Here is a 56,107-nt window from a genome sequence, read left to right on the forward strand (position 1 = left end):
TATCTGGGCCTGGCGTTGGACTTCTTCCTGCGCTTCCTTCCCGCAATCGACGGCCTGGGCTGGCAGGTGCTGGCGGTTGCCGCCGCGATCCTGGTCAACGGGCTGGGCGGCGCACTGTACATCGGCAGCCACCTCGGGCCCGGGCCACGCGACGGGCTGATGACCGGACTGCACCTGCGCACCGGGCAGTCTATCCGGCTGATCCGCACCGTGCTTGAACTGTCGGTGCTGGGACTGGGCTGGGTTCTGGGCGGCCCGGTGGGAGTGGGAACCGTGGCCTATGCGCTGCTCATCGGCCCGGCCACCCAGCTGTTCTTCCGCTTCACCATCGTGCGGCTGCCGCAGCGGGCCTGACCTCCGCCATATATCTCGGATACGCGACAAACCCGGCCTCACAAGCAATACTTAAGCCATGTTTGTCGTTGCGCTCAGCCCCCGGCCCCGCTCGGTCACCGATGTCGCCGCCGCCAGCGAGGCGCTCTGGCACCAACTGGCCCAGGTATCCACGCACGCCGCGTTCACGGCCGTCAGCGGCCAACTGCTGCTGGGGGTGCCCGCGGATGCCGATGCCGCCGTCGACGCAGTCCTGCGCGCGGCCCGGCTGAACTTCTGCCATATCGGGCTGGGCGTCGGCGCGCTGTACGAACCGGTGCCCGCCGAAGCGGACCAGGTCGACGGAAGGGCCCTACGCCGGGCCCAGGGCGCTCTCGATGCGGCAGAACACCGCGGGGAACGCGTGCCGATCTGCGTCTCCACAGGCAACGCCGAGCTGGACGCCGAGCTCGAAGGGCTACTGCGCCTGCTCGGGCAGTCGATTCGCACCCGCAGCGAGTCTGAATGGGCTGTGGTCGACCTGCTGACCCCCGGGGTGCGCGGTCAACAGAAGGCGGTGGCCCAGACGCTGGGCATCACCCCGCAGGCGGTGTCCGCGGCAATTCTCCGCTCTGGCTACAACGACGAGCTCGGAGCCCGCTCCGGCATTGCCCGCCTTCTGGAATTAGCGGACAACCTTTAGCTTTTCCTGAGGAAAAGCCTGACCTATATTCGAATACAAGTTCGATTAAACGCCGTACAATTAACACATGTACGAAGCAATGCAGCAACGCCACCGCCCGCCCGTACCACCGGTCCACACCGAATGCACCGCGGTGCTCACCGCCCTGGCCACCCAGCTCGCCCGCACCCTCGAATGCGGCAGCACCGCCGACTGCGCCGCCGCCATCGAAGAACTCACCGCCCTGACCGCCGGCTACGACTACCTCAAAGCGATGCTCGCCCACCAGCTGGAAAAAGAAGTCTTCCGCACCAACGAGAACAACGGCACCCACGCCAACGACCTCACCCGCGGAGCAGCCAGCACCGTCGCCCTGGCCCGCAAACGCGACCCCCGCGGCCACCGCTCCTACCTGGCCAACGCCCGCATCCTCGCCGAAGACACCCCCTTCCTCGCCCAACGCTTCGCCCTCGGGGAACTCACCGAACCCCAGGCCATGGCCATCCTCACCCCCTTGCAGGACGTCAACGCCGCCCGCCGCACCGCCTTCGACACCCACTTCCGCGCCACCCCGGACCTGTTCGACGGCATGGGACCCAAGCAGATCAGCGAAACCGTCACCCAATACACCCTGCAGTTCGAAAGCCACACCAAGTCCTACCGCATCAAGGAAGCGGGCACCGACCGCTACCTGCGCTTCACCAAGGACCGCGACTGCATCCGCGTCAACGGCAAACTCCCCCTCGCCGCCGGCGCCGCCCTGCAACAGCACCTGCGCCAAGAATCCCGCCGGCTGCGCCAGCACGGCGACCCGCGCACCCGCACCCAACTGCAGGCGGACCTGTTCACCGCCTACCCCCTCGCCGGGCACCCCGACAAACTCCCCCTGGCCCTCAACATCAAACTGGTCATGACCGACAAGACCCTGTTCCTCGGCGACCGCACCCCCGCCTACCTCGAAGGCTACGGCTACATCCCCGCCCAGCACGCCCGAGAACTCATCGCCGGCGCGGAAATCCGCAACGAGGACTACTTCCACCACTACCCCGACGCGCACGACGACCTGGCCCTGCGCATCGAGTCCTTCCCCGACATCCAGCGGCTCTACACCGCCCCTGGCGACAGCGAGCTGATCGCCATGGACTCCACCGCCCGCGCCTTCCCGCCCGGACTCAAGGAATTCATCAAGATCCGCGACAAGCACTGCCGCACCCCCTACTGCGACGGACTGGTCGAAGAAGTCGACCACGTCATCCAGCACCACCTCGGCGGCCCGACCAACGTGCTGAACGCCGACGGACGCTGCGCGTTATGCAACAAGGCCAAGGAATCGCCGAACTGGGTCGAAGTGCCCGTCGGGGAGTTCTCCCACTCGATCCGGATCAACCCCGGCACCGGGGCGTACTACCGGTCGGTCGCCCCGCCGGTGACCGGGTACCGGCACCGGCAGTTCCCGGACCTGCTCACCCAGTCCAAATGGGTACGCGGGAAACCCTGGACCCGGGAGGAACTCGAAGACCCCCTCGAAGACCCCGACCCGTAGGCTATCGCTGCAGAAGCTCTTCGAGGACCACTGCCAAACCGTCGTCATCTACGCCGTCGGTAATCGCGTCCGCGACATCCTTGACCTCGTCCGGGGCCTGGCCCATGGCAACGCCGAGCCCTGCCCACTGGAGCATCTCGATGTCGTTGCGCCCGTCGCCCACGGCCAGAGTGTCGGCCGTGTCGAATTTCAGGATCGCGCGCAGGCGTTCCAGGCCGCTGGCCTTGGTGGTTCCCTCGGCGGCGATATCCAGCCAAGCGGTCCAGCCCACCGAGTAGGTGACGCCGGAGAGGCCAAGCCCCTGCACCGCCTGGCCGAAGTCCTCGGCGGTGGCGTCCGTGGAAAACACCACCACGCGCACTGCCTTGCTGTTGACCAGCTCCTCGAAGTCCACGACCTGGGATTCGGCGCCGAAGCTTGCGTCCGTGAAAACATCGCTGGACAGGAATTCTCCGCGTTCGTTCTCCAGCGCGTATTTGGCGTTGGGCAGCGAACGCCATAAGGCGGCCAACGCCAGCGACGGATCAAAAATTTCTCGATGGAAGACGTCGACGTCCTCGCCGGTGATTTTCGCCAGGACGCCGCCGTTGCTGGCGACGACATATCCGTGGTCGATGCCCAGTTCGCGGACGATCGGAAGGGCCGCGCCCAGCGAGCGTCCGGTGGAAATGACGACCTCGTGGCCGCGCCCGACGACGTCGCGGGCGGAACGGCGTACCCGCTCACTCATCTGTCCCCGGTGGTTGACGATGGTTCCGTCCACATCGAGGCAAATCATCAATTTTCGTGTATTCAACCGGTCATCGTTGCCGGTTCTAGTTAAAACTGTCATGTCCCCAGTGAACCATCACCTGCGAAATATTGCGATGATCCGTGGCACAGGCACAGGTGAACTTCGGGTGAAGCGCAGTGTTCCTTAAACAAGTAAACCGGCCCGAAGGCCGGTTTGCTTGTGGTTTTACTTGAGGACTTCGAGTCCGCCGAGGTACGGCTGCAACGCCTTGGGCACATTCACGGTGCCGTCCTCGTTCTGGTGGGTTTCCAGGATGGCGACGATCCAGCGGGTGGTGGCCAGCGTGCCGTTCAAGGTGGCGACCGCACGGGTCTTGCCCGGCTTGCCGTCGACGATCTCGCGTTCGCGGATGTTCAGGCGGCGCGCCTGGAAGGTGGTGCAGTTGGAGGTCGAGGTCAGCTCGCGGAAGGTCTCCTGCGTCGGCACCCAGGCCTCGCAGTCGAACTTGCGGGCCGCGCTCATGCCCAGGTCGCCGGCGGCGGTGTCGATCACGCGGTAGGCCAGCTCCATGCGGCCGAGCATGTCCTCCTCCATGGCCAGCAGCTTCTCGTGCTCAGCCTCGGCGTTCTCCACGCTGGTGTAGATGAACATCTCCAGCTTGTTGAACTGGTGCACGCGGATGATGCCGCGGGTGTCCTTGCCAGCCGAACCTGCCTCGCGACGGTAGCAGGAGGACCAGCCGGCGTATCGCAGCGGGCCCTCGGACAGGTCCATGATCTCGTTCGCGTGGTACCCCGCCAGAGCCACTTCGGAGGTGCCGACCAGGTACAGGTCGTCGCGCTCGAGCTTGTAGATCTCGTCGTCGTGCTCGACGTCGAAGCCGGTGCCCTGCATGGTTTCCGGGCGGACCAGGGTCGGTGTGATCATCGGAGTAAAGCCGTGGTCCATGGCCACGTCAAGGGCCATGTTCATCATGGCGATTTCAAGGCGTGCGCCGATGCCCTTGAGGAAGTAGAAGCGGGAGCCGGAGACTTTGGCGCCGCGCTCCATGTCGATGGCGTCGAGCTTCTCGGCGATCTGCAAGTGGTCCAGCGGCTCGAAGCCCTCTGCCTTGAAATCGCGCGGGGTGCCCACGTGCTTGATGACGGTGAAGTCGTCCTCGCCGCCGGCGGGGATGCCGTCGATGATCAGGTTCGGGATGGAACGCTGCAGCGCCACGGAAGCGGCCGCCGCGGCGTCGGCCTCGGCCTGCGCTGACTTCACGGAGGCGGCCAGTTCCTTGACCTCGGCCAGCAGCGCGGCGCGCTCCTCGCCCTTGGCTTGGCCGACCTTCTTGGAGAACGCATTCTGCTCTGAGCGCAGGCGTTCGAAGGTGGCGATGGTCTCGCGACGGGCTGCATCAGCTTCAATGAGCTGATCGATCAGCGACTCGTCGGCACCGCGGGCACGTTGCGAAGCGCGGTACAAATCCGGATTTTCGGTGAGCATTTTCAGGTCGATCACACATTAAGCGTAGCAACCATGAGTACGATGAGAGCACTATGCAGACAAATAGGGCGATCATTCTCTCTGCCGCGGCCGCGGCAGCTGCCGCCGCGGCAACCAGCTGGTACTCGGTGCGCAAACTTTCGCAGTCAAGCAAGCCGCTGAGCAGGCCTGCCGAGGAGGTGGCCCAGACAGAGCCGTCCAAGGTTGCGTTGATCGTCAATCCCTCCAAGTCAGGAGGGGATGACGCGGAAGAGGCGGTGGCCCGGGTCTGTGCTGAAGCGGGCATGGAGGCGCCGCTGGTTTTCCATACGACCCCGGAGAACGCCGGGCAGGATGCGGCCCGCAAGGCGCTGGACGCCGGATGCGACACGATTGTCGCCGCGGGCGGCGACGGCACCATCCGCGCCGCGGCCGAGGTGCTCGAAGGCACCGAATCGACGCTGGGCATCATCCCGCTGGGCACCGGAAACCTGCTGGCGCGCAACGTGGAGGTCCCGCTGGAGGACCTGCACACCGCCGCGCTGGTGGCAGTGCGCGGCACGGTGCGGCGCATCGACGTGGGGCACATGAAGCTGAACCTGCTGGACGGCACCACCGCGGACCATGCGTTCCTCGTGATCGCCGGCGTGGGCACCGACGCCGACCTGTTCGACGACACCGACGAGGAGATGAAGTCCAAGGTCGGCTGGCTGGCCTACTCGCAGGCTGGCCTGCGCCAGCTGCCGGGCCGCCGCAAGCGCGTGCACTTCAAGCTCTCGGGCGATTCCAACTGGCAGACCCGCAAGGTCCGCTCGGTGCTGTTCGCCAACGTGGGCAAGCTGCAGGGGCTGGACTTCGTGCCTGACGCGAAGCTGGATGACGGCGTGCTGGATGCCGTGGTGCTCTCCCCGCGCTCGGCCGCGGGCTGGACCTGGATCCTGCTGAAGACCGCGTTCCGCGCGAAAAACAAGATCCCGGTGATGAGCTTCTACCAGACCAGCGGGATCTCCCTGCGCTGCGCCGAACCCATGAACACGCAGATCGACGGGGATCCCACCGGCCAGGTCAACGAACTCGAAGTCTCGGTGAACGCCGGTTCGCTGCGCCTGCGCACCCCCTAGAGGCGTGCGCGCACGGCGTCGACCCACGCGCGCGCTTCGATGAACGCGTCGTCGGAGTTGTGGGTGTCGACGAACGGGGCGGCGCCCTGGGCGGCCGGGTAGGACCCCAGGAAGCTCAGCTCCGGGCACAGCCGGTGCAGGCCCGACAGCGCCGCGGCGACCCGCTCCTGCGCCACGTGGCCTTCCACGTCGACCGAGAAGAAGTACTTGCCCAGGCCCTCGCCGGTGGGGCGCGACTCGATGCGCGAGAGGTTGACCCCGCGCGCGGTGAACTGCTCCAGGATGCCCATCAGCGCGCCCGGGCGGTCCTCCGCCAGCGGCAGGATTAGCGTGGACTTGTCCACGCCGGTGGGCTGCGGGATGCGTCCCGGGCGGGTGACCACGATGAACCGGGTGACCGCGCCGAGGTTGTCCTCCACGCCGCGCACCAGCACCTGGAGGCCGCGCTCCTCGGCGACCAGCGGGCTGCAGATGGCGGCGTCGTGGTGCTGCTCGGGATCCTGCAGGCCCAGCGCGCCGGCCGCTGTGGAGGACGCCGGGGCAAAGACCGCCGCCGGGATGTTCGCCTCGGCCCACAGCCGGCACTGCGCCCAGGCGTGCCCGTGCGTCGATACCTGCCTGATCTGGCCCAGCTCGGTGATGCCCTCGCGCACCGCGAGCACGAACGTGATCGGCACCAGGATTTCGGCCACGATCTGCAGCGAGTCGCCGGTGGCGATGGAATCCAGCGTGGCCGACACCCCGCCTTCCACCGAATTCTCGATGGGCACGACGGCGGCGTCGACGTCGCCCTCGCGCACCATGGACAGGGCGGCGTTCACGTTGGCTGCGGGGATGCGTTCCGAGTCGCGCGCGCCGTCAAGCTGCAGCAGCGCGGATTCGGTGAAAGTTCCTGAGGGGCCCAGATAGGCGTATTTCATCGAACGGTCGGCTCCTGACCGTTTTCGGATTCCATTGGCAGCTTGGCCTCGATCCAGGCGTCGGATCCGCCGGCGATGTTGAAGGCGGTGTAGCCCATGCCGGTCAGCCAGGCGGCGGCCTGCGCCGAGCGCCCGCCGGTGCGGCAGATGACGTAGGTGTCCACGTCCGGGTCCAGCTCGGAAACGCGCTCCGGCAGGGTGCCCAGCGCGACGTGGGTGGCGCCCGCGGCGTGGCCGGCTTCCCACTCGAAGTCCTCGCGCACGTCCAGGATGAAGGCGTCCTTGGGTACGTTGGTGACCGTGACGGTCTCGAAGTCGCTCATGGCTGGAATTCCTCTCAGATTGGGTGTTTGCTTAAAAGACTAGTCATTCCTCCGTCGAAAGCCGACATGTTGCCCCTTAGCGCCGTGAAATTGCGCGACCAGCTGGCCGCCGGAGAAATCTCCAGCCGCGAGGCCACCGCCCACCACCTGCAGCGGATCGACGAGCAGCGCTCCTTGGGCGCTTTCGTCCACGTTTCCGAGGCCGCGCTGGATGCCGCGGCCCGGGCCGACGAGGCCTTCGTGAAAAACCGCGGGCAGCTGGGCCGGATGCACGGGATGCCCACCGCGTTCAAGGACCTGGGGGACGTAGCGGGCATGCCGACCACGCATGGCTCGGCCGCCGTGGAACACCCGGTCGCGACCCGGGATTCGGCGCTGGCCGCCCGGCTGCGCGCCGAGGGCGTCATCGTGCTGGGCAAGACCCAGGTGCCCGAGTTCGGATTGAGCAGCTATTCGGAGAACCTGATCGCCGCGCCCTCGCGCAACCCCCTCGCCCCGCAGCGCTCCTCCGGCGGTTCCTCCGGGGGGCAGGCCGCCGCGGTGGCCGCCGGGATGATTCCGGTGGGCCCGGGCTCGGACGGCGGCGGCTCGGTGCGCATCCCGGCGGCCGCCTGCGGCCTGGTGGGCCTCAAGCCCTCGCTGGGTCGGATCCCCAGCGACGTGCTGGAAGGCTACAGCGACGGCTTCGGCGCCCCCAAGCTCACGGTTTCCGGGCCGCTGGCCCACGACGCGCTGGATGCGGCCCTGCTGATAGATGCGATGCGCGGAACCGACCACTACCTGCCGCTGCTGCGCGGGCGCTACCCGGAAGAGCTGGCGAACCTGCGCATCGGCTACAGCACCCACTCGCCGTTCCAGAGCGTCTACGAGATCACCGTCTCCCCCGACGCCCAGCAGGCGTTCAGCGCCGGGCTGAAGCTGCTGGCGCAGCGCCACCAGGTCGAGCTGGCCAAACTGGCCTATGCGGAGGACTACCCCGAGGCCTTCGGCGCGGTGTGGACCAACGGGCTGAAGGACATCCCGCTGCAGGACGAATCGAGGCTTGGGGCCCTCGCGCGGGAATTCCGGCGCCGTTCGCAGCAGCGCAGCCTGCAGGCCGCAACCCAGGCGGCCACCCGGATCCGGCAGATCGCGGCGGACTTCATCCGGCAGTGGTCGGCCTACGACGTGATCGCCACCCCGGCGCTGTCAGGCGTCCCGCCGATGGTGGGGCACTATACCCAAGGATCGGCGGAGCGCGATTATATGTTGCAGTGCCAGTACTCCCCGTACAGCTCCATGGTCAACGTCTCTTCCGCGGCCGCGATCACCGTACCTACGGGTAACAGCAAAGAAGGCCTCCCACTGGGAATCCAGCTGATTTCACCGCGTTCGGACGAGGGGATGCTCCTGGCTTTAGCGTTGCAGATCTCAGTGTGAGCTTTCCGACAGAAGTAGGTACTCGCCTCCGGAAAAGCGAAAAATATTACGTATGTCTACTGCAACACCGAGCACTCAACGCCCGGCCAAGAGCTTCTTTGGCCACCCGGGCGCGCTCGCAAACCTGTTCAGCGTCGAGATGTGGGAGCGATTCTCCTTCTACGGCATGCAGGCTTTGCTGGCCTACTACATGTACTTCACGGTCGCCGACGGCGGCCTGGGACTGGACCAGGGACTGGCGCTGTCGCTGGTCGGCGCCTACGGCGGCGCAGTCTACCTGAGCACCATCCTCGGCGCCTGGATCGCCGATCGACTGTGGGGCTCGGAACGCGTGCTGTTCGTCTCCGCCCTGATGATTATGGCAGGCCACCTTGCCCTGGCATTCCTGCCGGGCGTCACCGGTCTGGCCATCGGCCTGGTGCTGGTGGCCATCGGCTCCGGCGGCCTGAAGGCGAACGCCACCGCGCTGGTCGGCTCGCTCTACGCCAAGGACGACCCGAAGTCCGACGCCGGCTTCTCCATCTTCTACATGGGCGTGAACATCGGCGGCCTGGTCGGCCCGCTGCTGACCGGCCTGCTGCACCAGAACTTCGGCTTCCACGTGGGCTTCGGCGCCGCGGCCGTGGGCATGGGCGTCGGCCTGCTGATCTACACGTTCGGCCGCAAGAACCTGCCGGACTCGGTGCGCGAGGTCCCGAACCCGCTGCCGAAGAACGAGCGCACCCGCTACGTGGTCATCTTCCTGGCAGTCATCGTGGCGATCATCGCCGCCTTCGCGACCAAGATCGTCACCCCTGACAACCTGGCCTCGACCATCGCCTACGTGGTGATCGCCGCCAGCATCGTGTACTTCGTGCTGATCCTGCGCAGCCCGCGCGTCACCGACCGCGAGCGCAAGAACGTGTACGCGTTCATTCCGTTCTACATCGCTTCGGCGGCCTTCTGGGCGCTGTTCCAGCAGCAGTTCACCTTCGTCGCCGCCTACTCGGCCGAGCGCCTTGACCGCCACCTGTTCGGCTGGGAGATGCCAGCCAGCTGGGTCCAGTCGATCAACCCGGTCTTCATCGTGCTGCTGGCCGGCGTCTTCGCCGCCATGTGGACCAAGCTGGGCACGCGCCAGCCGCGCACCGGCACCAAGTTCGGCCTGTCGCTAGTGGTGGTGGGCGCAGCCTTCCTGTGCTTCATCCCGCTGAACTCGTTGGAAATGACCCCGCTGCCGGCCATGATCGGCATCCTGCTGCTGTGCACCATCGCCGAGCTGCTGCTCTCCCCGACCGGACAGGCAGTGACCACCAAGCTGGCTCCCGCCGCCTTCGGCACCCAGATGATTGCGCTGTTCTTCCTGTCGATCTCGCTGGGCACCACCCTGTCGGGCGTGCTGGCAGGCTTCTACACCCCGGGCAACGAGGTTGCCTACTTCATCGCCATGGGCGGCACCGCCGTCGTGCTGGGCATCGCCATGCTGGCGGCCACCCCGGCCCTGAAGAAGCTCATGGGTTCGGTGCACTAAAGCTCGGACACCCAAGCGGCGCGGATTCCTCCGGGATCCGCGCCGCAGCCGTTTAACGAAGGACCAGCAGCTCGCCGATCTCGCAGTCCAAGGCCTGGCAGATGGCCACCAGGGTGCTGAAGCGGATGGCCTTGGCCCGGTCGTTCTTCAGCACAGACAGGTTCACCACCGAGACGTCGACCAGCTCGCTGAGCTGGACCAGGGTCATAGCGCGCTCGGCCAGCAATTCGGTTAGCCTGCAGTGCACCGTGCGCAGCTCCACGGATCAGACCAGCCCATCGGTCTCGGCCCGCAGCCGCTCGTTCTGCCGCGCCATCGCCATGCCGGCATTAACCAGCTCAACCACCACCAGGATGGCCAAGGCCATGAGGAACGGCGCGAAGTCGTAGTCGATGGAGAAGGCCGGGACCGGCCACGGGGAGAAACCCGGAAATTCCTGGTCTCCCGTGCTGGTGTAGCCGTCCACCCGCAGCGTTTCCTCGCCCGCCCGGTAGGCGCCGATGCCGGTGAGCGTCTGGCCGACCAGCGTCCCCAGGGCCAGCGCCGAGGCGGCGATCCGTCCGGCGCGGCGCAGCGAATCGCTGAACGGCTTGCCGGCCAGCAGCTTGCCGCACAGGGCGATGAGGGCCGCCAGCACCGCGATAACGGCCAGACCGGAAACCAGGGAGCCCGCGGCGAGCAAGCCGCGGGTTGCGGCGCCAAGGTTCGTGGCGGTCACCGTCACCGTGGTGATTTCGCTGCGCACGGCGTCGCCGTGGTCCGGGGTCACGTCGCTGACCGCGGGAAATTCAGGCCAGTACGGTTCGACCGGCACCTGGAGCGTCGATTCGCCATTCGCGATCGCCGCCACAGCGCCGACAAGCAGGGAGCCGCCGATCAGCACCACGCCAATCCAGGCGACGATCCGGGTGAAGGCGACGACTGCGCTGCTATCGGACGATTTGCGGCGCAGCACGTAGACAATCCCGAGGACTGTCACGGGCAGGACCAAGACCAGCAGCAGTGGCAATATCGCGAGCATGGCGATCCTATCGATAGTCGTTAATAACGATTATCGTTAAGTTAGCATCGCTCCGACTGCGGGTCTAGGTGTAATTCAGGTCGTTGTAGGCGTAGTCGGTGTATTCGTAGATCGCCCCGGGCATCCAGAAGACCAGCCAGATCACGAACGCGTAGAACAGGGCCGCCAGGACCAGGCCGATCCAGGAGGTGATCAGCCCGGCCAGCGACAACGCCCGTGAGTTCGGTTCGCGCCGATAGCCGAGGTGCCCGGTGATGACTCCGGCCAGCGGAACTAGAATGATTATGGCGAAGCCCAGCATCGAGAGGATGCCGAGCACCAGCGAGGCCACCGACAGCCCGGTCGATTCCGGCGGGCGCTGGTAGGGGTTTTGCGGGTATGGGTAGTAGCTCATCACTATCCATTGTCTACGACCCCGCGGACATCGCACCAACTAGGAGATACACGCAGTGGCACACGAACGAGCCGGCCAGCCGGCGCAGGAAACCGACCTGATCGACCTCAAGGCGGTCCTCGACGCCTACACGGGCATCGTGCCCTCCAGCGCGAACCCCGACCAGGCGGTCGTCTTCGGCACCTCCGGCCACCGCGGCAGCTCGCTGAACGGCACCTTCAACGAAGCGCACATCGCCGCGATCACCCAGGCCGTCGTGGACTACCGCACCGCCGCCGGCATCACCGGCCCGATGTACGTGGGCAAGGACAGCCATGCGCTCTCCGAACCGGCCTACCGCACCGCACTGGAGGTGCTGGCGGGCAACGGCGTCACGGTGCTGGCCGAGGACGGGCTGACCCCCACCCCGGCGCTGAGCCACGCCATCCTGGTGCACAACGCGCGCGGCGGCGCGCAGGCGGACGGGCTGATCATCACCCCCTCGCACAATCCCCCGGCCGACGGCGGCATCAAGTACAACCCGCCGCACGGCGGCCCGGCCGAATCCGAGATCACCGGCCCCATCGCCGCCCGCGCCAACGAGCTGCTGGCCGATGGCGGGCAGATCAAGCGCGGCACCCCGGACGCGCAGCGATTCGACTTCCGCGAGCTGTACATCGCGGACCTGGCGCAGGTCATCGACTTCAAGGCCATCGCGGACTCCGGCATCTCGATCGGCGCCGATCCGCTGGGCGGCGCCTCGGCGCACTACTGGGGCGAGATCGGACGGCGCTACGGGCTGAACCTGAGCGTCGTGAACGAGACCGTGGATCCGCGCTTCGGCTTCATGACGCTGGACAAGGACGGCAAGATCCGCATGGACTGCTCCTCCGCCCACGCCATGGCCTCGCTGGTGGCCAACCGCGAGAAGTACGACATCTCCACCGGCAACGACGCTGACGCGGACCGCCACGGCATCGTCACCCCGGACGCCGGGCTGATGAACCCGAACCACTTCCTGGCAGTGGCCATCGACTACCTGCTTACCCACCGCCCGCAATGGCCCGCCGACGCAAAGGTCGGCAAGACGCTGGTCTCCTCGGTGCTGATCGACCGCGTGGTCGCCGCCCACGGGCGCGAGCTGCTGGAGGTCCCGGTGGGCTTCAAGTACTTCGTGGAGCCGCTGGCCTCCGGCCAGGTGGGCTTCTGCGGCGAGGAGTCGGCAGGCGCCAGCTTCCTTGACTTCGCAGGCCGTGCCTTCAGCACCGACAAGGACGGGCTGATGCTGGCTCTGCTGGCCAGCGAGATCCGCGCGGTGACAGGCAAGAGTCCCAGCCAGATCCACGCCGAGCTGGTCGCCCGCCACGGCGGCAGCTTCTACGACCGCTTCGACGCCCCGGCCGGCCGCGAGCAGAAGGCGGTGCTGGGCAAGCTGAACCCGGGTATGGTCAGCGCCACCGAGCTGGCCGGCGACCCGATCACCGCCAAGGCCACGCAGGCCTCCGGCTTCGCGATCGGCGGGCTGAAGGTCTCCAGCGAGCACGCCTGGTTCGCGGCGCGCCCGTCGGGCACCGAGGATATCTACAAGATCTACGCGGAATCGACAAAATCACCCGAGCATCTGCAGCAGGTGCTGGCAGAGGCCCGGGTGATCGTGGATGCGGCGCTGAACGCCTAGTGCAGCTTTGCGGTCCAGGGGTCGATCTTCACGGCTGGCTGCTTGCGGGTAGCCAGCCAGTGGCCCAGCCACAGCAGCAGGAAGATCGGCAGGCCGATGTAGGAGGAGACCACCTGCAGCAGGTTGCCCTCGATGACCGCCTGGTAGTTCTGGCCGGCGATGACCACGATGAGGATCACGAACGCCAGGATCGGGCCCAGCGGGAACAGCGGCGCCTTGTAGGGCAGCTTGGCCAGGTCCTGGCCGCTGGCGATGTACTGCTTGCGGAACTGGTAGTGGCAGACCGCGATGCCCACCCAGGCGATGAATCCCGACAGGCCTGAGACGTTCAGCAGCCAGGTGTAGGCTGCGCCCTGCCCGATGATGGCCGTCAGGAAGCCGAACAGGCCCACCGAAGCGGTCAGCAGCATGGCGGGCATCGGCACGCCGCGGCGGTTCAGCCGCCCGAAGATCTTCGGCGCCTTGCCGTCCAGCGCCATCGAATAAAGCATGCGCGCAGAGGCATATAGCCCTGAGTTGCCCGCGGACAGGATGGCGGAGAGGATCACTGCGTTCATCAGCGCCGCGGCGAAAGCGATGCCGGCGCGCTCGAAGACCAGGGTGAACGGCGAGGTCGCAATGTCGGATGCCTCGGAGGAGAGCAGCGAGGGATCCAGGTACGGGATCAGCATGCCGATCACGAAGATCGCGCCGATGTAGAACAGCATGATGCGCCAGAAGATCGCCTTGATGGCCTTCGGGATGTCGCGCTTGGGGTTCTCCGCCTCGCCGGCTGCCACGCCGATCAGCTCGGTGCCCTGGAAGGAGAAGCCGGCGATCATGAAGACCGAGACGATGGACAGCCAGCCGCCGACGATCGGCGCCTCGCCTTCGGTCCAGTTGCTGAAGCCGGGCGAGGTTCCGCCGATGATGCCGAAGATCATCGCCACACCGCAGATCAGGAACACGATCACGGTGACGACCTTGATCATCGCCAGCCAGTACTCGCCCTCGCCAAAGGCCTTGGCGGACAGGGCGTTCAGGCCGGTGAGCAGCGCCAGGAAGAGCGCCGCCCAGATCCAGCTCGGGGAATTGGGGAACCAGTAGGACATGATGATGCCCGCGGCGACCAGCTCGGCGGCGACGGTGATCGCCCAGTTGAACCAGTAGTTCCAGCCAATGGCAAAGCCGAAATGCCGGTTCACGAAGACAGTGGCATAGGTCTGGAAGGAGCCGGCGACCGGGAGCCGCGCGCTCATTTCGCCCAGCGACTGCATCAGCAGCAGCACCATGAGGCCGATCAGGCCGTAGGCAATGAGCGCTCCCCCGGGGCCCGCGTCGGCGATGGCTCCGCCGGAGGCGACGAACAGTCCGGTTCCGATCGATCCGCCAATTGCAATCATCTGCAGGTGGCGGGCCTTGAGACCACGCTTCAGACCGTCTTGGGACGGTGCGGGCTCACTCATGCGTTACAGCTCCTGGTGCATAGAAAAATCCAACCTTTCAATCCAAGCACCCCGGCGAGCTCAAAAGCTATGAACCGCGCTACAGTAAGCGATCAATAATCTTTCGCTTAGCCCAAGAATATGGAGGATATATCGCGCTCAGAGTATCGACCACCGTAGTTTTGCTCAGTTCCGAGCGCATTTGCGAAAGACGGTCGAAGCCGTGCTTACCGTGGTAGGAGCCCATTCCGCTGGCCCCGACGCCGCCGAACGGCAGGGACGGAACGATCATCTGGGCCAGCGGCGCGTTGTGCACGATCGCGCCGGCACGCACCCGGTCGGAGAAGATCGACTGCAGCCGCGGGCTTTCGCTCATCAGGTAGGCGGCCAGCGGGGTGGGCCGCGCAGCGATGAATTCCAGGGCCTCCTCGAAGGTGGCCACTTCGATCACCGGCAGGATCGGGCCGAAGATCTCCTCCTGCATCAGCGTGCCTTCGAGGTCGACATTGCGCATGATGGTCGGCGCGATGCGCAGGGTCTGCTCGTCGTACTGCCCGCCGTGCACCACCTCGCCCTGCTCGAACATGTCCAGCAGGCGCTGGAAATGGCGGCGGCTGGCGATGCGCCCGAAGTCCGGGTGCGTCAACGGGTCCTTGCCGTAGAAGCTGTGGATGGTCTGGCCCAGGCGCTCGATCAGCGGCGCCGAGTCGCCGATGGTCAGCACGTAGTCCGGGGCCACGCAGGTCTGGCCCGCGTTCATGAACTTCGCGTAGGCCAGGCGCTTGGCGGTGGCCGGCAGCTGGTTGTCGACCACTGCCGGGGACTTGCCGCCCAGCTCCAGGGTCGTGGGGGTCAGGTGCTTGGCAGCTGCGGCGGCGACCACCTTGGCGACCTTCTCGCCTCCGGTGAAGAAGATGTGGTCCCAGCGCGCGGCCAGCAGCTCGGTGGCAGTGTCCACACCGCCCTCGATGACGGCGAACACGCGGTTGTCCAGGTATAGCGGCAGGAACTTGGCCAGTGCGCCGGAGGTCGCCGGCGCGATCTCCGAAGGCTTCAGCACCGCGGCATTGCCGGCGGCGATGGCGGCGACCAGCGGGGCGAGCATGAGCTGCAGCGGGTAATTCCACGGGCCGATGATCAGCACCAGGCCCAGCGGGCGGGGCTCGACCTTGGCCATGGCCGGCTGCAGCGCCAGCGGCACTTTGACGTTGGTGTGGTCCATCCATTCGGCCAAGTGGCGCAGAGCGAAGTCGATCTCCGCGCGGACCACGTCCACCTCGGAGAACTTCGCTTCGGTGGCGCCCTTGCCTAGGTCCTCGTTCAGCGCGGCGAGGAAGTCGTCCAGGTGCTCTTCGAGCATCTTCTCCAGCGCGCGCAGCTGCTGGACGCGGAAACGGCGCGGGTGGGTGATGCGGGTATCGGCGGAGTGGCGCAGGTTCGCCAGCGTGGCGGCGATTTTCGACGGATGCTCATCCACGGGCGGCGCGAAGTCGCCGACGGGATCGGGCAGCGGAGTGGAAGTAAACAGACCCATGAGTCGAGACTACGTCAACGGGCTGGACTTGACCTGATTGCGACCACCTTTATTTTGTATCAGCTAGTTGGTACATTCTTTTCGAAAGGCGGGACCAATGAATAATTCGTTGACTTCACAGTTCGGCAGCTTCGCGATTGCGGCCTTGGTCATCTACGTGATCCTGCGCAACCTCGCGTCCAAGGAGGGCGGAGACCGGCTGGCTCTGGCCCGCCGGCACGCCTTCTGGTGCGCGCTCATCGGATTTTTCGCCAGCACGTCGGCCGACTGGTTCAGCACCCTCGCGGCAGTCCCGTACTACGACGAATCGCCGCTTCGCATTCCCGAGGCCATCGGGGCGGCCGCGACCCCGGCGCTGTGGGTCGCGTTCATCTACATCGCAGGGCAGTTCACCTGGCCCCACAAGCTCCGGCCGAAGCGCACGGCCTCGCTGCAGCCTCGGACCTTGTCCGGGCTGGTGCCCAAGTCCCTGGTCGGAATCATGGCGGCAACCTTCGCCGCCGGCATGCTGGCGATTTACAGCGTCCGCGACGTCACGGGCTTCGCCCCCACGCCGGAGGTCATCGAGGACGACGGCGACGGCTACTACATGACCGCCGATGCCCAGGACGGGTTGCGTTCGGCCGCAGAGGTCCTGCCCTATCTGGCACTGAGCCTGGTCCTCCTGCTGGTCGCCGCCTTCGCCGCCACCATCCTCATCCTGCGGCGCAAGCCGCTGGACGGCATCAGCGAGCACGACAACCGGCTGCTGCGCATCACCTGGCTCAATCGCCTCTACCGCACGGTGACGGTGCTCCTGGCCGGCCTCGCCGGCGAAGCCCTGCACTTCAAGGCACGGTGGATCTCCGATGACGCCGACAAATCCATGGGTGGCGAAGGCATCGAGTACTGGGAACGGATGAACGACCTCGCGGGCCGGTGGGACCAGACCGCCAACTACATCGCCCTGGCGATCACCGTCGTCATGTTCTTCTGGCGCCCGCCGGTGAACTTCGAATCCCTGCGGCCGGCCGTCTCCAGCGCCTTCACCCGGCTGCGCGAGCAGCTGTTCGCGGTGCAGTATCTGAGCGCCATGGCTGCCATCCTGCTGGTCGCCGTCGGATGGCCAATGCTGCCGAGCTCCGAGACGCAGGAGATGCCGACCGCCGAACGCGCCACCGCCATCCTGGCCCTCCTCGCGGGCGCGACGCTGTTCTACCTGCTGGTCAACGCCGCCTACCTGGCGTACATGGCGATCAAGACCCGCGCGGCCGCGCGAATGCCCAAACCCGCCGCACGGCTGCCGCTGTGGACCTATGTCGTTGCCGGACTCCTGATGGCGGCCAGCCTATACTTCCTGCTCTTCCCTCCGCTGGATCCGCTGCGGGGATTTGTCGCGCCGAACCGGTGGATCATTGCCGGGCTGGCCGCGGCACTGCTCGCCGCGCATGCAGGATTCGTCCTGCTCGTCCGCTCCGTGGCGATCCCTTGGCAGGTGGGCGCAGAGGTGGAAATCTGGTATCGGCAGGTGCTTGAAATCCGCTCGCTGCGCGTAGTCGCCGGCGCGTTCGTGGCCATGCCAATGATGGGATACCAGTTGTTCGCCGAATTCTCCCTGTTCGGCCTGCTGGTCTTCTGTGCGCCGGCGGTGCTGGCGCTGCCGCGCCCGCAAGGTTCGATGCGGCCGGAGACCAGTGACGCGGGCCGCCGATGAGCGCCCAGATCACCGTTGACCTGGACTCGGCGCTGCCGCCCTATGAACAGATCCGCGCCCAGGTGGCTTCGCTGATTTCGCTGGGCGAACTGGCCGCCGGGAGCAGGCTGCCCACGGTGCGCGCGCTGGCCGCCGATCTGGGTGTGGCCGCCGGCACCGTGGCCCGCGCCTACAAGGAACTGGAGGCCGAAGGACTGATCTCCTCGCGCCGCCGGGCGGGCACCGTGGTCAATGAGCTGCCAGGGCAGCCAGCGCTGGACGAGCACCTGGTCGAGGCAGTGGACAGGGTCTGGGCGCTGGCCGCGGAGCTGGGGGTGGACGCGGCGACGGTGAAGGCGCTGGTTGCGCGGAGGACGCGATAGCTCGGTAACCCTGTCACCACCGCATCATTTCCCGAGCAGCCGGGATTCGGTTGACGGTGTCCGCCCCTCTTTGTAGGCTCAGCCTAAGCTCACCGCAATGCTTGGAATGGATAACCTGTGGATCCGGTTTCGATTTTGATCGTCTGCGTTTTGGTCATACTTTGCGCGCTGCCGTTTGCCATAGGCGCCATGCGCAGTCTCGACCGACGAGCCGACGACCTCGAAGGATCTGACCCGGAAATCTCCAGGGCACTTCGAGAAGCACGGAAGAATATCGATCGCGGCAGGAGCTACGAAGATCCGAGGCTCTAGCGGCCGGCACGGGCCGGCCAACTTCCAACGGCGTTAAGGATTTGTCCTTGCGAAGATATCTGCGTACCCTCGGGATCAGTGACACGGGGTGTCGGAGAAGCCGACTGAGATGAGACCCGTTGAACCTGAACTAGGTCAAGCTAGCGGAGGGATGTCGCATGACTCTGCCTATTGTTGCCCGCAATTACCGGGAACAATCCCCCTTGGTGTTCTGCCTGACAAACACCGTGGTTACCAACTTCACCGCCAATGTACTGCTGGCTTCCGGCGCGGCCCCGGCCATGACTGACCTGCCCGGGGAAGCCGGGCCGTTCGCCGCGGCCGCCTCGGCCGTGCTGGTCAACCTGGGCACGCCCACCACCGAGCAGCTGCGCGCCATGGAAGAAGCCGTCGACTCGGCGAGCGCCGCAGGCACCCCCTGGGTGCTGGATCCGGTGGCCGTCGGAGCGCTGCCGGTCCGCACGGAATTCGCCCGGCGCATCGTCGCCCGCCGCCCCACGCTGATCCGCGGCAACGCCTCGGAAATCATGGCGCTGGCCGGCTGGGAGTCCTCCGGCCGAGGTGTGGATTCGCTGGACAGCGTGCAGGAAGCCATCGCCGCCGGGCGTGAGCTGGCAGTGAAATACGGTTCGGTGGTCGCGATCTCCGGCGAGGCGGACGCCATCATCGACGCGCAGCGCACCGTGCTGGTGCACACCAACGGCATCGGCCTGACCCGCATCACCGGCGGAGGCTGCGCCCTGGGTGCGGTGTGCGCGGGCATGCTCGCGGTGCATGAGGACCCGTTCGAAGCCGCCGTGGCGGCCCATGGTTACTACGGCCTGGCCGCCGAAAAGGCGCTGGCCGCCAGCTCCGGGCCGGGCAGTTTTGCCGCGGCCTTCCTCGATTCCCTGGCGGCCGTTGAGCCCGCCGCACTTGAGACCCTGAACTGTGAGGAAAAGACCTATGCGTGATCTCGGAGCCTACCTGGTGGCCAACACCGCCAGCTGCAGCCCGCATAGCACCCTTGAGGTGATCGAGGCAGCCGTGGCCGGCGGGATCCAGTGGATCCAGCTGCGCGCCAAGGAGGAAAGCGCCCGCGAGTTCTTCGAGCTGACGCTTGCGGCCGCAAAGCTGACCGAGGGCAAGGCGCAGCTGCTGGTCAACGACCGCATCGACGTATTCCTGGCGGCCCGCGCCGCCGGGGCCGCGGTGGCCGGCATCCACATCGGGCAGAAGGACGTGCCGGTGTCCCTGGCCCGCCAGCTGATCGGCGAGGGCATCATCGGGCTCAGCGCCTCCACGCGGGAGCAGATCGCCCAGGCCAACCTGGATGCCGAGTTCATCGACTACCTGGGTGTTGGCGCGGTGCGCGCCACCCCGACCAAGAAGGACCACCCCACCCCGCTGGGCCTGGACGGCTTCGCGGAACGCACCGGCTGGACCGCGCTGCCCTGCGTGGCCATCGGCGCGGTGACCGCCGATGACGCCGCGGCCATCCGCGCCGGCGGCGGCGCCGGGATGGCCGTGGTGCGCCCAGTCTGCCAGGCAGATGATCCGCGCAGCGCCAGCGCCCAGCTGGTTTCCGCCTGGGAGGCGGCCAAGTGAACATCCTTTCCATCGCGGGCTCCGACCCGTCCGGCGGCGCCGGCATCCAGGCCGATCTGAAGGCCATTGCCGCCAACGGCGGCTACGGCATGGCAGTGATCACGGCGCTGACCGCGCAGAACACCCGCGGGGTCAGCGGAGTGCAGGCCATCGACGGGGATTTCGTCACCGCGCAGCTTGAAACGCTCAGCGCGGATGTGCGCATCGACGCGGTGAAGATCGGCATGCTGGCAAACCAGGAGATCATCGGCGCTGTCGCCGCCTGGCTGGATACCGTCAACGCCCCGGTGGTGCTGGACCCGGTCATGGTGGCCACCAGCGGCGATGCCCTGCTGGAGGACGCCGCCGCGCTGCACCCGCTGCTGGCCCGCGCCACCGTGATCACCCCGAACACCGCCGAGCTCGGCGCGCTGCTCGGCGAAGCCGCCGCGCAGGACTGGGAGCTCGTGCTGGAGCAGGCCCGGCGTCTGGCCTCCGCCCACGACGTGCTGGTGCTGGCCAAGGGCGGGCACCTGGCCGGGGCGCAGTGCCCCGATGCGCTGGTCTCCGCCGCCGGGGTGCTGGCCGAGTTCAGCTCCCCGCGCCTGGCTACCAAAAACACCCATGGCACCGGCTGCACCCTGTCCAGCGCGCTGGCCACCCGCTTCGCCGCCACCGGCGACTGGGCGACCGCGCTGGAACAGGCCAAGGGCTACCTGTTGCGCGCCATCGGCGCCGCTGACGAGCTGCAGGTGGGCTCCGGGCACGGGCCGGTGCACCACTTCGTCGACTTCTTCGGCGCCGCGGATCCGATGGCCGCCTGGTGGGAGGACATCGCACCGCTGCGCGCGGGCATTGACGAGCTGGAGTTCATCGTGCAGCTGGCCGACGGCAGTCTGGAGCGCGAGAAGTTCGAATACTACCTGGCGCAGGACGCCCTGTACCTGCAGCGCTACGCGCAGGTGCTGGCGCAGGCCAGCGCGCTGGCCCCTGAGCTGGATTCCCAGCGCTTCTGGGCCAAGGGCGCCGGGGAAATCCTGGAGGGCGAGCTGCAGCTGCACCGCAGCCACCTGGTGGAAGGACTGGCGAACCCGTCGGCCACCACGCTGAACTACGTGAACCACCTGTCCTCCTGCAATTCCAGCTACCCGGAGCTGATCGCCGCGATCCTGCCGTGCTACTGGCTGTACCAGGACATCGGCAAGCGGCTTGCGGCGGCCAACTACGAAGGCCACCCCTACGGCGACTGGCTTCAGACCTACGCCTCGGAGGAGTTCGACGAATCCACCGCGCAGGCCATCGGGATGGTGCGCGCCGCATGGAAACTGGCGGACCCGGCGCAGCGCGAGCGGATGCGCCAGGCGTTCCTGCGTTCCAGCGAGCACGAGCTGGCCTTTTTCGCGCAGGCCCATGCCGAGAGCGTAGAATTCTCTACGGCCTAAAACGCGTTGGGGCCGCAGAGTCTGGAGGACTGCATGAGTTGGAGCATTCACGGCAACGGCAAGACCATCACCCCCGGTGAGGTTGTTGCCCCGGATGAGCGGCTGCATTGGCCGCAGACGATCTCCATCGGCACGCAGCACATCCTGGCCATGTTCGGCTCCAGCATCCTGGTTCCCACGATCACCGGGTTCCCGGTCACCACGACCCTGCTCTTCACGGGCGTGGCGACCATCCTCTTCCTGCTGATCACCAGGAACAAGGTGCCCAGCTACCTGGGCTCCTCCTTCGCGCTGATCGCCCCGGTGGTCGCGACCACCAAGGCCCACGACATGTCCGCGGCGCTGGGCGGCATCGTGATGACCGGCGCGCTGCTGTTCCTGGTGGGCCTGGTGGTCCAGAAGACCGGCACCGGCTGGATCCACGCGCTGATGCCGCCGGTGGTCATGGGCACCATCGTCGCGCTGATCGGCCTGAACCTGGCCGGCGCCACCTTGGAACCCATGCAGAAGTTCCCGGCCACCACGTTCCTGACAGTGATCGCCACGGTGCTGGCCACCGTTGTGTTCAAGGGCCTGCTGGGGCGCCTGTCCATCCTGGTGGGGCTGGTCGCCGGCTACCTGATCGCGCTGGCCCAGGGCCAGGTGAACTTCGCCAAGGTCGGCGAAGCCGCGTGGTTCGGCCTGCCCGAATTCAACACCCCGAGCTTCCACCTGGACACCGCGCTGATGTTCCTGCCGGCGGTATTCGTGCTGATCGCAGAGAACATCGGCCACGTGCGCACCGTGGGCGTGATGACCGGCCGCGACCTGACCGCGTTCAACGGCCGCGCGCTGATGGCCGACGGCGCCGCCAGCATGGTGGCGGGCTTCGGCGGCGGCTCGGCCACCACCACCTACGCGGAGAACATCGGCGTGATGGCTGCCTCCCGCGTGTACTCCACCGCCGCCTACTGGGTGGCAGCGATCGCCGCGATGGCGCTGGCGTTCATGCCGAAGGTGGGCGCGCTGATCGGCACCATCCCCGAGGGCGTGATCGGCGGGCTGGGCATCGTGCTCTACGGCATGATTGGCATCGTGGGCGCGCGCCTGTGGATCGAGTCGAAGGTTGACTTCGGCAACCCGATCAACCTGATGACCGCCGGCACCGGCCTGATCATCGCGATCGCGGTGACCAGCGAAATCGCCTTCGGCCAGTTCAAGCTGGGCGGCATCGCCCTGGGCACCATTGCCACCCTGGTGGTCTTCCACCTGATGAGCGCCGCGGCGAAGCTGCGCGGCAACGACCTGTCCCAGACCGGAGCCTAGGTCCGCTCTTCTCCACCGCTGCGGCGGCCGGAATCCCCCATCGGGTTCCGGCCGCCGTTCCCGCTTAAGCCGCTGAGCTGAGCTTATAGTAAGGGTACTTTCCAAAAAGTGACGCGGGCCCGTAATTCCGCTACGATGAGCAACTATGACTGCGACCACATCTGATGGAAAGATCTCTGCACGCCTGATCTTCGTCGCCCTCGGGGCGGCGCTGGGCGGTTTCGTGTTCGGCTACGACTCGTCGATCGTCAACGGCACGGTCGACGCCGTGGAACATGAATTCTCGCTGAACGCGGTAGCCGTCGGCTTCACCGTGTCCTGCGCGCTGCTCGGCGCGGCACTGGGCGCCTGGGTGGCCGGCGTAGTCTCCGAACGCGTAGGCCGCGTGCGCACCATGCTCATCGCCTCGATCCTGCTGCTCGTCTCCGCGATCGGCTGCGGGCTCTGCTTCAGCGCCGTGGACCTGGTCATCTGGCGCATCGTCGGCGGCATCGGCGTGGGCTTCGCCTCGGTGATCGCCCCGGCCTACATCGCCGAGATCTCCCCGGCGGCGCACCGCGGCCGGCTGGGCTCCATGCAGCAGATGGCCATCGTGCTGGGCATCTTCGTGGCCTTCCTGGTCAGCGCGCTGCTGGTGTTCGTGATGGGCTCGGCGGACGCGGTGGGGCTGTTCGGCCTGGCCGCCTGGCGCTGGATGTACCTGTCGCTGGCCGTTCCCGCTGTGCTCTACGGCCTGATGGCGCTGCGCCTGCCCGAATCCCCGCGCTATCTGGTGGAGCGCGGGCGCTATGTCGAGGCCGCCTCGGTGCTCACCGGCGATATGGGCCTGGAACCCGGCAAGCCGACCGAGGACAAAATCGAGGAAATCCGCGCCACCGTGCATGTGGAGCGACGCCAGCAGTTCAAGGACCTGCTGGGCCGCTTCGGCTTCCACCCGCTGGTCTGGGTGGGCATCCTGCTCTCGGTCTTCCAGCAGTTCGTTGGCATCAACGTCATCTTCTACTACTCGACCACGCTATGGAAGTCGGTGGGCTTCGCCGAATCCGATTCCTTCACCATTTCTCTGATCACCTCGGTGATCAACGTGCTGGCAACGATCGTGGCGGTGCTGCTGATCGACGTGCTGGGCCGCAAGCTGCTACTGATGATCGGCTCCGGCATCATGACGCTCTCCTTGGGCGCGATGAGCCTGGCCTTCGCGCAGGCGGTCACCGTGGACGGCGCGGTCTCGCTGCCCGGCTCCTGGGGCATGGTCGCGCTGGTCGCGGCGAACCTGTTCGTGATCGGCTTCGGCGCCACCTGGGGCCCGGCGGTATGGGTGCTGCTGGGCGAGATCTTCCCGAACTCCATCCGCGCCATGGCCTTGGGCGTGGCGGCCTCCGCGCAGTGGATCGCCAACTTCGTCGTATCCACGACCTTCCCGGCGCTGGCCGAGGCGGGCCTGGCCCTGGCCTACGGCATCTACGCGTTCTTCGCGCTGCTGTCCCTGGTGTTCGTAGCCTTCCTGATCCGCGAGACCAAGGGGCGCACACTGGAGGACATGACGCTGTAGCGGCCGGCATCACGGCGCAGGCAAGGAGGCGGGAACCCAGCACAGTTCCCGCCTCCTTGGGTCGTTAAAACCTACTGCGCCGTGTAGCCGCCATCCACGGCCCAGACCGCGCCGGTGACCAAGCTCGCCTCAGGCGAAGCGAGAAACCCGATGACGTTCGCGACTTCCTGAGGGGTGCCGAGCCTGCCCAGCGGCTGCCGGCTGGTCATCCGGGAACGCACTTCCGGCGGCAGCCTCCGCAGAAGTTCGGTGTCCACGTAGCCCGGGGCTACGGCATTGACCCGGACCCCTTGCGCGGCGTAGGTCAATGCCGTGGAGCGCACCAAATTCACCACCCCGGCCTTCGCCGCCGAGTAAGCGGCGGAATTCGCCTGGCCGACCAGCCCGAGGATCGATGAGATGGCCACGATGGAGCCGGATCCCTGCGGAACCATATGGCGCAGCGCATGCTTCATGCTCAGCGCGGTACCACCGAGGTTGATGTCCAGCACCCGGTTCCAGGAGGAACTGTCCAGCTCATGCAGCGGCCCCTTGGTTTCGGCGATGCCGGCGTTGGCGACCAGTACATGCAACGGGCCGATGTCCCGTGCCGAGGCGAAGAGCCCGGCCACTGAATCTTCGTCGGAGACATCGCAGCAGACCGCCAGCGCGTGGTGTCCTTCGGCCCGGATCCCGGCAGCGACATCCTCAGCCCGGGCATCGACATCCCCGATGACCACCCGATACCCGCGCGAGGCGAGCAGCCGCGCGGTGGCGGCCCCGATGCCGGTTGCCGCCCCGGTGACCACTGCGGCATCGGGGCTCACCGCTGGCGCACCTCGCGGGTTTCACCGACCAGCTCGAGGATGTCACGCCCCATCCGGTAGCCGAACACCAGCGCGGGGCCGATGTGCGAGCCGTAGCCCGGGTAGCCTCCCCCGAACACCGACACCGCGGCGGCGCCCACCGAGTACAGGCCGTCAATGCGGCTTCCGTCCTCGCGGATGACCCGCGACCGGTCGTCCACGTCAATGCCGGCAAAGGTGCCGATGTCCCCCATCTGCACCTTCGCGGCATAGAACGGGCCCTTGGCCAGAGGGGCGAGGTTCGGGTTGGGCTTGTGCTCCATGTCCCCGCGGAAGTGGTTGTAGGCGGTGGAGCCGCGGCCGAATTCGGTATCCTTCCCGGCGAGCGCATCGCGGTTGAAGCGCTCGATGGTCTGCTCCAGGCCCTGGGGGTCCACACCGATCTTCGCCGCGAGGTCCGCGATGCTGCGTCCCTTGTGCAGGTAGCCGATCCGATGGAAGAAGCCGCGCGGCACCGGCCACGGCTTGGCGTAGCCGATGCCGTACTTGTCCATAAGCCGCTTGTCGCCGATGATCCAGGCGTAGACGTCCTGCTCGTTGGCGTGGTGGTCCAGCATCTGCCGGCCGAAGTCGTGGTAGCTCAGTGCCTCGTTGCCGAAGCGCTTGCCGTCGCGGTCAACGGTGATCATGCCCGGCAGGCCGATCTGCCGCAGGTGCGGGAAAAGCCGCTGCGCGCCGCCGCGAAGGTACTTGAAGACCGTGACCGGAGCCCAGGAGGCCACCGAGGAGACGTTGTCGTTGATCCGGCCGCCGGCGGCCATGGCCATGCGGGCCGAGGAGCCGTCATGCCCCTGGGTAGGGGTGAAGTGCTGGCCGCCGAGGGTGTCATGGGCGAAGTACTTCTGGCGCAGCTCGTCGTCGGCCGAGAACCCTCCGCCGGCCAGGACCACACCCAGCTTGGCGTTGACCAGACCGGCGTGCTTGCCGCCGAGCACCGCGCCGGTCACGGAACCGTCCGCAGCGGTGCGCAGCTGCTGCACCGGGGTGCCGGTCCAGACCCGCACCCCGGCATCCAGCGCGGAGCGGACCATGCGCACCATCAGCGCCGAGCCGTTGGTGCGCTTGATCGGCTGGCCGTGCAATGCGATGTCCTTCCAGGTCTTCAGCAGCTTGGCGGCCACGTAGGTGAAGGACTTAGGGGACTGGTTGGCGTGCAGGAACTGGGTCAGGTCCGGCCCGACCTGCGGCATGTAGCCGAAGACCGTGTAGGAGCTGAGGTAGGGCTGGATTTCCTTGCGCCGGTCGCCCAGCATGCGCACATCGGCGTCGGAGGGCAGGATCGCCCGGCCCCCCAGCTTCGCCCCGGGCAGGTCCATCTGGTAGTCCGGCGCCTTCTCCGGGTAGGAGAAGACCACGTCGGTGTCGTTCTCGAAGAAGTCGATGGCCTCCGGCACGGTATCCAGAAATCCTGCGACACCCTTGGCGTTGTAGCTGTCCGGGGCCAGCGCCCTGAGGTATTCCTCCGCTTCGGCGCGGGTGTCGCCGGTGGCGGCGGCTCCCTTGCGGTTGCCCGGAACCCAGGACCAGCCGGCAGAGAGGGCGGTGGTGCCGCCGAAGTGCGGGGACTTCTCCGCGACGATCACGTTCAGCCCGTCGTGGGCGGCGCGGATGGCGGCGGCCAGGCCGGCCACTCCGGATCCGACAATCAGCAAGTCGCAGTTGTAGGTGGTAGTCATGTGCTGGTCCTATCGTTTGGAGGCGACGGCCCGCAGGTAGGGCTCGCCGAGCTCGGCAATGTTCGTGTGGGCGGTTTCGCGGGCGGAAAAGGCTGCAATGGCGGCCAGCAGGGCACAGACGCTGCCGAAGACCGCGACCGGAACCCAGCCGAATTCGCCTTCGGTGAGCAGCAGTCCGCCGATCATTGGGCCGAAGCCCGCCACCAGGAGGCCCAGCTGGTTGCCCATGGCCATGCCGGTGTAGCGCACCGGGGTGGCGAACAGCTCGGCGAAGAACGACGGCCAGATCCCGTTGAATCCGGAGTAGAACACCGTCATGAACAAGAAGCTCGCGGCGAAGACCAGCCAGATGTTCCCGGTGCCCAGCGCCAGGAAGTACAGGTAGAGGCTCACGGTGCTACCAATCATTGCGGTCAGCATCAGCGGGCGGCGCCCGATCCGGTCCGAGAGCCGGCCGCACAGCGGCATCGCCACCATGGACAGTCCGATGGCCACCGCGTTGACGGCCAGGATGGAAGTGCGCTCGATCCCGCCGTGCTGCACCGCGTAGGACAGGCCGAAAACGGTGAAGATGGTTTGCATGACCGAGAAGATCGACATCAGCAGCACACGCAGCACGTCGGAACGCTGATAGCGCAGCACCTCGCGTGAGGGGAGCTTGCGCGGCTGGTCCTCGGCGACCTGCTCCTCGAAGGCAGGGGTTTCATCCAGCCGGGTCCGGACCCAGAAGGCCAGCGCCAGCACGAGCACCGAAAGCAGGAACGGGATGCGCCAGCCCCAGCTCATCAGCTGCTCCTGGGGCAGCGCAGTAACCGGGATGAACACCAGCGTAGAGAGCACCATGCCGGAGGCGTACCCGGTCATCACGAACGAGGTGAAGAAACCGCGGCGGCCCTCCGGAGAATGCTCAAGGGTCAAGGAGGAAGCGCCGGCCGATTCGGCACCGGCGGAGAAGCCCTGGGCCAGGCGGGCGATCACCAGCAGCACGGTGGCCCACACCCCGATCTGCTCATAGGTCGGCAGCAGGCCGATGCCCAGCGAAGCCAGGCCCATCAGCATCAGCGTGAAGAGCAGGACGTTCTTGCGTCCCAGCTTGTCGCCGAAGTGCCCCATGACCAGTCCGCCCAGCGGACGGGCGACATAGGCGACGCCGAAGGTGGCGAAGGCCGCGATGGTGGCGATGGCCGGATTGCCCGCCGGAAAAAACAGCTGCGGGAAAACCAGGGCGGCGGCGGTGCCGTAGATGAAGAAGTCGTAGTACTCCAGGGTCGATCCCAGGAAAGAGGCCAGCGCGGCCTTGACCGGGGTGCGCCGTGGCACGGATCCGCCGTGCTCGGTGGGCGACTGCGGCGCCACGTCGGGTGAGGTGCTCATGGTGCGTCCTTAGCTGTGCGAGGGGAGAAGCGAGGAATCCAGCTCGAAATCGACGTAAGCCAGGTCCAGCACATTCGGCAGGGACAGCGGCTTGATCGCTTCGTGCAGCGGGTGGGTGTTGTAGACGGCGATGTCGCCGGCACTGCGGAAGTCCGCGACGATCACGTGGTCCCAGGAGCGGTCGGTCTTCATGACATCCGGCCCGTGGACCAGATCCAGCATGCCGGGGATGTTGCCCTTCATGGCTTCCAGGCCGGCGATCCAGCGTTCGCGGATCTGCGGGGTGAATCCCTCGGAGAAGCGGAACATCACGATGTGGCGGATCATCGGGCCACCGCGCTCAAGTTCTGCGCCGAGTACTCGGACGGCTGGCCGGCGATGGCCCGTCCAGCCAGGTAGGCGAGGGTCATCAGCGGCCCGAGGGTCGCTCCGGCGCCAGGGTATCCGGCGGAGTAGGCGCTTTCGGCGGTATTGCCGGCGGCGTACAGTCCTTCAATCGGGATCCCGTCAACATCCAGCACCTGGCCGCGGCCGTCGGTGCCGATGCCGCCGCAGGTGCCGAAGGCGCCGTTGAGTACCTCCATCGCGTAGTACGGTCCGTACTGCAACGGGCCGAGCGAGGGGTTGGGCCACTGGTTCCCGGCATCGCCCCAGTAGCGGTCGTAGGCCGAGGAACCGCGGCCGAAGTCCGGGTCCTCGCCGCGCACCGCGTGCTGGTTGAAACGCTCGACGGTGGCCGCCAGGTTCCCGGCGGGGACGCCGATCTTGACTGCCAGCTCTTCCAGGGTGTCGGCCTGGACCAGGTAGTCAGGGGTCGGCTTGCCAGCGCGGTGGTCCAAGATGCCGTAGCGCTGCAGGTACGACTCGTCGAAGACGACGTGGGCAGGGGTGTTCAGCGTCTGGTTGTTCGGCGAGTCCCAGGACTGCAGCACGCGGGCCAGGTCGTTGTAGTTCTGCGCCTCGTTGGCGAAGCGCTGTCCGTGGCGGTTGACCATGATGGATCCCGGGCCCTGGCGCTCGAAGCGCAGCAGGGATCCCACCGGCTCGCCGTCGCGCAGCGTTCCGGTGACCGACATCGGGGCCCACCAGGCTTCGCGGGTGCCGCGGGTCATGGCGCCGATGCGCTGGGCCATCTTCAGCCCGTCGCCGGTGTTCGTGGGCGGGGAGCACATGGTGTACAGGCGGGAGGCCAGCAGCGAGTCGGCCAACGGCTTGTCCCATTCGAAGCCGCCGGTTCCCAGCATCACGCCGTGGGCGGCCTCGATGCGGGTGCCGTCCTGCAGGCGCACGCCGGATACGCGGCCTTCGCTGGTTTCAAGTCCGGCCACGGAGGCCTCGACGGCCAGGGTGACCCCGTTGTCCAGGCAGGCCTTGAGCAACATGGAAACCAGCGCGTGGCCCTTGGCGGCGACGCCGGCATCCTGCCGGGCGGTCAGTTCCTCCCAAGGGAACTTGGTGAAGGCGCCCCAGTCCTCGTATTCCTGCATGGTGTAGGGGTGGCGGCCGTCGGTGCGCACATGCGCGGCCAGCTTGCCGAGCGCTTCGCGGAAGTTGAACAGCTCCGGTTCGACGGTGCGTCCGCCGGACACCGCGCCGGGCAGGTCCTGGCGGTAGTCGGGGAAGTTGTCCAGGAAGATGAATTTCACGCCGAGTTCTGTTTCGGCGAATCGCAACATCGCATCTCCGTAGTCCAGCGCCGCATCCAGCAATTCGGCGCGCCCGCGGCCGCGGGCTACGGCCTGCACGTACTCGCGTCCGGCCTGCTTGGAATCCTCGATCCCCGCTTCGCGGGCATGGTGGTTGTCGACCACCCAGAGCATGCCCCCGGAAACCGCCGAGGTGCCGCCGAGCAGCTCGCTCTTTTCCAGGACGATGACCGAGCGGCCGGCCTTCGCGGCGGTGGCTGCGGTGGTCAGCGCGCCGGCTCCGGAGCCTACGACGACGACGTCGTAGCCGGGCAGCGGCTGCCGGGATTGCGGGTTCAGGATGCGCATGGAAATGATCCCCTTCGATCAGGTGCATTGCTGGGATGCAGAAGATCATGACATGGGTCACACCACGGGCTGGGCGGGGTGTTTCATTCAACGGAGCACCGCGCTCCGTTGAATGAAACACCTAGAACGCAGCAGGCGTACTGCGGCGCTGGATCTCGCGCCCGGAGGGCTCATAGCCCAGCCGGCGGGTGATGGCGCTGGAGGCGATTTTCAGGTGCGGAACAATCAGGTTCAGCGACTCCTCGCCGCGCGGCACGATGGCCGACAAGGTGGCCACCGCATGGTTCTTCTCCGTGAAGATCGGCACCGAGATGCCGCTGGATTCAGGGACGATGATGCCGCGCATGCTCACGTAGCCACGGCCGCGGATCTCGGCCAGGATGGCACGCAGCTTCTCCGGCTCGGTGACGGTGTCTTCGGTCAGCTTTTCCAGCCGCCGGGACAGGAACATCTCCTGGACCACCTCCTGCGCATAGGCCATGAACACCAGTCCGGCCGAGCAGCCGTGCACCGGCAACCGCCCCGCGATCTTGGTGATGTTCACGGTGGCGTCGTCCGCCGCCAGGCGCTCGATGTAGAGCACGTCGTTGCCCTCCAGGACGCCCAACGAGACGTGGCTGAACCCGTGGTTGATCAGGTCTTCCATGGGCGGCAGGGCAGCTTCGCGCAAAGAGGACGCCCGGGATCCGCGGGAGGCCAGCTCCCACAGCCGGTGCCCGTGGCGCAGCCGGCCCGCGGTATCGCGCACCAGCAGCCCTTCCAGCTCCAGCTCGCTGACCAGCCGGTAGACCGTGGATACCGGCAGGTCGACCGAGCGGGCGAGCTCCCGGAGGCCCAGGGCGGGGGAATCCTCGCCGAAGGCGGACAGGATCCGCACCACGCGGTGGATTACCGATTCTCCAGATGGCGAGTTCGCCATGACGCACCTGCCTCTCTGCCTGCGATCCTCAAGAATATACCGTTGAACGGAACATCGGGTTCTGCTGGCCGCACCGGCTCATAGCCTGAGTCGCATGAATGCACAGATTTCCGCCGGCCGCGCAGCCGGCAAAGTAGTCCTCATTTCGGGAGCCGCCCAAGGCATGGGTGCATCGCACGCCCGGGTGCTGGCAAGCCATGGCGCGAGCGTCGTGATCGGCGACCTGCAGGAGCAGGCCGGGCGCGAGCTTGCCGCGTCGATCAACAAGGAGACCGGGCGCCAGGCGGCGGTCTTCGCGCCGTTGAACGTCACCAGCTTGGAGGACTGGGAACTGGCGGTGCGCACCGCGGTGGAAACTTTCGGACGCCTCGACGTGCTGGTGAACAACGCGGGCATCTACACCCCCGGCTCGGTGGAAAGCGCCAGCCTCGACGACTGGCACCGCACCCTTGACATCGACCTGAACGGCACCTTCTACGGCATGCGCTCGGCGGTACCCGAACTGCGCAAGCAGGACACCTCGTCCATCATCAACATCTCGTCGATCGCCGGCCTGACCGGATTCAAGAACCGGGCGGCGTACTCGGCCTCCAAATGGGCGGTACAGGGGCTGACCAAGACCTCGGCGCTGGACTTCGGCCCGGACGGCATCCGCGTGAACTCGATCCACCCGGGCAGCGTGCAGACGCCGCTGACCGCCGGGCTCCAACGCGGTTTCGGCCAGGTGCCGGCCGGGCGTGCGGCGCAGGTCGAGGAGATCAGCTCCCTGGTGCTGTACCTGGCCAGCGACGAGTCCCGGTTCGTCTCCGGTTCCTCGATCGCCATCGATGGCGGCGAGACCGCGGGCAACAACCTGCGCCAGGATTCCTGAGTCCCGGCTACCAGGGTTTGATCGGCACCTCGGCTCCGGCCTCGGCCTGCAGCGAGAGTACGTGGTCCAAGGTTGGACGCCCCTCGCGCAACGGTCCCTGGTCGTCTAGCGGCACCGTGACGGTTTCGTCCACCGGCAGATCCAGCTGCTCGCCGCGCACCCAGACCGGACGCGAATGCGGCCCGCGCAGCGTGAAGTCGATGGACCGCTGGCGCAGCGTGATGTAGATGCGAGTGCCGTGCCAAGCCAGGCTGAAGCTCATGGAATTCCACTCCTGCGGCAGCCGGGGATCGAAGCAGAGCCTGTCGTCGTCGTCCCGCAGTCCGGCGAAGCCGTACACCAGTGCGGCCCAAACCCCGCCGGTGGAGGCGACATGGACCCCGTCGGCCGTATTGCCGTGCAGGTTCTCCAAGTCCACGTTCAGCGCATGCTCGAAGTATTCCCACGCCAAATCGCGGTATCCCACCTCGGCGGCGAGGATCGACTGCACCGTGGCAGAGAGGGTCGAGTCGCCCGTGGTGAGCGGGTCGTAGTAGTTGAAATCGGCGAGCTTCTGCTCCGCGGTGAAATCGCTGGAGCGCAGCCACAGGGCGAGCACTGTATCGGCCTGCTTGATGACCTGGAAGCGGTAGATCACCAAGGGATGGTAGTGCAGCAGCAGCGGACGCTTGTCGGCGCCGGTGTTCTCCAGATCCCATACCTCGCGGTTCAAGAAATGCTCGTCCTGCGGGTGGATCCCCACCCTTTCCGAATACGGAATATGTATGCATGAAGCTGCATGTTCCCAAGTGGAGAGCTCCTCTGGGTGCAGATTCAGACGCTTGGACAAATCTTTGAAAGCCTTGGGATGGCGCTGCGCGAACTCTCCGAGCAACTGGGCGCTGCGACGCAGGTTGAAGCGCGCCATGACATTGGTATAGAGGTTGTCGTTGACCACGGCGGTATATTCATCCGGGCCGGTCACCCCATGGATGTGGAAGCGTTCGTTCTCCCCGCTGCCACGCCAGAAGCCCAACGAAGACCACATGCGTGCGGTGCCCACCAGGATCTCCGCGCCACCGCCGATCAGGAATTCGTCGTCCTCCATCGCCGTCAGGTACCGGTTCATCGAATACACCACGTCCGCATTGATGTGGTATTGCGCGGTGCCGGCCGGGTAGTAGGCGCTGGCTTCCTCGCCGTTGATGGTGCGCCACGGGAAAAGCAACCCGTCCTCGTTCATGATCCGCGCACGGCGTTTGGCCGCCGGGATCATCGCCACACGCGCGCGCAGCGTGTTCCGGGCCCATTGCTGGTTGGTGTACGTCAGGAACGGCAGGACGTAGATCTCGGTGTCCCAGAAGTAGTGCCCCGAGTAGCCGTTGCCGCTGACCCCCTTGGCGCTGATTCCCATGCCGTCCGCGCGGGCCGAAGCCTGGGCCAGCTGGAACAGGTTCCAGCGGATTTTGCGCTGCAGGGACTTGTCCTTGCTGTCCACCACGACATCGCTGCGCTCCCAGTAGGCTGCCATGAAATCGCGCTGGGCCCGGAAGTGCGCATCAATGCCGCGCGGCACCAGGTGGTTCAGCGCGCGGTTGGCGCGCTGCAGCATCTCTTCGGCGGGGTGGCGCCGCGAGCAGTGGAAGACCGCGAACTTCGCCACGCGCACCCCCTGGCCGGCATCCAGCCGGGCGGTGGCCACCTCTTCGGCGCGTTCCTCGTTCACCGTGCGGGTGAGGTCCACCAGTGGTGCCCCGCCCCCGGTGGTGGTGACCTGGTGCTCGACCATGGCGGCTACCGACATGCCGGATCCGGCCACGTCATAGGAAATGCCCATGCGGGCCCCGTCGCGGCGGTGCCCTGCCGAGCTCAGCGGATTCACGCTGGCCTCGTCCGCGCGGCGCGGGTCGAAGGCCGGCCCCGAGGCGTCCAGCTCGCCTGGCGAGGCCACCGCACGCTGGGAGCGGTAGCCGATCAAGGAAGACTGCACGATCACGTTGGCCGGGGCGTCCAGCAGGCGCACATGCAGGTCCTGCAGGGCCAGGTGCCGGTCGGAGAAGGAGATCATGGTGCGCGCGGTGACCGCGACGCGGTGCCCCTCGGCGGTGCGCCAGAGGCTGGTGGCCACCAGCGTGCCGTCCCGGAAGTCCAGCCGCAGGTCGTCGCGCAGCATTTCGGTGCGCCCGATTTCCAGCGCCTCGTCGTTGATGAACACGCGCAGGGTGCGGAAGTCCGGGGCGCTGATCATGGTCTGTCCGGTCTCGGCCAGACCGAAGGCGCCCTCCGCGTGGCGGATCTGCCAGGTCTCGTGCAGCCCGTTGATGAAGGTCCCGCCGACCTGCTCGCCCAGCCCGATCTGCGCGGAGCGGCAGCCCAGGAAGCCGTTGCCCAGCGAGAAGACGGTGTCCTGGGCCCCGTTCTCGTCGCGCCCGGCGTCGCGGGTGATGGACCACGGGTCGTATTCCCAGGCGTCGGCCGCCTGCTCGGAGACCAGCTCGGACAAGTCGCCGACCACGAAGTGCGCGCCGGAGGCCATCAGGTCGGCCTCGTTGTCCTCGCGGGCCACGCCGACCACCATGAAGCCGCCGCGCCGGGCCGCACTGACCCCGCTGGAGGCGTCCTCGATGACCACGCATTCCTCCGGGCGCCAGCCCAAGTCGCGGGCGGTGGCCAGGAAGGTGTCGGGCTCGGGTTTCCCGGCCAGCTGGCGGGAGGCGGCCTCGGTGCCTCCCATGACCGTGGGGATCAGTTCGCCCAGGCCGGATCCTGCCAGCACTGCCTTGGCGTTGCGCGAGGAGGAAACCACCGCGACGTCCAGGCCCGCGGCCAGCACCTGCCGCAGGTAGGCCAGCGACCCGGCATAGGGTTCGATGCCGTCGCGCTCCAGCACGGCGGTGAACACGCTGTTCTTCATGTTGCCCAGGGCGCAGACACTGCCGTAGCCCGGCGCGTCGTCCGGGGTTCCCCAGGGCAGCTCGATGCCGCGCGAACCGAGCAGCGCCGCGACCCCGTCGTAGCGGGGGCGCCCGTCCAGCAGGCGGAAGTAGTCGGACTCGGTATAGGGGTCCAGCTCGGGGTGCTCGGCCGCGAGGTAGCCGGAGAAGAGCTCGTGCCAGGCCGAGCGGTGCAGCAGCGCGGTCGGCGTCAGGACGCCGTCCAGGTCGAACAGGACGGCCTTGTAGTCACGGTGCCGGTAGCTGGGGCGAAAATCGTTCACGATCGAAATCCTTCGACAGAGGGGGCGAATTGCTGGCCGTGATTCCTACGGTAGCAACTCATTGCGCACTTGACCCGGCATACTACGATTAAGAACGTGGCTCAGTGGATAGATGTGTGGAATAGCGAAGACTGGCGTGAAGCTGCCGCCGAATGGATCGACCAGGCGTGCAGCGCCTACAACATTTCGCGGGTTGGCGGCCCGGACTTCTGGCCTGCCAGCCTGCACCAGATCTCGGCGCTGGTGCAGACCGACGCGGCCGACCTGATCTTCAGCGCCAACGCGCCGGGGCTGGCCGCCGAGGCGGCGGCGACCGTGAAGGCCGGTGAACTGCTGCCGGACCGCGTGGTCATGCCGCTGGCGATCGACCGCATGGCCGGGTACATGCTCAGCCCCGACTTCGGGCACACCCTGATCGACCTGGGCAATTCGGTGGAGAACTGGGAGCTGGCGTTGGCCTCGCTCGGATCCTTCCAGGTGGCGCTCATGGGCCACGAGGAGGACTTCTTCAATGCCGGGGTGACCGTGGTGGATCCGCAGTTCCTGCCCGAGCAGTTCGAGCAGGCGCTGATGCTGCACGTCTCGCTGGACCCCGCCCACCCGCTGTACCTGGATCCCGCCCGCGCCGATGCGCTGGTCGCCCACGTCGACGCGCTCTCCCGCGCGGCCCAGGCCCTGCATGCCGGTCCGGTGCCGTTGAGCCTGGAGCACGGCGGCTTCGATTTGGCGCAGGTCGTGGTCCCGGCCGAGCCGGGCGAGCACGGACGCATCCTGAACCTGGGCGCGGCCCACTGGGCGCACCCGTTCTCCTCGCTGGCAGCCCCGCTGGCGGCAATGAGCGAGGCGTGGAACTGCAGCCTGGAGGACGAGCGGGTCATGCGCGCGCTGGCGGCCTACCTGAGCGAGTTCTCCGCCTACGGCAGCGCGGACGACCTCTACGACCTGGTGGCCCCGGCCTGCCTGGTAGCTCCGCTGTCGCAGCATGAAACCTGGCTGCGCCTGCTGCTGGACGCCGGGGACGAGCAGCTCAAGGAGAATGCCGCGCTGGTGCTGGATACGCTCGCGCTGGCCTAGGCCTGCGCGCCGAGCACCTTCACCAGCAGCGCCGCGTCGTCGCTCATGATGGCGTCGACGCCGCGGGCGGCCAGCAGCCGCATGGTCGGCTCGTCGTTGACGACCCACACGTGCACCTGCGCCCCGGCGCGCTGCACCGCGCGCACGAAGCGGGATGTGGCCACCGGGATGGCGCCCTGTTTCAGCGGGACCTGCACGGCCCAGAAATCCCTGACCAGCCGGCGCGGAACACGCCCGAACAGGTGCGCGCACAGCCAGATCAGCACCATCTGGCGCCGCCCCGGCGAGCGCCTCACCGGCTTGGAGAGCAACGCGGCGACCGCGGCGCTGCGCCGGGTGTCGAAGGACGCCAGCGCAATGGAGCCGTGCGCCCGGCGCCGCTCGATGAGCTGTGCCAGCGGGCCGATGACGTGATCGTCCTTGACGTCCAGGTTCAGCAGGGCGTGCGGGAAGGCGTCCAGCAGCGTCTCGAGGGTGCACAGCGGCTGGCCCCCGGCGCGCACCTGAGCCAGCTGCGCATCCGAGTGGTCGTTGAAGCGCCCGGCGGCGTCGGTGACCCGGTCTAGGGTCTGATCGTGGAACAGGTAGACGGTGCCGTCCGCGGAGGCATGCACGTCGGATTCCAGGTGGTCGATTCCCAGCTCCACCGCCCGCTGGAAGGCAATCAGGGTGTTCTCCTCCAGCCCGGTGCGCACCCCGCGGTGGGTGAAGGCGCGGGTCATGGCAGCAGGCCCTCGATGACCTGGGCGACGCCGTCCTCTTCCAGCGGCGGGGCCACGTGGCGGGCCGAGGCCAGGGTGAGCGGGTGCCCGGAGGCCATGGCGTAGCCGTGGCCGGCGAACCGCAGCATCTCGATGTCGTTGGGCATGTCCCCGAAGGCCATCACCTCGTGGGCCCCGATGCCCAGCCGGCGGCAGTATTCGTCCAGCGTGGTGGCCTTGTGGATGTCCACGTGCGCCATCTCCAGCAGCGAGACGTCGAAGGCGGAGTGGGTCACCGAGAGCAGGCTGCCCAGCTGCGGGGCGACCGCGGCGTAGAAGTCGTCCATCGCCATGCGCGGGGAGCGGGCCAGGAACTTCACGATGCCCTCGGCCTCGATCTCGTCGCTGGACAGGTCCAGCGGAGCCTGCACGCCGAAGTTGTGGTGGCGGTCGGCGAAGCCCTTGCCCAGGTGCAGCCCCTTGGTGGTTTCCGCCGCGAACGCCGCGTGGGGCTCGTGGTCGAGGATGATGCGCGCGGCCTGCCTGGCGGTTTCCACCGGCAGCGTGCGCGACCAGATGACCTGGTCGTGCTCCAGGTCGTAGAGCAGCGCCCCGTTGGAGCAGATGACGGTTCCCATCTCCCCGAAGGACTCGATCACCGGGGTCAGCCAGCGGAACGGGCGCCCGGTGACGAACACGATCTGGATGCCAGCGTCCCTGGCGGCGAGGAACGCCTGCCGGGTGCGGCCGCTGATCGTTCCGTCGTGGTTGACGATGGTTCCGTCCAGGTCCGAGGCAATCAGCTTGATCATCTACAGCTCCTCGCGGCGCGGCGGGTTGGCGCCTGCGCGCTGCACCGTCACCGAAGCGGCGCGCGAGGCGAAGTCCAGCGCCTGGGCCAGCTGGCCGACCTGCAGGTCCGCCAGCTTGGCGCGGTTTGCCGCGCCGAGCGTGCCGTGCTCGGCCAGCCAGCACAGCAGCGCCGCGGTGAACGTGTCGCCGGCGCCCACGGTGTCCGCGACCTCCACGGCCGAGGATTCATGGGCGGTGTCGCCGGCGCGCACCACGCCCCAGGAGCCGCGCGAGCCGGAGGTCGCCACGATCAGCGCCGGTCCCAGCGCCAGCCAGGCGCGGGCCGAATCCTGCACCGAGCGCATCGGGTAGAGCCATTTCAGGTCGATGCCGGAGACGCGGACCACGTCGGCCCGGCCGACGAACTGCTCCACCTGGGCGACGGTCTGCGCGTGGCTGGAGACCAGCGAGGGGCGCAGGTTCGGGTCGTAGCTGATGGTCGCATGGGCGCGGGCCGCGGCGAGCAGCGGCAGCAGCTCCTCGGGGCTGAACAGCGTGGCGATGGAGCCGGTGTGCACCAGCTCGGTGTCCTGCGGCAGCTCGGGGCCGATTTTCGGCATCTGCCAGTAGGCGTTGAAGGTGAAGCTGGCCCCGCCGGCCGGGTCCAGGATGCCGTGGGCCAGCACTGTAGGTTCGCTGTCCTTGCCGCCGATGTAGCGCACGTCGTTGCCGGCCAGGTAGGACTCGATCTTGCGGCCGTTCTCGTCGTCCCCCCAGCGGGAGATCAGGGTGCCCGGGTAGCCCAGCCGGGCCAGCGAAACCGCGACGTTCAGCGGAGATCCGCCCACGAATTCCTGGGCCGGGGCGATGCCTGAGGCCAGGACATCGACGAGCGCTTCGCCGATGACGGTCGGGTTCATGTTGCTCCTTTAATAGTGCGCGGGGGACAACGCCCGCACGCAGGCGTCCCACTGGCTGCTGCTCGGGTCGATCCAGGTGTAGTGGTCGCCCTCGAAGATTGTGAAGGCGTGTTCCTGCCCCAGGGCCGCGGCCCGCTGGGCGGCGCGCCGCGCGATCTTCACCGGCACGTCCGTGTCATCCCGTCCATGAAAGATTATGACACGGGCGCGCACCGGCCATAATTCCACCGGGTCGTAGGCGGCGCGCGGCAGCGGGCCGAGCAGCTCGTCCACTGCCCCGTCGCTGAGTGCCAGGGCTTGGGCCAGGCCCAGGTCCAGCAGCCCGGCCTGGCTGATCACCTGAGTGATGCGTTCGTCATGGGCGGCGAGCACGCAACCCAGCTGGCCGCCGGCCGAATGCCCGATGACCGTGATGGGGCCTTCCTCCTTGATCAGCCCCACGGCCAGCTTGGCGTCGGCCAGCATCTGCGCGGCGCTGCCCGGGCCGCGGCGGTATTCCAGGTTGTAGGCCGGGATGCCGCGCGCGGCCAGGTCCGCGGCCAGCGGCGCACCCAGGCTGGCGGTGTATTTTTCGCGCCAGTACCCGCCGTGGATGATCATCACGGCCCCGCGGGCGGTGACTGCCTCCGGTTCGTAGTACTGGAGCCACTGGTCGGGGTGGGCGCCGTAGTGCATGCCTATTTGCCCGGGAAGTTCGCCGCGCGCTTTTCCACGAAGGCGGCCCGGCCTTCCACCGAGTCCTCGGTGTGGAAGGCGCTCATGAAGGCGTCGGCTTCCTTGGCCAGGGCGTCGTGGGTGTCCAGCCCGTCCATCTGCACCATGGCGCGCTTGGCGATGGTGACGGCGGTCGGCGACACGGCGGCGATCTCCGCGATGGTCGCGATGGCCGCGGGGAGCAGCTCGTCCGGCGCGGTGACGCGGTTGGCCAGGCCGATGCGCAGCGCCTCGTCGGCCTTGATGCGCCGTCCGGTGAAGATCAGTTCGCGGGCCATGGCGCGTCCCACGCGCTGCGGCAGGCGCACCGAGCCGCCGAAGCCCGGGACCAGGCCCAGGTTGACCTCCGGCTGGCCGAAGCTGGCGCGCTCGGAAGCGTAGATGAAGTCGCAGGCCAGCGCGAGTTCGCAGCCGCCGCCCAGGGCGAAGCCGTTGACCGCGGCGATGACCGGGACCTGCAGGGATTCGAAGCGTTCGGTGACCACGTGCATCTGGCGGGCATAGGCCAGGAAGGTCGCTTCGTCCATGGAGTTCATCTGCACGATGTTCGCCCCGGCGACGAAGGATTTCTCCCCCGCGCCGGTGATGACCAGGCCGCGGTACTCGTAGCCGGTGGTTTCAAACCAGTCGAGGAACGCCTCGAGGTCGTTGACCACCTCGCGGGCCAGCGCGTTCAGGCTCTTGGGCTGGTCGATGGTGAGGATCAGGGCATGGTCCTGGACGGACAGGGTGAGGGTATCGAATTGCTTCATACCCAAACTCTCTCATGAGTTGCGGATCACGTCCTAGGAGATTGCGCGGGTGTCTAGCGGCGTTTGCGCGGCTTGGAGCCTGAGGCCCGCGCTTTGCTCTTGGCCTGCTGTTTTGCCTTCTTGGCCGCTTCCTGCGCCTTGGCCTTGGCCTTGGCCTTCGCCTGGTCGTTGACCTTCTTCGCCTGCTGCTGGTCCTGACGCACCGAGGCCTGGCGCGAGGAGTTGGCGCTGCGCCCGCGCACGATGCCGATGAATTCATCCACCAGGGCGGTGTCTTCCATGGCGGCGGGCCAGGCGATGCCGATCTGGGTCGGGTTGCCGTCCTCAATGAGGCGGTAGATGACGTCCTTGCGGTGGAAGAGCCGGGCGATGCTCTGCGGCACGCGGGCCACCTGAGCTCCGGAGGCGACGACCTCCATCGCAACGGGAATGCCGCCGACTTCCTCGGGGTAGTCGGCCAGGTCCAGCTGCGCGAAGCTCCGAACGACCGAGGCCGGGATGGATTCCTCGTAGTACTCCACGTCGTGGTCCTTGGCCGCGCAGACCACTTCCAGTTCCTCGTACAGCGGGATGACGTGGCGGGTTGCGTCCTTGGGCGAGTCACCGCGGTAGCGCACGAACACCGCGTCGGCCGTGCCGTCGGCCAGCAGCTGGAGGATGTCGCCCTCGTCGTGGCGCGCGGCCACCAGCTGGACATCCGGGTAGCGTTCGGCGAAGCGGTCCATCCATTTGCCCGGGGTGACGCCTGCGACGTAGGAAACTCGAAGTTTTTGCACGGTTAAAGCCTACTTGTCTTTGATCTTCGTCGTTTGGGTTAACCGCCGCTGGCGGGCGCCGGGGAAATCCGGCGCCCGCCAGCGGGTGAAGTCTGCTGCTTACTTGTCGGTCTTGACGACCAGCACGTCGCATGGAGCCGAGTGGGCTACCGAAGAGGCGACGGAGCCGAGCACGCGGCCCAGGCCCTTCATGCCCACGTTGCCGACGACGATCAGCGATGCGTTGCGGCCCTCGGCCTCGGAGATCAGGACGTCACCCGGCTTGCCGTGGCCTGCTGCCGCGGTGATGTTCACGCCCGGAACTGCGCTCTTGACGTCGTTGGCGACGCGCTGGGCCAGCTTGCGGGCCTGCTCGGCGTCGTCCAGGATCCAGGTGTCGGAACCGATGGAGACGACTTCGGTGTTGTCCGATGCGTGCGCGGTGACGACAACCAGTTCGGCGTCCAGCTTGACTGCGAGGCTGGCGGCGCGGCGTGCGGCGCGCTGGGCGGTTTCGGAACCGTCGACGCCGACAATGATGGTCTCAGACATATTTTCTCCTCTATGTAATGATGCTGCTTGCTGTGATGGATACCACTTTATGGGTTTTAAGCGACTTTTTCCTGCAGGAATTCCACGGCGCGCTTCCAGGCGGTGTCGGCCAGCGCAGGATCGTAGTTCCCGGCCGGATTCTCGTCGTTGTGGAAGGCGTGCTTTCCGTCGTAGTAGAAGTAGGTGACTTCGGTACCGGATTCGCGGCGGATCTGCTGTTCCTGCTCGCGCGCCTGGTCGACCGGGTAGAAGTCGTCGAAGTTCGCGTAGTGGCCTTGGACCGCGGCGCTCACGCCGCTGAAGTCGTTGGGCACGCCCTGGCCGACGCCGTAGAATGGCACGGCCGCCGCGATCTTCTCGCCCTGCTGCGCCGCCAGCTGCAGGACGAACCCGCCGCCCATGCAGAAGCCGATGGCCCCGAGCTTCGCGCTGGTGACATTGTCGCTCGCCAGCAGGTAGTCAACTGCACCGGCCAGCAGTTCGGCGCCCTTTTCCTCGGGAAGCTCGGACATCATGCGCTTTGCCTCTTCGCCGTCATGGGTGATGCTGCCGCCGAAGAGGTCCGGGGCCAGCGCCACGAAGCCCTGGGCGGCCAGGCGGTCTGCGACGTCGCGGATGTGGTCGGTCAATCCCCACCACTCCTGGATCACGATGACCCCGGGCCCCTTGCCTGATTCAGGCAGCGCGAGGTATCCGTACGCTTCGGTCCCGGAGGATTCAAATGCCACGTTCTGGTGCGGGGTTTGTACTGCCATCTCACAACCTTCGTTTCAATGAATACCGCGTTGATTTCAGTCTATAAAACGGATGGCAGAAATTGCATTGACCCTAGTCACATATCAGTGAATCAGCGGTGTGGTGACGGCTACTTCTACGTGGCGGCGCGGAGCTCAGCGGGACGCGGGCTGCGGGAGCTCGACATCACCGATGCGCTCGAGCGCGTCGATGACCAGATTCCAGAATCCTGCGTGGTCCAGGTCTACCGCCACCGAGGTATGGCAATCCTCTGCCGCAGGGGCCCGGAAATCCGCAACGGTCATGCCCAGAGTGAGTTCGCCGCGCAGCTCCACGCTGACCGGGGCCTTGACCGTGCGCACGACGTCGGGGTCGATCACATAGGCCACGGCGCACGGGTCATGCACCGGGGGCGCGTCGAATCCCTGGTTGTCGCGATAGGCCTGGGCGAAGAAATCCATCAGTTCGCGCACGAAGCGGGCCGGGCCGGTGCCGATCTGCTCGATGCGTTCGACGACCTCGGCGGTGGCCAGCGCCTGGTGGGTCAGGTCCAGTCCAACCATGACCACCGGCCACGGTTCGTTGAAGACGATGTGCGCGGCTTCCGGGTCGATCTTGATGTTGAATTCCGCCACGGCGCTCCAGTTGCCGACGTGGTAGCCGCCGCCCATGAGCACCACTTCGCGCACCCGCTGGACGATCCGTGGTTCCTTGCGCACGGCCAGGGCGATGTTGGTCAGGGCTCCGGTGGGCACCAGGGTGACCTCGCCCGGTTCGTGGGCCATGATCGTGTCGATGATCAGGTCCACGGCATGGCGCGGATCGAGCTCGATGTTCGGCACGGGCTGGGCGGGGCCGTCCATGCCCGAATCCCCGTGCACGTCGCCTGCGGTTTCGATGTCGCGCACCAGCGGGCGGGCGCAACCCGAGGCGAACGGGACGCCTGTGATCCCGGCGATGGTCCCGACGGCGAGCGCATTAGCGGTCACCTTGTCCAGGGTCTGGTTGCCCGCCACGGTGGTGACCGCCAGCAGATCGATCTTCGGGCTGCCGTGGGCCAGGAGCATCGCGACAGCATCATCATGGCCTGGATCGCAGTCGAGGATGATCTTGCGAGCGGCAGGTGCCTCATGAGTCATGGTGTGCTGTCCTTCGGGCGCCGGGCGGCGGCCGCCGGCATGGATTACGGTTCTTCCTTGATTCTCCCGGCAACCACCACGATCGTCAAACGCTTAACTATTGCCTTTCAAACGCGGGAATGCGCACTAGTATGGATCCATGAACATTGGGGAAAAATCTGCGGGCAAGCAGCCTCCGCGCCGCGTGACCGCCGCGATGGTCGCCGAGCACGCCGGGGTCTCAACCGCCACCGTGTCGTTGGTGGCCAACGGCAAGTCCGCCGGCCGCGTCTCGAAGCACAACGAGGAACGCGTCCGGGAGGCGATCCGCGAACTCGGCTACTTCGTGGACGGCATCGGCAGCTCGCTGGCCAAGGGAGTCAGCTCGCTGGTCATCCTGGTGGCGCCTGATATTTCGAACCCGTTTTTCGCCAAGGTGATCGCCGGCGTTCGCTCGGTCCTGGGCAACGACTACCAGCTGCTGCTCTCAGTGACCGATGCGGGCATCTCCCCCAGCGCCACCGAGACCCGCCGCCTGCTGGGGCTGCGCCCGGCCGGGCTGCTGGTCCATGCGCCGACCAAGGTGTTTCTGGAAGACCTGGCCGGTCCGCTTCCGCTGGTGGCCTTGGATGCGCCGGGCATCGACCCTTCGATTCCCGCGGTGAACATGGATGTGGCCCAGGGCGCCGAGGCAGTTGTGGCCCATTTCGCCAGCTTGGGGCACACCAAGGCCGCCTATCTGGACGGCAGCACCGGCACCGACACCCTGATGGTTCGCCGCGAAGCCTTCCTCGACGCCGCCGCGCACTACGGCATCGAGGTCCTGCCAGGCAATGTGGCAAGCTCAATGATCGACGTCGGCGCGGCATCCGATGAATTCAGCCGCAACTGGCCGATGTGGGAGTCCTGCGGGGTGACCGCCTTGGCCTGCGCCACGGACACCCAGGCCTTCGGCGTGCTGCACGCGGCGCGCCACCTGGGCATCCGAATCCCCCACCGCCTGGCCGTCACCGGATTCGACGACTTGCCGTACTCGGCCACCTCGAGCCCTTCGATCACCAGCGTCCAGCTCCACGCCACCGAGGTCGGCCGGCAGGCCGCGCTCAAGCTGCGCGAACTGATCGACGGCCAGGCGCCGCAGTCGCTGCAGTCGATGCTTCCAAGCTCCCTTGTGGTCCGCGGCTCCACTACCGCCGACGGCGGGCTGTAGGAGTGCGCAATTCACGGTTCTTCACCGTCGCCACCGCGGTCGTGGCCCTGCTGGTGGTGCTGGGCATGGTGGTCATGAGCAGCGGCGTGCTGGGCCTGATCTTCGATCCCGAGCCGGAGCTCGACACCTACTATCTGCTGAAGGCCGCACTGCCCGGCTGGTCCTAGACGATCAGCTTTCCGCCCTTGGCGACCTCCGGGTCGGTGCAAGAGGACAGGTCGAAGCAGCAGGGGCGGCGCTTGCCGTCCAGCAGCTTGGAGATGCTGACCTCCACGCGACGCTGTCTGGTCTGCGGATTCTTGGTCGCGCCGACCCAGCGCACCCACTCCCAGCGCGCCATCGGGGTCAGCCCTGCCCAGGTCCCGTCCAACTCCGGGGTGTCCTTCAGCGCCGCGGAAAGATCCCCCGGCACCTCGGTTTCCGGCCAGCTGCCGCAGAGCTGGGCGGTGAAGGCCAGCTTCGAGCCTGGTTCAGCGTCGATATCCACCGGTCCGCTGCCGTCGATGGACAGCCAGTGCCCCTTGCGCCCGTCCGGGTCGAGCACGACTGTGACCGTGTCGCAGGCACCCGACAGTTCCACCGCAACCTGGCCGCGACCGGGCAGCCGATCGCTGGATTCCTGGTCGAATGCGACGATTCGCCGGTCGGCGATCAGCCGCACGATTCCGGTCAGTTCAAATGCTTCGCCCTTGGCAGCCATCAGCCCATCCCTTCGGTGAATTCCCGAGACTGATTTTATGCCACCGGACCACCGTCGGGAACGCCCCGGCATTGGAACACTCCGCGTTACCAGGATTCTTTTCCCGTGGGGATCACGCGCGCGGCCCCAGGGCTCGACCGGATCAACCAACGCTTCGTGGCTTGCCTGGGCTGCCGTGCGCGGCGTGATGGGCCTACTGCTTCCCGCGGCCTTCGCGGCCAGACCCGGGCCACCATCGAAAGGACCGTAGCGCTCGACCGGGATCCGGTCACCACAATGGCCAATTTCTTCAACTACTGCACGATCCTGTCCAATATCTTCTGCGCCGTGGTGCTGCTGCTTGCCGCATGGCCGATGACCAGCCAGGGCTCGAGGCCGCGTGACACCGCACGGCCGGCCTGCTTGCCTGCGCAACGACCTATATGCACGTCACCGGCGTGGCCTACAACCTGCTGCTCAGGGGCATCATGCTGGATCAGGGCATCACCGTGCTCTGGTCGAACGAGGTCATGCACCTTTTCGGTCCGGTCGTCACGCTTCTCGATGCGCTTTTCGACCACAAGCCCCGCGCGCTGCCCTGGAAATCCGTGGCCTTGGCGCTCACCTTCCCCCTGGCCTGGCCCGGATACACCTGGATCGGCGCTCCGTTCGCGACAACCCCGGCGACAACTCCGGGGTGATATCCGTACCCTTTCCTCGACCCTCATCCGCAGGGCGGCTTCGGCCCGGTCGCGGGATACGTCACCGGCATCGCCGTGGCCATCGCGGTCCGCGCCTGCGCCGTCAATGCGCGGGGCCGCTGGCGGCACGCCCGGAAGGCGGCTTCTTGATAGCCGACACGAGGCGCCCGCCGGAGTAGTCCGCGCCGGGTGAGATCTGCACGACGCAAGAAGGTGTTTTTGCAGACGGCCTTGGGCCGCGAAACAGCTGTTCCAAGGCAAAGAAATAACCTCCGGTTCGAGATTCAGATCTCAAACCGGAGGTTATCCATTTTGTGCGCGAGGGGGGACTTGAACCCCCACGACCTTGCGATCACTGGCACCTGAAGCCAGCGCGTCTACCAATTCCGCCACTCGCGCATATTTACTTTTTCGCTGCCCACTCTCGCGGCAACAAGAATTAGCTTACACACACTTTTACCGATCACCTAATCGAAACGGTACTTTGTGGTCAGCAACACATTTGCAACTTTTTTAATGCCCGCTCCGTTGGCCTATTGCACCACGTGTTCGCCAGCAAATTTCCGGCAATTGCACAGCTGAAAACAGTAAGATCGACAATGAAGTTCCGTGTTCTGGTCGTAATGGCCACCTCAATCGGGGCTCGATAGATATCCAAAAAGGTAGGAAGGAGCGCGAGTAATGGGCTTTCTCGACAAGGTCGAACGAGGCTTGGAGAAGGTCGTCACCAGCTTCTTCCGGGGCACCAGCACCAGCGAGATCAAACCCGTAGAGCTGACCACCGCCCTGCGCAATGAGATGGATCGCGGCATTCTGCCAATTAGCGAGGGCCGCAGCCTGGCGCCGAATGACTTTGTCGTTTCCCTGAGCGAGAAGGACTTCGAGACCGCCAAGGGATGGGGCTCATCCGTCGTCAACGAGCTGGCCAAGGTTACCGCGGAACACGCAAGCACCCAGGGCTACTCGGTGCAGAGCGACATCATGATCCATTTCGTCTCCGACCCGAACTTCAAGGTCGGCGAGATGGAGATCAACGGTTCCATCAAGGATGCCAGCTCCAAACCGGCCGCCTCTGCCCCGGTTCGCGAACCGGAGCCCAAGCCATCGGGCGCCGCCGCAATCCCCCGCGAGCCAGCTTCCCCGAAGACCACCGCCCAGCCGCGCCCAACCAGCCGCCCGAAGCCCGAGCCCGCGGCACCTTCCATCCCCAAGCAGGCGATCTTGGAAGTCGACGGCGAACGTTTCGCATTGCACCATCACTCAATCGTTCTCGGCCGTTCGGCCAGCACCGACATCCCGGTGGACGACTCGGGAGTTTCGCGCCAGCACGTCCGCGTCGAGACCCGCGGACAGAATACCTATGTCGTCTCCGACCTCGGTTCCACCAACGGAACCTACGTCGATGGAAAGAAAATTTCCTCTGAAACCCGTATATTTGACGGTTCAATCATCAATATCGGACAGACGAAGATCGTCTTCCGACTGATTACCACGAACAACGGAGACCATGCATGAATGACCTCGTTCTGAGCCTGCTCCGTTTGGGCTTCCTTGTCCTGATCTGGCTGCTCGTTCTCAGCGTGGTCGGGTCGATGCGCCGCGATCTGGCCATCGGCTCGCGGTCGCGCACCGGAAAGCCGAGCGCCCGGGCGCTGAAGAAGAACCCCGAGCTGGCCGAGCCGGAACCGACCACCCGCAAACCCGCAAGCGCATTGCAGATCCTCGAGGGCCCCCTGGCCGGACGCACCATCACCCTGCAGGGGCAGCCGATCCTCTTCGGCCGTGCCCAGGATGCGACGGTGGTCCTGGAAGACGACTACGCCTCGGGACGCCACGCCCGCCTGTTCCCACAGGGCTCGCGCTGGTTCATTGAAGATCTCGGTTCCACCAACGGAACCTTCGTAGGAGACAGCCAGCTGACCCGTGCCCAGGCAGTTGAGCCGGGGCAGCGCATCCGCATTGGGAAGACTGTCTTGGAATTGAAGGCTTAGCCTATGGCTTTGAAGCTTAAATTTGCCGCCAAGTCCGACGTCGGACGAATCCGCAAGAAGAATGACGACTCCGCCTATGTGGGTCAGCACCTCGCGGTCCTGGCCGACGGCATGGGCGGCCATGTAGGAGGCGACGTCGCCTCGGCCTCCACCGTGCTGGATCTGGTGCATCTGGACCGTCCAGTGACGGCCGATCCGCAAAATGCGCTGCCGGATGAAATCCAGGCCGCCAATCTCGTCTTGAACGAACTGGTCGGCGCCAATCCCAAGCTTTCCGGCATGGGAACCACCGTGACCTCGCTGCTCCTGTCCGGCTCGACGCTGCACATGGCCCATATCGGCGACTCACGCGCCTACCGCCTGAAAAACGACGTTTTCGAGCAGATCAGCACCGACCACACCTTCGTCCAGCGCCTCGTCGAAGAGGGGCGCATCAGCCGCGCGGAAGCGGAAATCCACCCCCACAAGAACGTGCTCCTGCGCGTGTTGGGCGATTCGGATGCTTCCCCCGAGCTCGACGTCCAGCAGCTCGAGGCAAGCGTCGGCGAACGCTGGATGCTCTGCTCGGATGGCTTGACCGACGCAGTGCCATTGCCGGTCATCGAGGAAATCATCCGTTCGACCCCGGACATGGATCAGGCGGTCAACGACTTGGTCGCGATCACGCTGAAGAACGGCGCACCTGACAACGTCACCGTGGTGATGTTCGAAATCGTGGAAGACCAGGCCCCGGACGGCGATGAACCGGAAGCGCTGGAGCCAGCTCCGGATACCGGCCAGCTGGCAATCGCCGCGGAAGGCGATGTCGAGGCCAGCGCCTCGCTGCTGCGCCACGAGATCTCCCAGCGCCCGCACCTGCTGGTGGGGGCCGCCCAGCTGGCCACGCAGACCGGCCAGATCCCTGTCGTCACCCAGCACACCGGGGAACGCCGCGCAGCCGCCCTGCTCACGCACCGCTCCCCCGCGGCCAGCGGCGTGCTGGATCCCATCGAGGAATCGCTGCCGCATCGACGCTGGCTGATGCCGATCCTGTTGACCTTGACGGCCGTGCTGGTGGTGATCCTGGGGGCCTGGGGCTACATGTGGACACAGACCCAGTACTTCGTCGGCCCGGTGGACGGGAAGGTCGCCATCTACAAGGGCGTGCCGCAGGAGCTCGGCCCGATTTCCCTCTCGGAAATCGACACCGTCAGCTCGGTTCCGCTCGAGGCGCTGCCGGAGTACTCGCGCCAGCGTGTTGAGTCCACCATTCCGGCCGACAGCCGGGAGCACGCCCAGTCAATCATCCAGGAGCTTCTGGTCACCGCGAAGCAGAACTGCCCGGTCCAGGTTCCGGGCAATGCGGACAACCAATCCACGCAAACGCCGTTGCCAAGCTACTGTCAGGAGATCATGCAATGACCGAAGTGCAAACCGCACCGGTGCCTCGGCGCAATCTCGAGCTCCTGCTGCTGCTGCTGGCCCTGTGCGTGGGCGGTGCCGCCTTCTTCCTGGTCGGCAGCGCCACCGAGGACAACGACAGCAAGAACTTTTTGATCCAGATGGGGATCATGGGCGCCCTGGCCCTGATCATCCACGTACTTCTGCGGATTTTCGCCAAGTATGCCGATCCGGTAATACTTCCGATCACCGTGGCGTTGAACTCCCTGGGCCTGGCGATGATCCACCGCATCGACCTGGCCAAGGGCACGTCCCAGTCCAGCCGACAGCTGATGTGGACGGCCATCGCCATCCTGGTCGCGGCCCTGGTGCTGTGGGCGGTGAAGGACCACCGCATCCTGCGGCGTTTCACCTATATCGCGCTGCTGGCATCCATCGTCCTGCTGCTGCTACCGCTGATTCCGTTCCTGGGCGCCACGATCAACGGCGCGCGCATCTGGATCCATGTCGGCCCGTTCTCGCTGCAGCCCGGCGAGCTGGCCAAGATCACCCTGTCGATCTTCTTCGCCGGATATCTTTCGTCGAACCGCGACCTGATCCTGATGGCGGGCCGCAAGGTCGGGCCGCTGCAGCTCCCGCGCATGCGCGACATGGCTCCGATGGTCATCGCCTGGCTGCTGTCCATCGGCGTGCTGGTGGTGCAGCGCGACCTCGGCTCGGCCATCCTGTTCTTCGGCCTGTTCATCCTGATGATCTACGTGGCCACGGCCCGCATCTCCTGGGTCATCATCGGCCTGCTGATGGTGGTGGTCGGCGGCGTATTCGCCGCGCTGACCATGGGCCACGTCGAACGCCGCGTGAACGTCTGGCTCAATGCCTTCGACCCGGAGATCTACCAGGCCCGGGGCGGCAGCGCGCAGATTGTCGAGGGCCTGTTCGGCATGGCCGACGGCGGCCTGTTCGGCACCGGGCTCGGCGGGGGTTCCCCGTACCGCGTCCCGCTGGCCAACTCGGACATGATCATCGCCTCCTTCGGCGAAGAGATCGGCCTGATCGGCGTCACCGCGATCGTCTTGCTGTTCATGCTGCTGGTTTCGCGCGGCCTGCGCGCCGCGCTGGGGGCCCGCGACACCTTCGGCAAGCTGCTGGCCAGCGGCCTGGCCTTCACCCTGGGCCTGCAGTGCGTGGTCATCATCGGTGGCGTCACCCGGCTCATCCCGCTGACCGGCCTGGCCACCCCGTTCATGGCCGCCGGCGGCTCTTCGCTGCTGGCCAACTGGATCATCATCGCCCTGCTCCTGCTCATCTCGCACAATGCCCGCCGCCCCATGAGCGGCACCGTAGGACCTACCGATGAAATCGCAACTCCCTCCACCAGCAGGCTCAAGGACCGGAAGGCGGTGACCAATCAGTGAATCAGGCAATCAAGCGCGTATGGGTCGCCCTGACCGCAATGTTCCTCATCTGCCTCGGCGCGCTGAGCTACATCCAGTTCTTCAACGCCGAAACCCTCAACGACAACGCCCTGAACAAGCGGCAGCTGTTCCGCGAGTTCGATCTTCCGCGCGGCGCCATCTTGGTGGACGGCAAGCCGATCGCCGAGTCGGTGGAAACCGACGACGGCCAGTTCAACTACCAGCGCAAGTACACCGATCCCGAGCTGTATGCGCACCTGACCGGCTACTACTCGCTGGCCAACGGCACCACCCAGCTGGAGTCCGAGCTGAACGACTGGCTGACCGGCTCGAGCTCCGACCTGCTCTTCGACCGCCTGGCCGGAATGTTCACCGGCCAGAAGGCCGAGGGCGCTTCGGTGGAGCTGACCATCGACGGCAAGCTGCAGCAGGCAGCCTATGACGCGATCCCTGACGGCCTGCGCGCCAGCGTGGTGGTCACCGACCCGAAGACCGGCGAAATCCTGAGCATGGTCTCCAAGCCGACCTTCGACACCAACGACCTGGCGGTCCACTCGACCTCCGAAGCGGCCAAGAACATGAAGAAGATCAGCGAGATCGACGGGTTGAGCCCCTACGTCAACCCGGCGATCGGCGACCTGGTCTCCCCCGGCTCCTCATTCAAGATCCTGAGCACGGTTGCCGCGCTCGAGTCCGAGCACTACGACATGAACACCGTGATCAAGAACCCCGCGTCGGTGAACTACCCGGGATCCAGCAACACGATGAACAACTTCTACGAGGGCATCTGCGGACGCCGTTCCGAGGCCACCTTGGAGTTCATCTTCGCGCAGAGCTGCAACACCCCGTACATGGAGATCAGCCAGAAGCTCGGCCTGGAGAAGTTCGCGGACGTGACCGAACGCTTCGGCTTCGGCCAGCAGCTGGACATCCCGCAGTCGGTCACCCCGAGCCAGTTCCCGACCAAGGACATCACTGCGGCGCAGCTGGCCCAGATGGCCATCGGCCAATACAACAACAAGGTCACCCCGCTGCAGATGAACATGGCCGCCATGGCCATCGCGAACGACGGGGTGATCATGAAGCCGAACATGGTCAAGAAGGTCACCGCTCCGGATCTGCGGGTCATCGAGGAACCGAAGCCGGAGAAGTTCTCCACGGCGACGACCCCGGAGGTCGCGGCGGACCTGAAGTCCCTGATGAAGGGACCGGTGCAGTCGGGCACCGCCATGAACGCTGCGGTTCCGGGTGTCGACCTCCGTGCCAAGACCGGCACGGCCCAGGTGAAGACCCTGGAGGACGGCACGCCGATCGTGAACTCCTGGATCACCGGCTTCGCGCCGGCGGATGATCCGCAGGTCGCCATCACGGTGACAATCCAGCAAGTAGACTACAACACTGGCCACAACACGGCCGGGGCAATCATGAAGAAGATGGTAGAGGCGGTGTTCAACAAGTGAGGCCAATAACCGGCACCACCTTGGGCGGGCGTTACAAGTTGACCGATCGCATTGCAATCGGCGGCATGGGCGAAGTATGGAAAGCGCGGGACCAGGTTCTTGGACGCCTCGTGGCGATCAAGATCCTCAAAGAGGAATACACGAACAACGAGTCGTTCCTGACCCGCTTCCGCGTCGAGGCCCGGCACACCGCGCTGCTGAACCACTCCGGCATCGCCGGCGTCTTCGACTACGGCGAGGAGGAAGGCTCGGCCTATCTGGTCATGGAGCTCGTTCCAGGCCCGCCGCTGTCCACCATCATCGAGCGCGAGCGCAAGCTCGACGTGGACCGGACGCTGTCGCTGATTGCCCAGACCGCGCGGGCTCTGGCCGCCGCCCACGAGCACGGGCTGGTGCACCGCGACGTGAAGCCGGGCAACATCCTGGTCATGCCCTCGGGCACCGTGAAGATCACCGACTTCGGCATCGCCCGCCTTGCCGACCAGGTCCCGCTGACCGCCACCGGACAGGTCATGGGCACCGCCCAGTACCTGGCCCCGGAGCAGGCCACCGGGCAGAACGCCACCGGCAGCTCGGACATCTACGCGCTGGGCGTCATCGGCTACGAATGCCTCGCCGGGCGCCGCCCGTTCACCGGCGAATCGCAGATCGCCATCGCCCTGGCCCAGGTCAACGACGCGCCGCCGCCGCTGCCGGAGACCATCCCGGCCCCGGTGCGCCAGCTGATCATGTCGATGCTGGCCAAGAACCCCGCCGACCGCCCGGAAAACGCCACGGCGCTGGCCAAGGCTGCCGACGCCCTGCGCGCGGGAGACACCAACACCGCGACGCTGGCAGTGCCCGGCATGCTGGCTGCCGGCGTCGCCGATGACGCGACCCAGGCGCTGAACCTCGAGGACGACGCGACCCAGGCCTTCTCCGCCGCGGATTCCGCGCCGGCGATGACCAACGCCATGCCCACCGTGGTGGCCCCGGCCAACCCGGCGCAGGACGAATTCACCGTCTCCAGCGCCGGCGACGGCGAGGGGTTCGACGACGAGGACGCCGACGTCCAGGAGTACCACGAGGACCCGGAGCGCAAGCGCAGCCCGTGGGTGATCCCGCTGGTCGCGATCATCGTGCTCGCCGCGCTCATCGGCCTGGCCGCCTGGCTGATCCCCGCGTTCACCGGCAACAACGATGGCAAGAGCCCGACGACGGAAACCACGCAGAGCACCGAAGCCACCGAAACCACTGCGGAAACCACCGAATCCAGCGTGGAAACCACTGCTCCCACGCAGAGTTCCCCCACCGCTTCGCCGAGCGAGACCCAGAAGGAATTCGTCCAGGTCAGCTCCTCGCTCGTGGGCAAGGACATCGACACTGTCATCGCCGAGCTGAAGTCGCTGGGCTTGGAGGTCAACGACGTCGCCCAGGAGACCTCGGACGCCGATCCGGGCACCGTGCTCTCCGTGAGCCCTTCGGGCAGCGTCGAGGCCGGTTCGACCATCAAGGTCGTCTACGCCATGGCCGCGCAAACCGTGCAGGTTCCATCGGTGTCCGGCATGAGCTTCAGCGCCGCGCAGCAGCTGCTGCAGTCCGCAGGCTTGGCCGCGGTCAAGGGTTCGGAAACCTTCGACGAGTCCGTGGCCGGCACCGTGATCTCCCAGAGCGTCCCCGCCAAGAGCGAAGTCGCCCCCGGGACCAGCGTGAGCCTGACGGTTTCCAAGGGCCCGGAGCCGGTGTCGTCCCCGACCGCCACCCCGACCGCGACTCCAACGCAGACCTCCGATTCGACGGACGCTGCGCAGGATGAGGCGCCAGGCGGCGAGTAATGAGCGAATTTGAACCGCTGCCTGCGGGACTTCCGCGCCTGATCAACGAGCGCTATGAAATCGAGTCGCTGATCGGCCGCGGCGGCATGGCCGACGTCTACCTCGCGACCGACCACGTGCTGGCCCGCCAGGTCGCGGTCAAGGTGCTGCGCCAGGACACTGCCGGCAATCCGATGGTCGTGAACCGCTTCCGCCGCGAAGCCAAGGCCGTGGCCGGGCTCAGCCACCCGAACATCGTCGCGGTCTACGACACCGGACTGCTGCCGGCGACCGACCAGTCTGCGGAGGCGCTGCCCTTCATGGTCATGGAGTACGTCACCGGCCGCACCCTGAAGCAGGTCATCGCCGACGGAGACGTCGACGACCACCATGCGGTCGAGCTGATCCGCGGCGTCTGCTCCGCCCTGGACCACTCGCATTCCAAGAACGTGGTGCACCGCGACATCAAGCCGGCCAACGTCATGGTCACCGAGTCGGGCCATGTGAAGCTGATGGACTTCGGCATTGCGCAGGCGCTGGACAACTCCGCCACGATGACGCAGACCGCCGCGGTGGTCGGCACCGCGCAGTACTTCTCCCCCGAGCAGGCGCGTGGCGAACAGGTCGACTACCGGACGGACATCTACTCGGCCGGCTGCCTGTTCTACGAGCTACTCACCCACAAGCCGCCCTTCACCGGGGATTCGCCGGTGTCGGTGGCCTATCAGCACGTCGGCGAAGCACCGGTCCCGCCCAGCGAGGCCAACCCGGACATCAACCCGATCTACGATCCGATCGTGCTCAAGGTGCTGTCCAAGGACCGTGACGAGCGCTTCCAGTCCGCCGGCGCCTTTGCCGACGCCTTGGAGGACGCCTCCCGCGGCGTGGAATTCCACGAATCCACGGTGCCTACCTACACCATGCCGATCTACGGCACACACGACTCCACCGAGACGCTCTACGCGGCCGAACCGGCCCCGCTGACCAACGAGCACCCGGTATTCGCCACCCGGTCCGAAGCACGTGCCAACGACCAGCCCGGGCACAAGACCAACCGCGGGTTGATCGTGCTGCTGACCATCATCGCGCTACTCGCCGTGGGCATCGCCAGCTTCCTGGTGATCCGTTCAATCCAGGCGGACCAGGAGCGCAAGGCCCCGGTCGCCGTGCCGAGCGTGCTGAACATGTCCGAACAGGACGCCACCAGCCTGCTGCGCAACGCGACGTTCAATGTGAGCGTGAAACACGAATTCAGCGACGAGGTCGACGAGGGCAACGCGACCCGCACCGACCCTGTCACCGGCCAGGAGATCGCCAAGGAATCCACCGTGGATCTGTACATCTCCGACGGCTCGGAGCAGCGCACGATCCCGAAGAACCTTGAAAACCAGTCCGAAACCGCGGCGCGCGATGCGCTGCGCCAGGCCGGGCTCGAGGTCGGCGAGGTTAGCCGCGAGAACTCGGCGACAATTCCGACCGACTGGGTCATCGGCACCAGCCCGGAGCTGGGAGCAAAGGTCAAGGCCGGTTCCAAGGTCGACCTGATCCTGTCCACCGGCCAGGTCACAGTGCCCGCCGCGACCAACATGTCCCAGGATGAAGCGACCAAGGCCCTGACCGCCGAGGACTTCCAGCTCAAGGTCCAGTTCATCGATGTGGAGACCGACGACCACGAGCCAGGCACGCTCTTCGCGCAGGATCCGGCCGCTGGCACCGACGTTGAGCAAGGCAGCCTGGTCAAGATCTCGGTGGCCAAGGAGAAGCCCGAGCAGACTCCGACCCCGACGCCGACCCCTTCGCCGAGCGCTACGGTCAGCGAAGACCCCCAAGACCAGCCTTCCGCATCTGACGATGATAATGGCAAGGGAAACGGTGGAAATAACGGAAACAACAGCAACTCGTCGAATAATGGACGAGATCGAACCCGGCCTACCACCGGTCCGCAGACCGAATAACCGCCATTAAACGCATCGCGCCGGACCAAGGTCCGGCGCGATGCGTTTGACCGCTGTTTATTCGCCGCTGAATAGCGGGCTGAGTGTTGACGCCTTCTCGGCCGCCCCGGCCAGACCGACGAATTCCAGCCAATTGCCGAGCATCTGGTAGCCCTGCTCGGTCAGCACCGACTCCGGGTGGTACTGCAGGCCCCACAGCGGCGCAGCACGGTGCGCCAGCCCCATGATGACGCCTCCCTCGGT

53 protein-coding genes, 1 tRNA gene and 1 riboswitch (2 of these 55 running past the window's edge) are annotated in these 56,107 nt (G+C 66.5%); of the genes, 26 read left to right on the top strand and 28 right to left on the bottom strand.

Going from position 1 to position 56,107, the window contains the following annotated elements; translation table 11 throughout:
* The 3 genes from ATC04_RS00290 to ATC04_RS00300 all read left to right on the top strand — a co-directional run.
* Positions 1-354: the 3' portion of a membrane protein gene (locus ATC04_RS00290; protein WP_047119025.1), read on the top strand. 282 nt of this gene lie to the left of the window's left edge; 354 of the gene's 636 nt are visible here — the last part of the coding sequence; its start codon lies beyond the left edge, outside the window; the stop codon is at positions 352-354.
* 58 nt (positions 355-412) lie between these two features.
* On the top strand, positions 413-1,015 hold the full coding sequence (locus tag ATC04_RS00295; protein WP_047119024.1) for a hypothetical protein: 603 nt from the start codon (positions 413-415) through the stop codon (positions 1,013-1,015).
* A gap of 67 nt (positions 1,016-1,082) precedes the next feature.
* Positions 1,083-2,537 carry an HNH endonuclease signature motif containing protein gene (locus ATC04_RS00300; RefSeq protein WP_060616982.1) on the top strand — a complete coding sequence of 485 codons (1,455 nt, stop codon included), beginning with the start codon at positions 1,083-1,085 and terminating at the stop codon, positions 2,535-2,537.
* 1 nt (position 2,538) lies between these two features.
* Here the strand turns inward: ATC04_RS00300 and ATC04_RS00305 are convergent, their stop codons facing one another.
* Together ATC04_RS00305 and serS are read right to left on the bottom strand one after the other, a co-directional pair.
* Positions 2,539-3,369, bottom strand: a complete 831-nt coding sequence (locus ATC04_RS00305; protein ID WP_047120626.1) for an HAD family hydrolase — start codon at positions 3,367-3,369, stop codon at positions 2,539-2,541.
* A 126-nt stretch (positions 3,370-3,495) separates the two neighbouring features.
* Positions 3,496-4,773 carry a serine--tRNA ligase gene (gene serS / locus ATC04_RS00310; RefSeq protein ID WP_047120625.1) on the bottom strand — a complete coding sequence of 426 codons (1,278 nt, stop codon included), beginning with the start codon at positions 4,771-4,773 and terminating at the stop codon, positions 3,496-3,498.
* 38 nt (positions 4,774-4,811) lie between these two features.
* Between serS and ATC04_RS00315 the strand changes: the two genes are divergently transcribed.
* A complete protein-coding gene (locus tag ATC04_RS00315; protein WP_047120624.1) occupies positions 4,812-5,858 on the top strand; it encodes a diacylglycerol kinase family protein in 1,047 nt (348 codons plus the stop codon).
* Here the strand turns inward: ATC04_RS00315 and pheA are convergent.
* Positions 5,855-6,778 carry a prephenate dehydratase gene (pheA, locus tag ATC04_RS00320; protein WP_047120623.1) on the bottom strand — a complete coding sequence of 308 codons (924 nt, stop codon included), beginning with the start codon at positions 6,776-6,778 and terminating at the stop codon, positions 5,855-5,857. The genes ATC04_RS00315 and pheA overlap by 4 nt on opposite strands.
* Entirely contained in the window at positions 6,775-7,101 is a 327-nt protein-coding gene (locus ATC04_RS00325) for a rhodanese-like domain-containing protein (RefSeq protein WP_047120622.1), read from the bottom strand. The genes pheA and ATC04_RS00325 overlap by 4 nt, the downstream gene beginning before the upstream one ends.
* Positions 7,102-7,167: 66 nt before the next feature.
* Between ATC04_RS00325 and ATC04_RS00330 the strand changes: the two genes are divergently transcribed.
* Positions 7,168-8,520: an amidase gene (locus ATC04_RS00330; protein ID WP_047120621.1), complete on the top strand. Its 1,353-nt coding sequence runs from the start codon at positions 7,168-7,170 to the stop codon at positions 8,518-8,520.
* 52 nt (positions 8,521-8,572) lie between these two features.
* Complete coding sequence (locus ATC04_RS00335) at positions 8,573-10,030, top strand: peptide MFS transporter (protein WP_047120620.1); 1,458 nt, start codon at positions 8,573-8,575, stop codon at positions 10,028-10,030.
* A 52-nt stretch (positions 10,031-10,082) separates the two neighbouring features.
* On the opposite strand, the gene ATC04_RS00340 is transcribed toward ATC04_RS00335, so the two are convergent.
* From ATC04_RS00340 to ATC04_RS00350, 3 genes are all read right to left on the bottom strand, one after another.
* Positions 10,083-10,277 (bottom strand): helix-turn-helix domain-containing protein, encoded by a 195-nt coding sequence (locus tag ATC04_RS00340; RefSeq protein WP_286158838.1) that lies wholly within the window; start codon positions 10,275-10,277, stop codon positions 10,083-10,085.
* Between the two features lie 18 nt (positions 10,278-10,295).
* Positions 10,296-11,051, bottom strand: coding sequence for a hypothetical protein (locus ATC04_RS00345; protein ID WP_047120618.1), 756 nt, complete (start codon positions 11,049-11,051; stop codon positions 10,296-10,298).
* Positions 11,052-11,115: 64 nt separating this feature from the next.
* Positions 11,116-11,445: a DUF4190 domain-containing protein gene (locus ATC04_RS00350; RefSeq protein WP_052772564.1), complete on the bottom strand. Its 330-nt coding sequence runs from the start codon at positions 11,443-11,445 to the stop codon at positions 11,116-11,118.
* Positions 11,446-11,500: 55 nt separating this feature from the next.
* Here ATC04_RS00350 and pgm point away from each other — a divergent pair, with 55 nt between their 5' ends.
* Positions 11,501-13,102 (top strand): phosphoglucomutase (alpha-D-glucose-1,6-bisphosphate-dependent), encoded by a 1,602-nt coding sequence (gene pgm / locus ATC04_RS00355; RefSeq protein ID WP_047120617.1) that lies wholly within the window; start codon positions 11,501-11,503, stop codon positions 13,100-13,102.
* On the opposite strand, the gene ATC04_RS00360 is transcribed toward pgm, so the two are convergent.
* Both ATC04_RS00360 and ATC04_RS00365 read right to left on the bottom strand, forming a co-directional pair.
* Positions 13,099-14,547 carry an amino acid permease gene (locus ATC04_RS00360; protein ID WP_047120616.1) on the bottom strand — a complete coding sequence of 483 codons (1,449 nt, stop codon included), beginning with the start codon at positions 14,545-14,547 and terminating at the stop codon, positions 13,099-13,101. The genes pgm and ATC04_RS00360 overlap by 4 nt on opposite strands.
* A gap of 79 nt (positions 14,548-14,626) precedes the next feature.
* Positions 14,627-16,060: an aldehyde dehydrogenase family protein gene (locus ATC04_RS00365; protein WP_082636910.1), complete on the bottom strand. Its 1,434-nt coding sequence runs from the start codon at positions 16,058-16,060 to the stop codon at positions 14,627-14,629.
* 97 nt (positions 16,061-16,157) lie between these two features.
* Between ATC04_RS00365 and ATC04_RS00370 the strand changes: the two genes are divergently transcribed.
* From ATC04_RS00370 to ATC04_RS00400, 7 genes are all read left to right on the top strand, one after another.
* Positions 16,158-17,753 (top strand): hypothetical protein, encoded by a 1,596-nt coding sequence (locus tag ATC04_RS00370; RefSeq protein ID WP_147407301.1) that lies wholly within the window; start codon positions 16,158-16,160, stop codon positions 17,751-17,753.
* Positions 17,750-18,115: a GntR family transcriptional regulator gene (locus tag ATC04_RS00375; RefSeq protein ID WP_047120614.1), complete on the top strand. Its 366-nt coding sequence runs from the start codon at positions 17,750-17,752 to the stop codon at positions 18,113-18,115. Before ATC04_RS00370 ends, ATC04_RS00375 begins: the two co-directional genes overlap by 4 nt.
* 386 nt (positions 18,116-18,501) lie before the next feature.
* Positions 18,502-18,596: riboswitch (TPP riboswitch) on the top strand.
* A complete protein-coding gene (thiM, locus tag ATC04_RS00380; protein ID WP_047120613.1) occupies positions 18,586-19,380 on the top strand; it encodes a hydroxyethylthiazole kinase in 795 nt (264 codons plus the stop codon). (Overlaps the previous riboswitch by 11 nt.)
* Positions 19,373-20,014 carry a thiamine phosphate synthase gene (thiE, locus tag ATC04_RS00385; RefSeq protein ID WP_047120612.1) on the top strand — a complete coding sequence of 214 codons (642 nt, stop codon included), beginning with the start codon at positions 19,373-19,375 and terminating at the stop codon, positions 20,012-20,014. Before thiM ends, thiE begins: the two co-directional genes overlap by 8 nt.
* Positions 20,011-21,435 (top strand): bifunctional hydroxymethylpyrimidine kinase/phosphomethylpyrimidine kinase, encoded by a 1,425-nt coding sequence (gene thiD, locus ATC04_RS00390; protein ID WP_047120611.1) that lies wholly within the window; start codon positions 20,011-20,013, stop codon positions 21,433-21,435. The genes thiE and thiD overlap by 4 nt, the downstream gene beginning before the upstream one ends.
* Before the next feature lie 33 nt (positions 21,436-21,468).
* Positions 21,469-22,740 carry a solute carrier family 23 protein gene (locus ATC04_RS00395; protein WP_047120610.1) on the top strand — a complete coding sequence of 424 codons (1,272 nt, stop codon included), beginning with the start codon at positions 21,469-21,471 and terminating at the stop codon, positions 22,738-22,740.
* A gap of 145 nt (positions 22,741-22,885) precedes the next feature.
* Positions 22,886-24,292 (top strand): sugar porter family MFS transporter, encoded by a 1,407-nt coding sequence (locus tag ATC04_RS00400; RefSeq protein WP_047120609.1) that lies wholly within the window; start codon positions 22,886-22,888, stop codon positions 24,290-24,292.
* A gap of 71 nt (positions 24,293-24,363) precedes the next feature.
* On the opposite strand, the gene ATC04_RS00405 is transcribed toward ATC04_RS00400, so the two are convergent.
* The 6 genes from ATC04_RS00405 to ATC04_RS00430 all read right to left on the bottom strand — a co-directional run bounded on the left by ATC04_RS00405 (position 24,364) and on the right by ATC04_RS00430 (position 31,100).
* Entirely contained in the window at positions 24,364-25,098 is a 735-nt protein-coding gene (locus ATC04_RS00405; protein WP_047120608.1) for an SDR family NAD(P)-dependent oxidoreductase, read from the bottom strand.
* Positions 25,095-26,813: an FAD-dependent oxidoreductase gene (locus ATC04_RS00410; RefSeq protein ID WP_047120607.1), complete on the bottom strand. Its 1,719-nt coding sequence runs from the start codon at positions 26,811-26,813 to the stop codon at positions 25,095-25,097. Before ATC04_RS00410 ends, ATC04_RS00405 begins: the two co-directional genes overlap by 4 nt.
* Before the next feature lie 9 nt (positions 26,814-26,822).
* Positions 26,823-28,187 carry an MFS transporter gene (locus tag ATC04_RS00415; RefSeq protein ID WP_047120606.1) on the bottom strand — a complete coding sequence of 455 codons (1,365 nt, stop codon included), beginning with the start codon at positions 28,185-28,187 and terminating at the stop codon, positions 26,823-26,825.
* Positions 28,188-28,196: 9 nt separating this feature from the next.
* Positions 28,197-28,514: a Dabb family protein gene (locus ATC04_RS00420; protein WP_047120605.1), complete on the bottom strand. Its 318-nt coding sequence runs from the start codon at positions 28,512-28,514 to the stop codon at positions 28,197-28,199.
* Entirely contained in the window at positions 28,511-30,181 is a 1,671-nt protein-coding gene (locus ATC04_RS00425; protein ID WP_047120604.1) for an FAD-dependent oxidoreductase, read from the bottom strand. Before ATC04_RS00425 ends, ATC04_RS00420 begins: the two co-directional genes overlap by 4 nt.
* A gap of 121 nt (positions 30,182-30,302) precedes the next feature.
* Entirely contained in the window at positions 30,303-31,100 is a 798-nt protein-coding gene (locus tag ATC04_RS00430; RefSeq protein WP_047120603.1) for an IclR family transcriptional regulator, read from the bottom strand.
* Positions 31,101-31,194: 94 nt separating this feature from the next.
* Here ATC04_RS00430 and ATC04_RS00435 point away from each other — a divergent pair, with 94 nt between their 5' ends.
* The gene (locus ATC04_RS00435) at positions 31,195-31,971 is read left to right on the top strand and encodes an SDR family oxidoreductase (RefSeq protein ID WP_047120602.1); all 777 of its coding nucleotides are present in this window, start codon (positions 31,195-31,197) and stop codon (positions 31,969-31,971) included.
* Positions 31,972-31,978: 7 nt separating this feature from the next.
* Here ATC04_RS00435 and ATC04_RS00440 read toward each other — a convergent pair whose 3' ends face one another.
* Positions 31,979-35,167 (bottom strand): HAD-IA family hydrolase, encoded by a 3,189-nt coding sequence (locus ATC04_RS00440; protein ID WP_052772563.1) that lies wholly within the window; start codon positions 35,165-35,167, stop codon positions 31,979-31,981.
* Positions 35,168-35,263: 96 nt separating this feature from the next.
* Between ATC04_RS00440 and ATC04_RS00445 the strand changes: the two genes are divergently transcribed.
* The gene (locus tag ATC04_RS00445) at positions 35,264-36,241 is read left to right on the top strand and encodes a hypothetical protein (RefSeq protein WP_152666922.1); all 978 of its coding nucleotides are present in this window, start codon (positions 35,264-35,266) and stop codon (positions 36,239-36,241) included.
* Here ATC04_RS00445 and ATC04_RS00450 read toward each other — a convergent pair.
* The 9 genes from ATC04_RS00450 to ATC04_RS00490 all read right to left on the bottom strand — a co-directional run bounded on the left by ATC04_RS00450 (position 36,238) and on the right by ATC04_RS00490 (position 43,301).
* On the bottom strand, positions 36,238-36,963 hold the full coding sequence (locus ATC04_RS00450) for a glycerophosphodiester phosphodiesterase family protein (RefSeq protein WP_047120600.1): 726 nt from the start codon (positions 36,961-36,963) through the stop codon (positions 36,238-36,240). The two genes, ATC04_RS00445 and ATC04_RS00450, sit on opposite strands and share 4 nt — an antisense overlap.
* Complete coding sequence (locus ATC04_RS00455; RefSeq protein ID WP_047120599.1) at positions 36,960-37,754, bottom strand: Cof-type HAD-IIB family hydrolase; 795 nt, start codon at positions 37,752-37,754, stop codon at positions 36,960-36,962. Before ATC04_RS00455 ends, ATC04_RS00450 begins: the two co-directional genes overlap by 4 nt.
* The gene (locus tag ATC04_RS00460; RefSeq protein ID WP_047120598.1) at positions 37,755-38,654 is read right to left on the bottom strand and encodes a carbohydrate kinase; all 900 of its coding nucleotides are present in this window, start codon (positions 38,652-38,654) and stop codon (positions 37,755-37,757) included.
* 9 nt (positions 38,655-38,663) lie between these two features.
* Positions 38,664-39,329 (bottom strand): alpha/beta hydrolase, encoded by a 666-nt coding sequence (locus ATC04_RS00465; protein WP_052772562.1) that lies wholly within the window; start codon positions 39,327-39,329, stop codon positions 38,664-38,666.
* Positions 39,330-39,331: 2 nt separating this feature from the next.
* Positions 39,332-40,120, bottom strand: coding sequence for an enoyl-CoA hydratase-related protein (locus ATC04_RS00470; RefSeq protein WP_047120597.1), 789 nt, complete (start codon positions 40,118-40,120; stop codon positions 39,332-39,334).
* Between the two features lie 53 nt (positions 40,121-40,173).
* Positions 40,174-40,896 carry a LysR family transcriptional regulator substrate-binding protein gene (locus ATC04_RS00475; protein ID WP_060616983.1) on the bottom strand — a complete coding sequence of 241 codons (723 nt, stop codon included), beginning with the start codon at positions 40,894-40,896 and terminating at the stop codon, positions 40,174-40,176.
* Between the two features lie 99 nt (positions 40,897-40,995).
* A complete protein-coding gene (locus ATC04_RS00480) occupies positions 40,996-41,427 on the bottom strand; it encodes a universal stress protein (protein ID WP_053797112.1) in 432 nt (143 codons plus the stop codon).
* Between the two features lie 56 nt (positions 41,428-41,483).
* Positions 41,484-42,182: a dienelactone hydrolase family protein gene (locus ATC04_RS00485; RefSeq protein WP_047120596.1), complete on the bottom strand. Its 699-nt coding sequence runs from the start codon at positions 42,180-42,182 to the stop codon at positions 41,484-41,486.
* Positions 42,183-42,317: 135 nt separating this feature from the next.
* Positions 42,318-43,301 carry a nucleoside hydrolase gene (locus ATC04_RS00490; protein ID WP_047120595.1) on the bottom strand — a complete coding sequence of 328 codons (984 nt, stop codon included), beginning with the start codon at positions 43,299-43,301 and terminating at the stop codon, positions 42,318-42,320.
* A 139-nt stretch (positions 43,302-43,440) separates the two neighbouring features.
* Here ATC04_RS00490 and ATC04_RS00495 point away from each other — a divergent pair, with 139 nt between their 5' ends.
* Both ATC04_RS00495 and ATC04_RS19125 read left to right on the top strand, forming a co-directional pair.
* Positions 43,441-44,490: a LacI family DNA-binding transcriptional regulator gene (locus tag ATC04_RS00495; RefSeq protein WP_047120594.1), complete on the top strand. Its 1,050-nt coding sequence runs from the start codon at positions 43,441-43,443 to the stop codon at positions 44,488-44,490.
* Positions 44,491-44,492: 2 nt separating this feature from the next.
* Positions 44,493-44,657, top strand: coding sequence for a hypothetical protein (locus tag ATC04_RS19125; protein ID WP_157359268.1), 165 nt, complete (start codon positions 44,493-44,495; stop codon positions 44,655-44,657).
* Here the strand turns inward: ATC04_RS19125 and ATC04_RS00500 are convergent.
* Complete coding sequence (locus ATC04_RS00500) at positions 44,654-45,190, bottom strand: YdeI/OmpD-associated family protein (protein WP_047120593.1); 537 nt, start codon at positions 45,188-45,190, stop codon at positions 44,654-44,656. The two genes, ATC04_RS19125 and ATC04_RS00500, sit on opposite strands and share 4 nt — an antisense overlap.
* A gap of 398 nt (positions 45,191-45,588) precedes the next feature.
* Here ATC04_RS00500 and ATC04_RS00505 point away from each other — a divergent pair, with 398 nt between their 5' ends.
* Positions 45,589-45,870, top strand: coding sequence for a Pr6Pr family membrane protein (locus ATC04_RS00505; protein WP_286158852.1), 282 nt, complete (start codon positions 45,589-45,591; stop codon positions 45,868-45,870).
* 315 nt (positions 45,871-46,185) lie between these two features.
* Here the strand turns inward: ATC04_RS00505 and ATC04_RS00510 are convergent.
* Positions 46,186-46,269, bottom strand: a tRNA-Leu gene (locus tag ATC04_RS00510).
* A gap of 282 nt (positions 46,270-46,551) precedes the next feature.
* On the opposite strand from ATC04_RS00510, the gene ATC04_RS00515 reads away from it, so the two are divergent.
* Genes ATC04_RS00515 through pknB form a run of 7 tightly spaced genes read left to right on the top strand, consistent with a single transcriptional unit; the run spans position 46,552 to position 55,864 of the window.
* Complete coding sequence (locus tag ATC04_RS00515; protein WP_047120592.1) at positions 46,552-47,385, top strand: DUF3662 and FHA domain-containing protein; 834 nt, start codon at positions 46,552-46,554, stop codon at positions 47,383-47,385.
* The gene (locus tag ATC04_RS00520) at positions 47,382-47,861 is read left to right on the top strand and encodes an FHA domain-containing protein (protein WP_047120591.1); all 480 of its coding nucleotides are present in this window, start codon (positions 47,382-47,384) and stop codon (positions 47,859-47,861) included. The genes ATC04_RS00515 and ATC04_RS00520 overlap by 4 nt, the downstream gene beginning before the upstream one ends.
* 3 nt (positions 47,862-47,864) lie before the next feature.
* Positions 47,865-49,262, top strand: a complete 1,398-nt coding sequence (locus ATC04_RS00525) for a protein phosphatase 2C domain-containing protein (protein WP_047120590.1) — start codon at positions 47,865-47,867, stop codon at positions 49,260-49,262.
* The gene (locus ATC04_RS00530; RefSeq protein ID WP_047120589.1) at positions 49,259-50,656 is read left to right on the top strand and encodes an FtsW/RodA/SpoVE family cell cycle protein; all 1,398 of its coding nucleotides are present in this window, start codon (positions 49,259-49,261) and stop codon (positions 50,654-50,656) included. Before ATC04_RS00525 ends, ATC04_RS00530 begins: the two co-directional genes overlap by 4 nt.
* Positions 50,653-52,116: a penicillin-binding protein 2 gene (locus tag ATC04_RS00535; RefSeq protein WP_047120588.1), complete on the top strand. Its 1,464-nt coding sequence runs from the start codon at positions 50,653-50,655 to the stop codon at positions 52,114-52,116. The genes ATC04_RS00530 and ATC04_RS00535 overlap by 4 nt, the downstream gene beginning before the upstream one ends.
* Entirely contained in the window at positions 52,113-53,930 is a 1,818-nt protein-coding gene (locus ATC04_RS00540) for a protein kinase (protein ID WP_047120587.1), read from the top strand. The genes ATC04_RS00535 and ATC04_RS00540 overlap by 4 nt, the downstream gene beginning before the upstream one ends.
* Entirely contained in the window at positions 53,930-55,864 is a 1,935-nt protein-coding gene (gene pknB / locus ATC04_RS00545) for a Stk1 family PASTA domain-containing Ser/Thr kinase (RefSeq protein ID WP_047120586.1), read from the top strand. The genes ATC04_RS00540 and pknB overlap by 1 nt, the downstream gene beginning before the upstream one ends.
* Positions 55,865-55,921: 57 nt before the next feature.
* Here pknB and ATC04_RS00550 read toward each other — a convergent pair whose 3' ends face one another.
* Positions 55,922-56,107 carry the end of an aminodeoxychorismate/anthranilate synthase component II gene (locus tag ATC04_RS00550; RefSeq protein ID WP_047120585.1) on the bottom strand. Its footprint extends 459 nt past the window's final position, so 186 of the gene's 645 nt are visible here — the last part of the coding sequence; its start codon lies off the right edge, out of view; the stop codon is at positions 55,922-55,924.

The sequence above is a fragment of the Arthrobacter sp. YC-RL1 genome, assembly GCF_001454985.1.
Classification (GTDB): Bacteria; Actinomycetota; Actinomycetes; order Actinomycetales; family Micrococcaceae; genus Glutamicibacter; species Glutamicibacter soli.

Excerpts from the sequence above, each read along its gene's own strand:
- ATC04_RS00375 (WP_047120614.1), top strand. The coding sequence starts at position 17,750 with ATGAGCGCCCAGATCACCGTTGACCTGGACTCGGCGCTGCCGCCCTAT.
- ATC04_RS00360 (WP_047120616.1), bottom strand. The coding sequence starts at position 14,547 with ATGAGTGAGCCCGCACCGTCCCAAGACGGTCTGAAGCGTGGTCTCAAG.
- ATC04_RS00395 (WP_047120610.1), top strand. The coding sequence starts at position 21,469 with ATGAGTTGGAGCATTCACGGCAACGGCAAGACCATCACCCCCGGTGAG.
- pheA (WP_047120623.1), bottom strand. The coding sequence starts at position 6,778 with ATGAAATACGCCTATCTGGGCCCCTCAGGAACTTTCACCGAATCCGCG.
- ATC04_RS00460 (WP_047120598.1), bottom strand. The coding sequence starts at position 38,654 with ATGAACCCGACCGTCATCGGCGAAGCGCTCGTCGATGTCCTGGCCTCA.
- ATC04_RS00350 (WP_052772564.1), bottom strand. The coding sequence starts at position 11,445 with ATGAGCTACTACCCATACCCGCAAAACCCCTACCAGCGCCCGCCGGAA.
- ATC04_RS00365 (WP_082636910.1), bottom strand. The coding sequence starts at position 16,060 with ATGGGTCTGTTTACTTCCACTCCGCTGCCCGATCCCGTCGGCGACTTC.
- ATC04_RS00325 (WP_047120622.1), bottom strand. The coding sequence starts at position 7,101 with ATGAGCGACTTCGAGACCGTCACGGTCACCAACGTACCCAAGGACGCC.
- ATC04_RS00345 (WP_047120618.1), bottom strand. The coding sequence starts at position 11,051 with ATGCTCGCGATATTGCCACTGCTGCTGGTCTTGGTCCTGCCCGTGACA.
- thiE (WP_047120612.1), top strand. The coding sequence starts at position 19,373 with ATGCGTGATCTCGGAGCCTACCTGGTGGCCAACACCGCCAGCTGCAGC.
- ATC04_RS00525 (WP_047120590.1), top strand. The coding sequence starts at position 47,865 with ATGGCTTTGAAGCTTAAATTTGCCGCCAAGTCCGACGTCGGACGAATC.
- pknB (WP_047120586.1), top strand. The coding sequence starts at position 53,930 with ATGAGCGAATTTGAACCGCTGCCTGCGGGACTTCCGCGCCTGATCAAC.
- ATC04_RS00425 (WP_047120604.1), bottom strand. The coding sequence starts at position 30,181 with ATGCGCATCCTGAACCCGCAATCCCGGCAGCCGCTGCCCGGCTACGAC.
- ATC04_RS00330 (WP_047120621.1), top strand. The coding sequence starts at position 7,168 with ATGTTGCCCCTTAGCGCCGTGAAATTGCGCGACCAGCTGGCCGCCGGA.
- ATC04_RS00480 (WP_053797112.1), bottom strand. The coding sequence starts at position 41,427 with ATGTCTGAGACCATCATTGTCGGCGTCGACGGTTCCGAAACCGCCCAG.
- ATC04_RS00315 (WP_047120624.1), top strand. The coding sequence starts at position 4,812 with ATGCAGACAAATAGGGCGATCATTCTCTCTGCCGCGGCCGCGGCAGCT.
- ATC04_RS00415 (WP_047120606.1), bottom strand. The coding sequence starts at position 28,187 with ATGAGCACCTCACCCGACGTGGCGCCGCAGTCGCCCACCGAGCACGGC.
- ATC04_RS00485 (WP_047120596.1), bottom strand. The coding sequence starts at position 42,182 with ATGGCAGTACAAACCCCGCACCAGAACGTGGCATTTGAATCCTCCGGG.
- ATC04_RS00430 (WP_047120603.1), bottom strand. The coding sequence starts at position 31,100 with ATGGCGAACTCGCCATCTGGAGAATCGGTAATCCACCGCGTGGTGCGG.
- ATC04_RS00420 (WP_047120605.1), bottom strand. The coding sequence starts at position 28,514 with ATGATCCGCCACATCGTGATGTTCCGCTTCTCCGAGGGATTCACCCCG.
- ATC04_RS00520 (WP_047120591.1), top strand. The coding sequence starts at position 47,382 with ATGAATGACCTCGTTCTGAGCCTGCTCCGTTTGGGCTTCCTTGTCCTG.
- ATC04_RS00530 (WP_047120589.1), top strand. The coding sequence starts at position 49,259 with ATGACCGAAGTGCAAACCGCACCGGTGCCTCGGCGCAATCTCGAGCTC.
- ATC04_RS00410 (WP_047120607.1), bottom strand. The coding sequence starts at position 26,813 with ATGACTACCACCTACAACTGCGACTTGCTGATTGTCGGATCCGGAGTG.
- ATC04_RS00450 (WP_047120600.1), bottom strand. The coding sequence starts at position 36,963 with ATGACCCGCGCCTTCACCCACCGCGGGGTGCGCACCGGGCTGGAGGAG.
- ATC04_RS00335 (WP_047120620.1), top strand. The coding sequence starts at position 8,573 with ATGTCTACTGCAACACCGAGCACTCAACGCCCGGCCAAGAGCTTCTTT.
- ATC04_RS00490 (WP_047120595.1), bottom strand. The coding sequence starts at position 43,301 with ATGACTCATGAGGCACCTGCCGCTCGCAAGATCATCCTCGACTGCGAT.
- ATC04_RS00465 (WP_052772562.1), bottom strand. The coding sequence starts at position 39,329 with ATGCACTACGGCGCCCACCCCGACCAGTGGCTCCAGTACTACGAACCG.
- ATC04_RS00400 (WP_047120609.1), top strand. The coding sequence starts at position 22,886 with ATGACTGCGACCACATCTGATGGAAAGATCTCTGCACGCCTGATCTTC.
- ATC04_RS00470 (WP_047120597.1), bottom strand. The coding sequence starts at position 40,120 with ATGAAGCAATTCGATACCCTCACCCTGTCCGTCCAGGACCATGCCCTG.
- ATC04_RS00295 (WP_047119024.1), top strand. The coding sequence starts at position 413 with ATGTTTGTCGTTGCGCTCAGCCCCCGGCCCCGCTCGGTCACCGATGTC.
- thiM (WP_047120613.1), top strand. The coding sequence starts at position 18,586 with ATGACTCTGCCTATTGTTGCCCGCAATTACCGGGAACAATCCCCCTTG.
- ATC04_RS00455 (WP_047120599.1), bottom strand. The coding sequence starts at position 37,754 with ATGATCAAGCTGATTGCCTCGGACCTGGACGGAACCATCGTCAACCAC.
- ATC04_RS00435 (WP_047120602.1), top strand. The coding sequence starts at position 31,195 with ATGAATGCACAGATTTCCGCCGGCCGCGCAGCCGGCAAAGTAGTCCTC.
- ATC04_RS00500 (WP_047120593.1), bottom strand. The coding sequence starts at position 45,190 with ATGGCTGCCAAGGGCGAAGCATTTGAACTGACCGGAATCGTGCGGCTG.
- ATC04_RS00300 (WP_060616982.1), top strand. The coding sequence starts at position 1,083 with ATGTACGAAGCAATGCAGCAACGCCACCGCCCGCCCGTACCACCGGTC.
- ATC04_RS00370 (WP_147407301.1), top strand. The coding sequence starts at position 16,158 with ATGAATAATTCGTTGACTTCACAGTTCGGCAGCTTCGCGATTGCGGCC.
- ATC04_RS00495 (WP_047120594.1), top strand. The coding sequence starts at position 43,441 with ATGAACATTGGGGAAAAATCTGCGGGCAAGCAGCCTCCGCGCCGCGTG.
- ATC04_RS00515 (WP_047120592.1), top strand. The coding sequence starts at position 46,552 with ATGGGCTTTCTCGACAAGGTCGAACGAGGCTTGGAGAAGGTCGTCACC.
- ATC04_RS00305 (WP_047120626.1), bottom strand. The coding sequence starts at position 3,369 with ATGACAGTTTTAACTAGAACCGGCAACGATGACCGGTTGAATACACGA.